Source organism: Phycicoccus duodecadis, assembly GCF_002846495.1.
GTDB lineage: Bacteria > Actinomycetota > Actinomycetes > Actinomycetales > Dermatophilaceae > Phycicoccus > Phycicoccus duodecadis.
This window is the reverse complement of the sequence record NZ_PJNE01000001.1, coordinates 57,672-112,274: the sequence shown is the minus strand read 5'-3', so window position 1 is coordinate 112,274 and position 54,603 is coordinate 57,672. Positions and strand designations below refer to the sequence as shown.

60 protein-coding genes and 1 tRNA gene (2 of these 61 running past the window's edge) are annotated in these 54,603 nt (G+C 73.6%); 24 read left to right on the top strand and 37 right to left on the bottom strand.

The window, feature by feature from the left end; genetic code table 11:
- Positions 1-538, bottom strand: partial view of an HAD family hydrolase gene (locus ATL31_RS00555; protein ID WP_101394054.1) — the 5' portion only. Its footprint begins 128 nt before the window's first position; 538 of the gene's 666 nt are visible here — the first part of the coding sequence; it begins with the start codon at positions 536-538; its stop codon lies off the left edge, out of view.
- A gap of 59 nt (positions 539-597) precedes the next feature.
- Here ATL31_RS00555 and ATL31_RS00550 point away from each other — a divergent pair, with 59 nt between their 5' ends.
- Complete coding sequence (locus ATL31_RS00550) at positions 598-1,464, top strand: PAC2 family protein (RefSeq protein WP_101394053.1); 867 nt, start codon at positions 598-600, stop codon at positions 1,462-1,464.
- A gap of 35 nt (positions 1,465-1,499) precedes the next feature.
- Here the strand turns inward: ATL31_RS00550 and ATL31_RS00545 are convergent, their stop codons facing one another.
- The 12 genes from ATL31_RS00545 to ATL31_RS00490 form a co-directional block, all read right to left on the bottom strand.
- Positions 1,500-1,898, bottom strand: coding sequence for a hypothetical protein (locus ATL31_RS00545; RefSeq protein ID WP_101394052.1), 399 nt, complete (start codon positions 1,896-1,898; stop codon positions 1,500-1,502).
- A 33-nt stretch (positions 1,899-1,931) separates the two neighbouring features.
- Positions 1,932-2,276 (bottom strand): hypothetical protein, encoded by a 345-nt coding sequence (locus tag ATL31_RS00540; RefSeq protein ID WP_211283938.1) that lies wholly within the window; start codon positions 2,274-2,276, stop codon positions 1,932-1,934.
- Complete coding sequence (locus ATL31_RS00535; RefSeq protein ID WP_342749448.1) at positions 2,273-3,865, bottom strand: radical SAM protein; 1,593 nt, start codon at positions 3,863-3,865, stop codon at positions 2,273-2,275. Before ATL31_RS00535 ends, ATL31_RS00540 begins: the two co-directional genes overlap by 4 nt.
- Positions 3,862-4,662 carry a prolipoprotein diacylglyceryl transferase gene (locus tag ATL31_RS00530; protein WP_101397067.1) on the bottom strand — a complete coding sequence of 267 codons (801 nt, stop codon included), beginning with the start codon at positions 4,660-4,662 and terminating at the stop codon, positions 3,862-3,864. Before ATL31_RS00530 ends, ATL31_RS00535 begins: the two co-directional genes overlap by 4 nt.
- Before the next feature lie 57 nt (positions 4,663-4,719).
- The gene (gene mshC, locus ATL31_RS00525; RefSeq protein WP_101394051.1) at positions 4,720-5,991 is read right to left on the bottom strand and encodes a cysteine--1-D-myo-inosityl 2-amino-2-deoxy-alpha-D-glucopyranoside ligase; all 1,272 of its coding nucleotides are present in this window, start codon (positions 5,989-5,991) and stop codon (positions 4,720-4,722) included.
- A 23-nt stretch (positions 5,992-6,014) separates the two neighbouring features.
- The gene (locus tag ATL31_RS00520) at positions 6,015-6,815 is read right to left on the bottom strand and encodes an SCO1664 family protein (RefSeq protein ID WP_101394050.1); all 801 of its coding nucleotides are present in this window, start codon (positions 6,813-6,815) and stop codon (positions 6,015-6,017) included.
- Positions 6,793-7,302, bottom strand: coding sequence for a DUF3090 domain-containing protein (locus ATL31_RS00515; protein WP_101394049.1), 510 nt, complete (start codon positions 7,300-7,302; stop codon positions 6,793-6,795). Before ATL31_RS00515 ends, ATL31_RS00520 begins: the two co-directional genes overlap by 23 nt.
- A gap of 10 nt (positions 7,303-7,312) precedes the next feature.
- The gene (locus ATL31_RS00510; RefSeq protein WP_101394048.1) at positions 7,313-8,044 is read right to left on the bottom strand and encodes an energy-coupling factor ABC transporter ATP-binding protein; all 732 of its coding nucleotides are present in this window, start codon (positions 8,042-8,044) and stop codon (positions 7,313-7,315) included.
- Entirely contained in the window at positions 8,041-8,805 is a 765-nt protein-coding gene (gene cbiQ, locus ATL31_RS00505; protein WP_101394047.1) for a cobalt ECF transporter T component CbiQ, read from the bottom strand. Before cbiQ ends, ATL31_RS00510 begins: the two co-directional genes overlap by 4 nt.
- 1 nt (position 8,806) lies before the next feature.
- On the bottom strand, positions 8,807-9,148 hold the full coding sequence (locus ATL31_RS00500) for a PDGLE domain-containing protein (protein WP_101394046.1): 342 nt from the start codon (positions 9,146-9,148) through the stop codon (positions 8,807-8,809).
- A complete protein-coding gene (locus ATL31_RS00495) occupies positions 9,145-9,834 on the bottom strand; it encodes an energy-coupling factor ABC transporter permease (RefSeq protein ID WP_101397065.1) in 690 nt (229 codons plus the stop codon). The genes ATL31_RS00500 and ATL31_RS00495 overlap by 4 nt, the downstream gene beginning before the upstream one ends.
- Positions 9,835-9,967: 133 nt before the next feature.
- Positions 9,968-10,660, bottom strand: a complete 693-nt coding sequence (locus tag ATL31_RS00490; protein ID WP_101394045.1) for an MSMEG_4193 family putative phosphomutase — start codon at positions 10,658-10,660, stop codon at positions 9,968-9,970.
- Between the two features lie 63 nt (positions 10,661-10,723).
- Between ATL31_RS00490 and corA the strand changes: the two genes are divergently transcribed.
- Positions 10,724-11,728 (top strand): magnesium/cobalt transporter CorA, encoded by a 1,005-nt coding sequence (gene corA, locus ATL31_RS00485; RefSeq protein ID WP_101394044.1) that lies wholly within the window; start codon positions 10,724-10,726, stop codon positions 11,726-11,728.
- Positions 11,729-11,740: 12 nt separating this feature from the next.
- Here the strand turns inward: corA and ATL31_RS00480 are convergent, their stop codons facing one another.
- Both ATL31_RS00480 and ATL31_RS00475 read right to left on the bottom strand, forming a co-directional pair.
- Positions 11,741-12,604: an undecaprenyl-diphosphate phosphatase gene (locus ATL31_RS00480; RefSeq protein WP_101394043.1), complete on the bottom strand. Its 864-nt coding sequence runs from the start codon at positions 12,602-12,604 to the stop codon at positions 11,741-11,743.
- A 79-nt stretch (positions 12,605-12,683) separates the two neighbouring features.
- Positions 12,684-13,733, bottom strand: a complete 1,050-nt coding sequence (locus ATL31_RS00475; RefSeq protein WP_101394042.1) for an LLM class F420-dependent oxidoreductase — start codon at positions 13,731-13,733, stop codon at positions 12,684-12,686.
- A 124-nt stretch (positions 13,734-13,857) separates the two neighbouring features.
- Here ATL31_RS00475 and ATL31_RS00470 point away from each other — a divergent pair, with 124 nt between their 5' ends.
- A complete protein-coding gene (locus ATL31_RS00470; RefSeq protein WP_055812548.1) occupies positions 13,858-14,802 on the top strand; it encodes an aldo/keto reductase in 945 nt (314 codons plus the stop codon).
- A gap of 42 nt (positions 14,803-14,844) precedes the next feature.
- Here the strand turns inward: ATL31_RS00470 and ATL31_RS16360 are convergent, their stop codons facing one another.
- A complete protein-coding gene (locus ATL31_RS16360) occupies positions 14,845-15,210 on the bottom strand; it encodes a hypothetical protein (RefSeq protein ID WP_158239759.1) in 366 nt (121 codons plus the stop codon).
- Positions 15,211-15,247: 37 nt separating this feature from the next.
- On the opposite strand from ATL31_RS16360, the gene ATL31_RS00460 reads away from it, so the two are divergent.
- Positions 15,248-15,448, top strand: coding sequence for a DUF5703 family protein (locus tag ATL31_RS00460; protein WP_342749447.1), 201 nt, complete (start codon positions 15,248-15,250; stop codon positions 15,446-15,448).
- Between the two features lie 9 nt (positions 15,449-15,457).
- Here the strand turns inward: ATL31_RS00460 and ATL31_RS00455 are convergent, their stop codons facing one another.
- On the bottom strand, positions 15,458-16,780 hold the full coding sequence (locus ATL31_RS00455; protein ID WP_101394041.1) for a M20/M25/M40 family metallo-hydrolase: 1,323 nt from the start codon (positions 16,778-16,780) through the stop codon (positions 15,458-15,460).
- 133 nt (positions 16,781-16,913) lie between these two features.
- Here ATL31_RS00455 and ATL31_RS00450 point away from each other — a divergent pair.
- Positions 16,914-16,998 (top strand) — tRNA-Leu (locus tag ATL31_RS00450).
- A gap of 67 nt (positions 16,999-17,065) precedes the next feature.
- Here the strand turns inward: ATL31_RS00450 and ATL31_RS00445 are convergent.
- Complete coding sequence (locus ATL31_RS00445) at positions 17,066-18,580, bottom strand: serine/threonine-protein kinase (protein WP_101394040.1); 1,515 nt, start codon at positions 18,578-18,580, stop codon at positions 17,066-17,068.
- 80 nt (positions 18,581-18,660) lie between these two features.
- Between ATL31_RS00445 and ATL31_RS00440 the strand changes: the two genes are divergently transcribed.
- Both ATL31_RS00440 and ATL31_RS00435 read left to right on the top strand, forming a co-directional pair.
- Positions 18,661-19,425, top strand: coding sequence for a HipA family kinase (locus tag ATL31_RS00440; RefSeq protein ID WP_101394039.1), 765 nt, complete (start codon positions 18,661-18,663; stop codon positions 19,423-19,425).
- A complete protein-coding gene (locus ATL31_RS00435; protein WP_101394038.1) occupies positions 19,422-19,799 on the top strand; it encodes a DUF3037 domain-containing protein in 378 nt (125 codons plus the stop codon). Before ATL31_RS00440 ends, ATL31_RS00435 begins: the two co-directional genes overlap by 4 nt.
- A 25-nt stretch (positions 19,800-19,824) precedes the next feature.
- Here the strand turns inward: ATL31_RS00435 and ATL31_RS00430 are convergent, their stop codons facing one another.
- From ATL31_RS00430 to glgA, 7 genes are all read right to left on the bottom strand, one after another.
- Entirely contained in the window at positions 19,825-20,640 is an 816-nt protein-coding gene (locus ATL31_RS00430) for a TrmH family RNA methyltransferase (protein WP_101394037.1), read from the bottom strand.
- A complete protein-coding gene (locus ATL31_RS00425; RefSeq protein WP_101394036.1) occupies positions 20,637-21,413 on the bottom strand; it encodes a sulfite exporter TauE/SafE family protein in 777 nt (258 codons plus the stop codon). The genes ATL31_RS00430 and ATL31_RS00425 overlap by 4 nt, the downstream gene beginning before the upstream one ends.
- A 55-nt stretch (positions 21,414-21,468) precedes the next feature.
- On the bottom strand, positions 21,469-22,713 hold the full coding sequence (locus ATL31_RS00420; protein ID WP_101394035.1) for an SPFH domain-containing protein: 1,245 nt from the start codon (positions 22,711-22,713) through the stop codon (positions 21,469-21,471).
- A 40-nt stretch (positions 22,714-22,753) separates the two neighbouring features.
- A complete protein-coding gene (locus ATL31_RS00415; protein ID WP_101394034.1) occupies positions 22,754-23,221 on the bottom strand; it encodes an NfeD family protein in 468 nt (155 codons plus the stop codon).
- Between the two features lie 80 nt (positions 23,222-23,301).
- Positions 23,302-24,084, bottom strand: a complete 783-nt coding sequence (locus ATL31_RS00410; RefSeq protein WP_101394033.1) for an ABC transporter ATP-binding protein — start codon at positions 24,082-24,084, stop codon at positions 23,302-23,304.
- Between the two features lie 48 nt (positions 24,085-24,132).
- Positions 24,133-24,618 carry an XdhC family protein gene (locus tag ATL31_RS00405; protein WP_101394032.1) on the bottom strand — a complete coding sequence of 162 codons (486 nt, stop codon included), beginning with the start codon at positions 24,616-24,618 and terminating at the stop codon, positions 24,133-24,135.
- Positions 24,615-25,808, bottom strand: coding sequence for a glycogen synthase (glgA, locus tag ATL31_RS00400; protein WP_101394031.1), 1,194 nt, complete (start codon positions 25,806-25,808; stop codon positions 24,615-24,617). The genes ATL31_RS00405 and glgA overlap by 4 nt, the downstream gene beginning before the upstream one ends.
- 63 nt (positions 25,809-25,871) lie before the next feature.
- On the opposite strand from glgA, the gene glgC reads away from it, so the two are divergent.
- Genes glgC through cphA form a run of 5 tightly spaced genes read left to right on the top strand, consistent with a single transcriptional unit; the run spans position 25,872 to position 32,955 of the window.
- On the top strand, positions 25,872-27,125 hold the full coding sequence (gene glgC / locus ATL31_RS00395) for a glucose-1-phosphate adenylyltransferase (protein WP_101394030.1): 1,254 nt from the start codon (positions 25,872-25,874) through the stop codon (positions 27,123-27,125).
- The gene (locus tag ATL31_RS00390; protein WP_101394029.1) at positions 27,122-27,949 is read left to right on the top strand and encodes an LLM class F420-dependent oxidoreductase; all 828 of its coding nucleotides are present in this window, start codon (positions 27,122-27,124) and stop codon (positions 27,947-27,949) included. Before glgC ends, ATL31_RS00390 begins: the two co-directional genes overlap by 4 nt.
- A gap of 10 nt (positions 27,950-27,959) precedes the next feature.
- Positions 27,960-29,186, top strand: a complete 1,227-nt coding sequence (serB, locus tag ATL31_RS00385) for a phosphoserine phosphatase SerB (protein ID WP_101394028.1) — start codon at positions 27,960-27,962, stop codon at positions 29,184-29,186.
- Positions 29,187-29,195: 9 nt separating this feature from the next.
- On the top strand, positions 29,196-30,053 hold the full coding sequence (locus tag ATL31_RS00380) for a cyanophycinase (RefSeq protein WP_101394027.1): 858 nt from the start codon (positions 29,196-29,198) through the stop codon (positions 30,051-30,053).
- Between the two features lie 55 nt (positions 30,054-30,108).
- Positions 30,109-32,955: a cyanophycin synthetase gene (cphA, locus tag ATL31_RS00375; RefSeq protein WP_101394026.1), complete on the top strand. Its 2,847-nt coding sequence runs from the start codon at positions 30,109-30,111 to the stop codon at positions 32,953-32,955.
- 105 nt (positions 32,956-33,060) lie between these two features.
- Here the strand turns inward: cphA and ATL31_RS00370 are convergent, their stop codons facing one another.
- The 3 genes from ATL31_RS00370 to fabG are packed head-to-tail and all read right to left on the bottom strand — an operon-like array spanning position 33,061 to position 36,844.
- On the bottom strand, positions 33,061-35,265 hold the full coding sequence (locus ATL31_RS00370; protein ID WP_245861804.1) for a tetratricopeptide repeat protein: 2,205 nt from the start codon (positions 35,263-35,265) through the stop codon (positions 33,061-33,063).
- A 56-nt stretch (positions 35,266-35,321) separates the two neighbouring features.
- A complete protein-coding gene (gene fabI / locus ATL31_RS00365) occupies positions 35,322-36,080 on the bottom strand; it encodes an enoyl-ACP reductase FabI (RefSeq protein WP_101394025.1) in 759 nt (252 codons plus the stop codon).
- 50 nt (positions 36,081-36,130) lie between these two features.
- Complete coding sequence (gene fabG, locus ATL31_RS00360) at positions 36,131-36,844, bottom strand: beta-ketoacyl-ACP reductase (protein WP_101394024.1); 714 nt, start codon at positions 36,842-36,844, stop codon at positions 36,131-36,133.
- Between the two features lie 116 nt (positions 36,845-36,960).
- Here fabG and ATL31_RS00355 point away from each other — a divergent pair, with 116 nt between their 5' ends.
- Complete coding sequence (locus tag ATL31_RS00355; protein ID WP_101394023.1) at positions 36,961-37,311, top strand: DUF3099 domain-containing protein; 351 nt, start codon at positions 36,961-36,963, stop codon at positions 37,309-37,311.
- A 22-nt stretch (positions 37,312-37,333) separates the two neighbouring features.
- Here ATL31_RS00355 and moaA read toward each other — a convergent pair whose 3' ends face one another.
- Positions 37,334-38,335 carry a GTP 3',8-cyclase MoaA gene (gene moaA / locus ATL31_RS00350; RefSeq protein ID WP_101394022.1) on the bottom strand — a complete coding sequence of 334 codons (1,002 nt, stop codon included), beginning with the start codon at positions 38,333-38,335 and terminating at the stop codon, positions 37,334-37,336.
- Positions 38,336-38,369: 34 nt separating this feature from the next.
- Here moaA and ATL31_RS00345 point away from each other — a divergent pair, with 34 nt between their 5' ends.
- From ATL31_RS00345 to ATL31_RS00325, 5 genes are read left to right on the top strand one after another with little or no spacing between them, the layout of a single operon-like run.
- Positions 38,370-39,158, top strand: coding sequence for an SURF1 family cytochrome oxidase biogenesis protein (locus ATL31_RS00345; RefSeq protein ID WP_245861803.1), 789 nt, complete (start codon positions 38,370-38,372; stop codon positions 39,156-39,158).
- A 56-nt stretch (positions 39,159-39,214) separates the two neighbouring features.
- Positions 39,215-40,171: an NAD-dependent epimerase/dehydratase family protein gene (locus ATL31_RS00340; RefSeq protein WP_101394020.1), complete on the top strand. Its 957-nt coding sequence runs from the start codon at positions 39,215-39,217 to the stop codon at positions 40,169-40,171.
- Complete coding sequence (locus tag ATL31_RS00335) at positions 40,168-41,253, top strand: DegT/DnrJ/EryC1/StrS family aminotransferase (protein WP_101394019.1); 1,086 nt, start codon at positions 40,168-40,170, stop codon at positions 41,251-41,253. The genes ATL31_RS00340 and ATL31_RS00335 overlap by 4 nt, the downstream gene beginning before the upstream one ends.
- A complete protein-coding gene (locus ATL31_RS00330; protein WP_211283937.1) occupies positions 41,250-41,783 on the top strand; it encodes an acyltransferase in 534 nt (177 codons plus the stop codon). Before ATL31_RS00335 ends, ATL31_RS00330 begins: the two co-directional genes overlap by 4 nt.
- A 2-nt stretch (positions 41,784-41,785) precedes the next feature.
- Entirely contained in the window at positions 41,786-42,718 is a 933-nt protein-coding gene (locus tag ATL31_RS00325; RefSeq protein WP_158239758.1) for a glycosyltransferase family 2 protein, read from the top strand.
- A gap of 19 nt (positions 42,719-42,737) precedes the next feature.
- On the opposite strand, the gene ATL31_RS00320 is transcribed toward ATL31_RS00325, so the two are convergent.
- A complete protein-coding gene (locus ATL31_RS00320; RefSeq protein ID WP_101397059.1) occupies positions 42,738-44,621 on the bottom strand; it encodes an ABC transporter ATP-binding protein in 1,884 nt (627 codons plus the stop codon).
- Between the two features lie 111 nt (positions 44,622-44,732).
- Between ATL31_RS00320 and ATL31_RS00315 the strand changes: the two genes are divergently transcribed.
- Together ATL31_RS00315 and ATL31_RS00310 are read left to right on the top strand one after the other, a co-directional pair.
- Positions 44,733-46,157, top strand: coding sequence for a TrpB-like pyridoxal phosphate-dependent enzyme (locus tag ATL31_RS00315; protein ID WP_101394016.1), 1,425 nt, complete (start codon positions 44,733-44,735; stop codon positions 46,155-46,157).
- A gap of 13 nt (positions 46,158-46,170) precedes the next feature.
- Entirely contained in the window at positions 46,171-47,055 is an 885-nt protein-coding gene (locus ATL31_RS00310) for an alpha/beta hydrolase fold domain-containing protein (protein WP_101394015.1), read from the top strand.
- Here the strand turns inward: ATL31_RS00310 and ATL31_RS00305 are convergent.
- Positions 47,042-48,640, bottom strand: coding sequence for an ABC-F family ATP-binding cassette domain-containing protein (locus tag ATL31_RS00305; RefSeq protein ID WP_101394014.1), 1,599 nt, complete (start codon positions 48,638-48,640; stop codon positions 47,042-47,044). The two genes, ATL31_RS00310 and ATL31_RS00305, sit on opposite strands and share 14 nt — an antisense overlap.
- Positions 48,641-48,766: 126 nt before the next feature.
- On the opposite strand from ATL31_RS00305, the gene ypfJ reads away from it, so the two are divergent.
- Complete coding sequence (gene ypfJ, locus ATL31_RS00300) at positions 48,767-49,681, top strand: KPN_02809 family neutral zinc metallopeptidase (RefSeq protein ID WP_101394013.1); 915 nt, start codon at positions 48,767-48,769, stop codon at positions 49,679-49,681.
- Positions 49,682-49,693: 12 nt separating this feature from the next.
- Here ypfJ and ATL31_RS00295 read toward each other — a convergent pair whose 3' ends face one another.
- Complete coding sequence (locus ATL31_RS00295; RefSeq protein ID WP_101394012.1) at positions 49,694-50,077, bottom strand: DUF1801 domain-containing protein; 384 nt, start codon at positions 50,075-50,077, stop codon at positions 49,694-49,696.
- On the opposite strand from ATL31_RS00295, the gene ATL31_RS16355 reads away from it, so the two are divergent.
- The 3 genes from ATL31_RS16355 to ATL31_RS00285 are packed head-to-tail and all read left to right on the top strand — an operon-like array spanning position 50,076 to position 51,276.
- Complete coding sequence (locus ATL31_RS16355) at positions 50,076-50,222, top strand: hypothetical protein (protein WP_158239757.1); 147 nt, start codon at positions 50,076-50,078, stop codon at positions 50,220-50,222. The genes ATL31_RS00295 and ATL31_RS16355 overlap by 2 nt on opposite strands.
- A 59-nt stretch (positions 50,223-50,281) precedes the next feature.
- On the top strand, positions 50,282-50,680 hold the full coding sequence (locus tag ATL31_RS00290) for a PPOX class F420-dependent oxidoreductase (protein WP_055812454.1): 399 nt from the start codon (positions 50,282-50,284) through the stop codon (positions 50,678-50,680).
- A 35-nt stretch (positions 50,681-50,715) separates the two neighbouring features.
- Complete coding sequence (locus ATL31_RS00285) at positions 50,716-51,276, top strand: NYN domain-containing protein (RefSeq protein ID WP_101394011.1); 561 nt, start codon at positions 50,716-50,718, stop codon at positions 51,274-51,276.
- A gap of 7 nt (positions 51,277-51,283) precedes the next feature.
- Here the strand turns inward: ATL31_RS00285 and ATL31_RS00280 are convergent, their stop codons facing one another.
- The 5 genes in view from ATL31_RS00280 to sufC are tightly spaced (at most 15 nt apart) and all read right to left on the bottom strand, a layout consistent with a single transcriptional unit that may run on beyond the window.
- Complete coding sequence (locus tag ATL31_RS00280) at positions 51,284-51,805, bottom strand: acVLRF1 family peptidyl-tRNA hydrolase (protein WP_101394010.1); 522 nt, start codon at positions 51,803-51,805, stop codon at positions 51,284-51,286.
- Between the two features lie 15 nt (positions 51,806-51,820).
- Complete coding sequence (locus ATL31_RS00275) at positions 51,821-52,147, bottom strand: metal-sulfur cluster assembly factor (RefSeq protein WP_101394009.1); 327 nt, start codon at positions 52,145-52,147, stop codon at positions 51,821-51,823.
- Positions 52,144-52,590, bottom strand: coding sequence for a Fe-S cluster assembly sulfur transfer protein SufU (gene sufU / locus ATL31_RS00270; protein ID WP_101394008.1), 447 nt, complete (start codon positions 52,588-52,590; stop codon positions 52,144-52,146). The genes ATL31_RS00275 and sufU overlap by 4 nt, the downstream gene beginning before the upstream one ends.
- Complete coding sequence (locus ATL31_RS00265; RefSeq protein WP_101394007.1) at positions 52,590-53,885, bottom strand: SufS family cysteine desulfurase; 1,296 nt, start codon at positions 53,883-53,885, stop codon at positions 52,590-52,592. Before ATL31_RS00265 ends, sufU begins: the two co-directional genes overlap by 1 nt.
- Positions 53,885-54,603: the 3' portion of a Fe-S cluster assembly ATPase SufC gene (gene sufC, locus ATL31_RS00260; RefSeq protein ID WP_101394006.1), read on the bottom strand. 46 nt of this gene lie beyond the right edge of the window; only the last 719 of its 765 coding nucleotides appear in the window; its start codon lies beyond the right edge, outside the window; the stop codon is at positions 53,885-53,887. The genes ATL31_RS00265 and sufC overlap by 1 nt, the downstream gene beginning before the upstream one ends.

Here is a 54,603-nt window from a genome sequence, read left to right as displayed (position 1 = left end):
CGCCCGCGGCCACGGCCGAGCGGACCCCCGTGGGGCTGTCCTCGATGGCGACGCAGTGCCGCGCGTCGACGCCGAGCAGGCGGGCGGCGGTGGCGTAGGGCTCCGGGTGGGGCTTGCCGTGCTCGACCTCGTCGCCGGTGACCACGACGGTGAAGGTGCCCTCGGGCAGCGCCGAGACCACCGCGTCGGCCAGCGAGCGCCACGACATCGTCACCAGCGCGCTCGGCACGCCCTCGGCCGCGAGGGCGTCGAGCAGCTCGCGGGCGCCCGGGCGCCACGGCACGTGCCCGCGCACCTGGGCGATGACGCGCTCGAGCAGCTCCTCGACGATGCGCTCGGGCTCCCAGGTGACCGGCGAGTGCGCCTGGATGAAGCGGGCCGAGACCAACAGGTCGTTGCCGACGAGCTGGTGCGCGAACTCGTCGGACCAGATGCCGCCGTGCTCCTCGACGATCTGGTGCTCGGCGGCGATCCAGTAGGGCTCGGTGTCGACGAGGGTGCCGTCCATGTCCCAGAGGACGGCCGCGGGGAGGCTCATGGGACACCAGCCTAACGACCCGTAGGGTGGTCTTCTGACCCCGGCGGAGGAGGACGAGCGTGATCGAGCTCGAGGACATCGGCGCCCTGCGCGACCCGGTGATGATCGCTGCCTTCGAGGGCTGGAACGACGCCGGCGAGGCCGCCAGCGCGGTTGTCGAGCACCTCGCCGAGATCTGGGGGGCGGAGGTCGTCGCCGCGCTCGACCCCGAGGACTACTACGACTTCCAGGTCAACCGCCCGCGCGTGGTCACCGAGGGCGGCAAGCGCCGCATCAGCTGGCGCACCACCCGCGTCCTGGTCGCGCGCGACACCTCGCTCGGCCGCGACGTCGTGCTGGTGCAGGGCGTCGAGCCGTCGTTCCGCTGGCGGGCCTTCGCCATCGAGCTGATGGAGCTCGCCGAGTCGGTCGAGGTCTCCACCGTCGTCACCCTGGGCTCGCTCATGGCCGACGTCGCGCATTCGCGCCCCATCCCGGTCACCGCCACCTCCGACAGCGAGGACACCCGCCACCGGCACGGCCTCGAGATGAGCGGCTACGAGGGCCCCACCGGCATCGTGGGCGTGCTGTCCGACGCCGCCACCCAGGTCGGCATCCCGTCGATCTCTTGCTGGGCCGCGGTGCCCCACTACGCAGGCCACTCCCCCTCGCCCAAGGCCACCGCCGCGCTGGTCGGCCGCCTCGAGGAGCTCCTCGACGGTCCCATCGAGCACGGCGACCTCGACGAGGACGCCCGCGCCTGGGAACGCGGCATCAACGAGCTCGCGGCCTCCGACACCGAGGTCGCCGAGTACGTCGAGAGCCTCGAGGAGGCCCAGGACACCGCCGAGCTGCCCGAGGCGAGCGGCGACGCCATCGCCAAGGAGTTCGAGCGGTACCTGCGCCGGCGCGGCACCGACGACCCGGGCCCCACCAGCGCTCCGTAGGCGCGTTCGGGAGCGCGGGTGTCACGGGCGACCGTTCAGGCGTTCAGGCCCCGGAGGATGGCGACGCAGGCGCCGCCCAGCACGATGACCACCAGTGCACCGCCGGCGAGGGCGCCGAGCGTCAGCCAGCGGGTCGCCCTCACGACGAGCCCCGCCACCACCACGGCGACCACCAGCACCCCCGCCACGACCGACAGCACCGTGGACGTCGAGCCGGAGCCGCTGCCCGACAGGGCGGCCACTGCGACCAGCAGGCCGACCAGGAGCGCCGGGACGAGGGGCACACCCACGGCGAACCCGATCCAGAACCGGGCCTTGCGCGACAGCGACGACGGGGTCGCCGCGGTCGTGGGGACGACGGAGCCGGGCGGCTGCGGGCCGTCGGCCTCCGGGTCCGGCGGTCTGGTCCATCCCGGCGGTGGCGGCTGGCTCATGGGACCTCCTGGTCGATGGGGCGCGACTCGGGCTCAGGCATGGGGGCCGCCGGAGACGACGGCGGCCAGGGCGCGGACGGCGAACACGGCCGCGACCGCGGCGAGGAGCACCAGGTAGGCGATGACCAGCCGGGTGTCGCCCAGCTTGCACCGCGACCGCAGCAGCCCGGCCCGGCGCGCCGAGACGTACCCGGCCGCCCCCACACCGGCGAAGACCAGCACGGCGACGGGCCCGAGCAGCCATCCGAGCAGGGCGACGGTGGCCATCACGCACAGCCGCAGCGGGTCCTCCCCGACCCGCGCGGCCCGCTCGACCGACGTCGCGCCGCGGTGCGGCGGGTGCACCTGGCGCGGGTCGGCCGCGGGCCCGTCGGTCATCGGGACACCACGGGGAGCAGGCGCGCGCCGGTGGCCGTCGAGAGCCGGCGGCGCGAGAGGGGGGCCCAGGCCTGCACCGCGCAGAACGGCGCACACTGGTGGCCGCCGGTGTCGTCGTTGACGGTGCCGACGTGCACGCAGCACTGGGTGAGGCGCTCCTCGATCATGGTGTCGATGTCCATGAACGGCTTGACCGTGACCCGCAGCACCCGCTCCCCCAGCAGCCGGCGCAGGCTCTCGTGGCGCCCGGGCAGTCGCGACGACGCCAGGGTGGCCAGCGTGCCCAGCCCGAGGTCGCACGCGGTGCACAGGTCGCGCCAGATGTCGGCCATGCTCGGGTGCGAGAGCGAGGACTGCTCCGAGAGCAGGTCCAGCAGCGAGGACTTCACGACCGCGCGCAGCTCGCGGGGCAGGCCGTCGTCGGCGATCCGGTTCGCGAGGAGGTCGGGCTCCAGGTCGAGCCACTGCTTGAGCCGGTCGTGCCCGATCACCGACACCAGCGACACCCAGGTGTCGGAGTCGTCGCGCAGCAGGTAGCCGACCGAGCAGCAGTGCGGGTGCGAGCACGGCAGCGCCGTCAGGTCGCGCCAGGTCACCCGGCCGCCGGTCTGGCCCTCGAGCCGCGCCAGCACGCCGGTGTGCGTCAGCCGGTCCATCGGGTCGATGCCCGACGAGCGCCCCGACCCGAACACGGGCTGGATGCTGACGCCGCCCACGTACGGCGTGCGCATGGCCCGGTCGACGACGGCGCCGATCTCGTGGTCGTTGACCCCGAGCGTGGCGGTCATCGTCAGCGTCGTGAAGACGCCTGCGGCCGAGAGCCGCTCGAGGGCCCGGTCCTTGACGCGGCGCAGGTCGCCGCCGCGGTGGTGGGCCGACGCCCGCGCCGACTCCCCGTCGTACTGCAGGTACACCTCGACCCGCTCGCGGTGCCGGCGCAGCAGCTCGAGCAGCGCGTCGTCGTCCGCGATCCGCAGCCCGTTGGTGTTCACCAGGACCCGCACGACCGGGCGCCGCGTCACCGCGTCGAGCAGCTCGGCCAGCCACGGATAGAGCGTGGGCTCGCCTCCGCTGAGCATCAGCACGTCGATCCGGCCGCCCTCGCGCTCGAGCCGGGCGTCGACCGAGGCCAGCACCTCCTCGAGCGGCGCGACCGAGGCGAGCGCCGGGGCGGAGGCGGCGAAGCACGTGGGGCACTTGAGGTTGCAGTGGTCGAGCAGGTCCTCGAGCAGGATGCAGGTGTGCTGGGTCTGCATCTCGGGGAGCCCGTCGGCGTAGGCGGCCGGCACCGGCGCGAAGTTGCCCACCCGGTCGGGCACGTGCACCTTGGTCGGGGCCGTCCACTCCTCGAGGTAGGAGAGGATCTCCGGCGACTCGTCGTACATCGTGCGGACCAGGCCGTGCCGGGCGCAGCCGCGCTCGAGCCAGATGCGGCCGCCCCGCTCGACGAGCCAGCCCGAGAGCCGCACGACCTCCGCCAGCGGCCGGTCGGGGTCCTCCTCGTGGCACAGCGGGCAGAACGCGTTGACGTAGCGGTGGATCCGGTCGCCGCGCAGCGGCATGCCGGCGCCCGGGGTCGCCCGGCTCACGTGGCCGCCCCCGCCCCCACGGTGGGCGGGACCGGCCGTCGGTCGAACACCCCGGCGTAGGCGCCGGCGCGCCACTGCAGCCCGATGCGGAGCAGGACGAGCGGGACCGTGACGGCGAGGAACAGCTGCGGGCGGGTCAGGCCGTGCCAGACCACCTCGTTGCCGCGCACCAGCTCGACGACGAACCGGATCACCCCGTACGCCGCGACCCACCAGACGAACAGCTCACCGGCCGGTACCGGGCGGTGCCGCAGCCATCCCCACAACAGCGCGAACACCACCAGGTGGAAGACGATCTCGTAGGCGAAGGAGGGATGCAGGGCCGCGCCGGGGGCCACCCCCAGCCGCGCCGAGGCCGCGTCGTCGAGGCGGATCCCCCACGGCAGCGTCGTGGGCGTCCCGGGCCGTTCGGTGAGCAGGCACCCCACCCGGCCCACCGCCATCCCGAGGGCGACCGCCGGCGCGAAGAGGTCCCCGGTGCGCAGCCGGTAGCCGCTGACCCGCTTGGCGACGTGGACCCCGAGCCAGGCCCCCACCAGGCCGCCCAGGATGCTGCGGTTACCGTAGGCCCACTGCTCGACGAGCGAGGCGTTGGCGCGCAGGTCGAGGTGCTGGAGCCAGGTCCCGAGCCGCATGAACAGGGCGCCGCCCACCAGGGCCCCGGTGACCACGGCGTAGAGGCGCTCGTCGGTGTGACCCCGCCGGCGCGCCTCCACCACGAAGACGACCGCCGCGGCCAGCGCGCCCAGCGCCACGAACAGGTCGTGGGTCGGGAAGGGCCCCAGCGTCGGCAGCATGGCGGTCAGCATGCCAGCCGCCGGGCCTCGGTGTGAGGACGAGCCGGTGGGCGCGCCTCAGAGACGGATGCCGAGCAGGGCGTCGAGGGTGCGGGCCAGGACGCCCGGCGCCCCGGTCTCGAACCCGTTGCCCGGGCCCTCCCCCGCCAGCGTGCGCTCGCACCAGGCGTCGACCGCCTCGAGCGCCCGCGGCGTGGCGAGGTCGTCGGCCACGGCGGCCCGGACGGCCGCGACGGTCTCGGTGGCGTCGGCCCCGCCGTTGCCCGAGAGCGCCGCCCGCCAGCGGTCGAGGCGCGCCTGGGCCGTGGCCAGCAGGTCGTCGGTGTACTCCCAGTCGGTGCGGTAGTGCTGGGCCAGCAGCACGAGCCGGATCGCCATCGGGTCGACGCCGTCGGCGCGCAGCCGCGACACCAGCACGAGGTTGCCGCGCGACTTGCTCATCTTCTCGCCGTCGAGGCCGACCATCGCCTGGTGGACGTAGAGCCGCGCGAACGTCGGGTCGCCGGTCAGCGCGACCGACTGCACCGCGCTCATCTCGTGGTGCGGGAACACCAGGTCGGTGCCCCCGCCCTGGATGTCGAGCGGGTGACCGAGGTGCTCGAGGGCGATGGCGGTGCACTCGATGTGCCAGCCGGGGCGGCCGTCGCCGAGCACGTCGTCGGCCCAGGAGGGCTCGCCGGCCCGCGCCCCGCGCCACAGCAGCGGGTCGAAGCGGCCGCGCTTGCCGGGCCGGTCGGGGTCGCCCCCGCGCTCGGCGAACACGGCGTCCATCTGCTCCGGGCTCCAGTGCGACACCTGGCCGAACGACGGGGCGTGGCCCAGGTCGAGGTAGACGTCGTCGCCCCCGGCGCCGCCCTCGCCCTCGGGGACCGGCAGCCGGTAGGCCGCGCCGCTCTCGAGGAGCCGGCGTACCGCGGCGGTGATCTCGTCCATCGACTCGACGACCCCGCGGAAGACGTCCGGCGGGATGACGGCCAGCGCCGTCATGTCCTCGCGGAAGAGGTCGATCTCCGCGGTGGCGAGCTCACGCCAGTCGCGGCCGTCGCGCGCGGCCCGCTCGAGGAGCGGGTCGTCGACATCGGTGACGTTCTGCACGTACTCGACCCGGTGCCCGCCGTCGCGCAGGGCCCGGACGACGAGGTCGAAGGTCACGTAGGTGGCCGCGTGCCCGAGGTGGGTGGCGTCGTAGGGCGTGATGCCGCAGACGTAGAGGCGGGCGACGTCACCGGCCTCGACGGCCCGGACCTGCCCGGACGCGGTGTCGTGCAGCCGGAGCGGCTCTGCGTGACCGGGGACGGCGGGGACGGACGGCATGGGCCACGACTTCACGGGCCGAGCCTACGGTGCGTCGGTCACAGGGCGGGCCACGGGATGGCCGGCCAGCCCCCGCGTGGTGAGGGATGGACGCGGTGGCGCAGCAGCCGGGCCACCCGGCGGCGCAGTGCCTCGACCTCGTCGATGGTCAGCAACGGGCTCAGCGCCTCGTCGAGCGCGCCCCCCAGGGCGTCCTGGAGCCGCTCCAGCCGGGCCACGTCGGCGTCCGCCAGCTCCTCGCCGGCCCAGCCCCAGAGCACGGTGCGCAGCTTGGGCTCGACGCTGAGGCTGACGCCGTGGTCGCACCCGCGCACGAGGTCGCCGTCGCGCAGCACGTGGCTGCCCTTGCGGTCGGAGTTGTTGAGCGCGGCGTCGAGCACCGCCACCGTACGCAGGGCCGCGTCGGGGCTGTGCGCCACGACCACCGGTTCGCCCAGGCTCGACTCGCCTTCGAGGACGACCAGCCAGCCTTCGGGCACCTCCACCGGCTCGAGGACGTCGACCAGCGGCTCCGCCTCGCCGTCGACGGCACCGACCCAGAGCTGCACCGACCCGGGCCCCAGGGGGCCGGAACGGATCACCGTCGGCGGCACGACGTCGAAGCCGCCCGCCTCGCTGATGAGGTACGCCGCCCGCTCGCGCGCCACGAGGGTGCCGTCGGGGTAGTCCCACAGCCGGCGCTCGGTGGCCTCGGGCTTGTGGATGACCAGCACCTCGTCGGCGGGGTCGCCGACGAAGCACAGCAGCGCGCCGTTGGAGGAGCCCGAGATCCGGCCGACGGGGGTCAGGGCGCCCCGGGTCAGGAGCTCCTCGAGCTCAGCGCCGGTACCCGTTGGCACGCGGGCAGATGTGGCCGGAGGGGTCCAGGGGCTGGCCGCAGAACGGGCAGGCCGGGCGGCCCGCCGAGATGACCTTGGCACAGCGCCGCGCGAAGGCCCGGGCCGCGGCCGCGGGGAGCACCACGCGCAGGGTCTGCAGCACGCCCTCGCCGACCTCCTCGGGGTCCTGGTCGTGGCACTCGATGACCAGCACGGACCGCTCGAGGTCCCAGGCCAGGCTGAGGGTGTCGACCCGGAACTCGTCCTCGATGGGGGTGGTCAGCGGGTCGGTGTCGCCGTCGCCGACCGGCTCGGTGGCGGTGCCCTCGGCGTGCGCGTCGAGCAGGTCGTTGACGCGGTCGGCGAGCACGCTGACCTGCATCTTCTCGAGCGAGACCGAGACCACCCGGCCGGCTCCGCTGGCCTGGAGGAAGAAGGTGCGCCCGCCGGGCGGGCCGACGGTGCCGGCGACGAAGCGCTCGGGCGGGTCGAAGACGGAGGCAGGCATGGCACCCACCCTAGATCGAGAAGCCGACCGGGAGCTCCAGGCGGTGGCGGGCCATCAGGTCGGCGTCCGCGAGCAGCTCGCGGGTGACGCCATCGGCCACCACGGTGCCCTCGCTGAGCACGACCGCCCGGGGGCAGAGCTCGACCGCGTAGGGCAGGTCGTGGGTGACCATGAGGATGGTCACGTCGAGGCCGCGCAGGATGTCGGCCAGCTCGCGGCGCGAGGCCGGGTCGAGGTTCGAGCTGGGCTCGTCGAGGACCAGGATCTGGGGCCGCATCGCCAGCACGGTGGCGATGGCGACCCGGCGTCGCTGCCCGAACGACAGGTGGTGCGGCGCCCGGTCGGCGAGGTCGGCGACCCCGACCGCCCGGAGGGCCTCGACGACCCGGGCGTCGAGCTCGGCGCCGCGCAGCCCCAGGTTGGCCGGGCCGAACGCGACGTCGTCGCGCACCGTGGGCATGAAGAGCTGGTCGTCGGGGTCCTGGAAGACGATGCCGACCCGCCGCCGGATCTCGAGCAGGTTCTCGTCGGTGACCGGCATCCCCGAGACCAGGACGCTGCCGTGGCCGGGGGTCAGCACGCCGTTGAGGTGCAGCACCAAGGTCGTCTTGCCGGCGCCGTTCGGGCCCAGCAGGGCCACCCGCTCGCCCGGGTGCACGTGCAGGTCGACCCCGAAGAGGGCCTGGTGCCCGCCCGGGTAGGCGTACGCGACGCCGCGCAGGTCGAGGACGGGGGTGGTCACGCGGCCATCCTCGCCCCCACCGACGCCACGACCGCCACCAGGGCCGGCAGCAGGGCCAGCGCCCAGGTACCGGGGGCGGCGGCCAGCGGGTCGGTGACCGGCATCCGGCCCGCCCAGCCCCGGCTGACCATGGCGAGGTGCACGCGCTCCCCCCGCTCGTAGCTGCGGATGAACAGGGCCCCGGTGCCGGCGGCCAGCACCGGCCACGAGCGCACCGAGCGGGCGCTGAACCCGCGCGACAACCGGGCCACGCGCATCCGGCGGAGCTGGTCACCGACGACGTCGACGTAGCGCACCATGAACGACGCGATGAGCACCAGCGGGTCGGGCACCTTGAGGTGCTGCATGGCCCGGACGAGGTCACGCGGGCGGGTCGTGACCGCGAAGGCGATGGCCGCGACGACGCCGGTGGTGCCCTTCAGCAGCAGGGCCAGCGCCGCGGTGAGCCCGGTCTGCGAGACCGTGAGCGGGCCGATGTCGACCCGTGGCCCCACCGCCACGAAGGGCAGGACCAGCGCGAAGACCGCGAACGGGGTCTCGACGGCCAGGCGCGGCAGGACGTGGCGGGGCGCGACGCGCGCGGAGACCAGGACGGCGACCGCGACCAGCAGGAGCGCCCCCAGCGCCGCGTGGGCCTCGTTGGGGACGCTGACGACCGCCAGGACGAAGGCGACGAGGCCGACGAGCTTGGCGTGCGCCGGCACCCGGTGCAGCGGGCTGGCACCCTCGACGTGCAGGTGCGAGCCGTGGCCGGAGCCCACCTCAGCCGCGCCGACGGCCGAGGCGGCGCAGCAGGAGCACGAGGCCGCCCATCACCACGGCGACGACGACCAGCCCGACGACTCCGGCGAGGCCGCCGGACAGGAACCCGTTCGGGACGCCGTCGACCCCGTAGCCGGCCAGGGGCGACCCCGCGGCGGCCGACTCGCGGGCCGCGCCGGCGAAGCCGAGGCTGTGCGCGACGTGCTGCAGCCCGTCGGGGTGACGCGAGGCGAAGGAGGAGACGACGCCGGCGATGACGAGGCAGACGGCCGCCCCGACCAGCACGAGCCGGCGGGTGCTGACCCGCGGCCGGGGCGCGTCGGGCCTGACGTCGGCGTTCACGCCACCGGCTCCGGCGTCCGCAGCTGCAGGGCGGGCATCCGGCCGCGGGCGGCGTGCACCAGGTCGGGGCGGGCCGCCACGATGCTCGAGACCGCCAGGAAGGTGATGAGCGCCTCGCCCACGCCGATGAGGAGGTGCCAGCCGAGCATCGTGGCGACGAGCGGCCCCAGCGGGATGGGCGCCACCCCGCCGACGGCGAACAGGCCGGTGAAGACCAGGGCCGCGGCGGGGACGCTGACGAACGAGCTGGCGGCCGCCGCGAGGGGCACGCTCGACATCCGCCGCGGCAGCACGGCCAGCACGGCGCGGGCGACGCCGTAGCCGACCCACACGGCGACGACGCCCATCAGCACCACGTTCGTGCCCAGCGCCGTCACCCCGCCGTCGGCGAAGAGGAAGGCCTGCACGGCCAGCACCACGGTGAGGCACAGCGTGGCCGTCGCCGGGCCGACCAGCACCGCGGCCAGCGCGGCCCCGATCAGGTGCCCCGAGGTGCCGGCGCCGACCGGGAAGTTGACCATCTGCGCGGCGAAGACGAAGACCGCGACGAGGCCGGCCAGGGGCGCGGTGCGCTCGTCGAGCTCGCGGCGGGAGGCGCGCACCAGTGACGCCGCGACCACCCCGCCGGCCACGACCATCGTGGCCACGGAGGTCGGCGCGTCGAGGAACCCGTCGGGTACGTGCATGCTCGCCTCCATCCGTCCTGCCGCCCGGCCCGGGGGCCGGGGTCGCCGCCGCGCACCGCGACACCTACGGGAGCGACTATTGCACATCCTTCGCAACAAGCGGCCGGCGGCCCCGGCCCACGGGTGCGAGGGCTCAGCCTTCGCCGCCGCCGACGGTCGAGTCGCCCGCGGCGTGCGCCGTCGGGACGGCGACCAGTGGTGCCAGGTCCCCCTCGACGGTGTTGCTGGCCAGCAGCACCATGCGCGTCGGCGTGATGTGCACGGCGGTGACGGTGCCCGGGTCGACGCGCACCCGCTGCAGCCCCGCCACCCCGGCGCCCACCGCCTCGGCCACGACGGCCTTGATGGGGTCGCCGTGGCTCACGGCGACCCAGACCGCCGCTGCGCCGTGCTCGGCCTCGACCTCGGCGTCGAGCGCCCGCAGGCCGGCGACCACCCGGTCGGCCATCTGGCCCAGGGACTCGGCCGCGTAGTCGGGCGACGGCGGGAAGGTGGCGGCCCCGGGGTCGTCCTGGATGGTGCGCCACAGCGGGTCTTTGGCCGCCTCGGAGAGCGCGCGCCCGGTCCAGGCGCCGTAGTGGCACTCGCCGATGCGCTCGTCGGTCACGGCCTCGAGGCCGGGCAGCGCGACGGCCACCGTCTCGCGGCAGCGCTGCAGCGGGCTCGACACCGCGCGGACGACCGAGAGGGGCGCCAGGCGGCCCGCGACCCGCTCGGCCTGGGTGCGGCCGGTGTCGGTGAGCCCGACGCCCTCGGACCAGCCGGCGAGCACCCCCGCGGCGTTGGCGGTGGAGTGCCCGTGCCGCAGGAGCAGGACGATGGCCACGAGAGGACATCGTAGGGGCGGGTCGTGAGCGCGCCGACGCCGGCGTCACCCACAATGGCCAGCGTGATCGTCGACCGCGCCATCTACGAGGACGGGCACCGCCGCCGCTGCGGCGACCTGTCCGACGAGCTCGCGGGCCTGCGGGCCTCGAGCGACCTCACCGGCTTCCTCTGGATCGGGCTCAAGGACCCCACCCAGGAGGAGTTCGACGAGGTCAACACCGAGCTGGCGCTGCATCCCCTCGCCGTCGAGGACGCGGTCAACGGCCGCCAGCGCACCAAGGTCGAGCTCTACGACGACACCGTGTTCGTGGTGCTGAAGCCCCTGCGCTACATCGACCGCACCTCCGACATCGAGACCGGTGAGGTGATGGTCTTCGTCGGCGACCGGTTCGTCGTCACGGTCCGCCGGGGCGAGCTGACCCCCCTCACCGGCATCCGCAAGGAGCTCGAGGCCGATCCCGAGGCGCTGCGGCTGGGCCCCCTCGCCGTCCTGCACCGCGTGCTCGACCGGGTCGTCGACGGCTACGTCGAGATCGACGCCGAGGTGGCCCGCGACCTGGAGGAGATCGAGACGGCGGTCTTCTCCGGCGACCACACCAACACCGCCACCATCTACCGGCTCAAGCGCGAGGTCCTGGAGTTCAAGCGGGCCGCCTCGCCGCTGGAGGAGCCGCTGCGGATGCTGCACTTCTCGCCCCGCTCCCCGGTCCCCGAGGGCGAGGTCCGGCTGCGGCTGCGCGACGTCAGCGACCACCTGCACGGGGTCATCGAGCACATCGAGTCGTACGACCGGCTGCTCACCGACGTCCTCGGCGCGCACCTGGCCCAGGTCACGGTGCAGCAGAACAACGACATGCGCCGCATCTCGGCGTGGGTGGCCATCGCGGCGGTCCCCACGATGATCGCCGGCATCTACGGGATGAACTTCGACAACATGCCCGAGCTGAGCGCCAGCGTGGCGGTCGGCGGCGGCCAGTTCGAGTACGGCTACTTCGTGGTGCTGGCCGTGATGGCCGCCGCCTGCCTGGCGATGTACCGCGCCTTCAAGCGCAGCGGCTGGCTCTGACCCACCGGGGCCTCAGGTGGCGCTGACCCAGCCCGCGGCGAGGGCCACGACCAGCAGCACGCCCAGGGCCACCCGGTACCAGACGAAGGGGCGCAGCGAGTTGGTGGCGACGAACCGCAGCAGCCACGCGATGGAGGCGTAGGCCGTCACGAAGGCGACGAGGATGCCGACCAGCATCTGCCCGACGCCCAGCGCCCCGAGGTCGTGGCGGGCGTCGACCAGCTCGAACAGGCCCGCCGCGGTCAGGGCCGGGATGGCCATGAAGAACGACAGCCGGGTGGCGGTGACGCGGTCGATGCCGCGCAGCAGCCCGGCCGAGATGGTGGCGCCCGAGCGCGACACCCCGGGGATGAGGCTGAAGCACTGCACCAGCCCGATGACCAGGCCGTCGACGACGGTGACCTGGCCCTCGCCCCGCTGGGTCCCCTGCTTCACCAGCACGTCGTGGCGCTGCTCGGCGACCCAGATGACCGCGCTCCACAGCACCAGCGCCCCGGCGACGACCCAGAGGCTGCGCAGCGGCCCCGAGATCACGTCCTTGAGCAGGAACCCGACGATGCCCACCGGGATGGACCCGACGATGACGGCCCACGCCAGCCGGTAGTCGTGCTCCTGGCGCGCGGTCGGGGTCGTGAGCCCGCGGAACCAGGCGACCGCCAGCCGCGCGATGGTGCGCGCGAAGTAGATGAAGGTGGCCGCGATGGCGCCGATCTGGATGATGGCGGTGTAGGCCGTGACGGCCGGCGCCTGCACCGGCAGCCCGAGCAGCTGCTCGGCGATGGTGAGGTGGCCGGTGGACGAGATCGGCAGGAACTCGGTGAGCCCCTCGACGATCCCGAGGATCACGGCTTGGACGTAGGAGAGCTCGACGGGCACGCGCCGAGCCTAGAGGTGGTGGCGCGGCGCGCAGCCCCGCCACCCCGGCGTGTCCGTCAGGCGCCTCTCAGGGCACCCGTCAGCCGCTGACCGCCCGCGCCATCAGGCGCAGGATGTCGAGCCGCTCCTGCGTCGTCCGGGCGTAGGGCGCCACCGAGAGCGTGGTGACGCCGGCATCGGCGTAGCGCCCGACCCGCTCGGCGATGCGCTCCGGGGGCCCCAGCAGGGAGGTGGCGTCGGCCAGCTCCATCGGCACGGCGTCGGCGGCGTCGCGCGGCCGCCCCGCCAGGTAGAGGTCCTGGATGGTGTCGGCCGCCTCGTCGAAGCCCATCGAGCGCGCCAGCCGGTTGTAGAAGTTCTGCTCGCGGCTGCCCATCCCGCCGATGTAGAGAGCGGTGTAGGGCGCGACCGCGGCTCGGGCCGCCTCGAGGTCGTCGCTCACGACCACCGGCACCGACGCCACGACGTCGAAGCCCGCCATCGGGTCCTCGGGCGTGCCCTTGCCGGCGGCGGCGCGGGCGTCGCGCAGCAGCGAGAACTGCTCGGCCGAGTGCTCGGGCGAGACGAAGATGCCGAGCCAGCCGTCGGCGACCTCCCCGGCCAGGGCCAGGTTCCTGGGCCCGACCGCGGCGAGGTAGATCGGCAGGTCGGGGCGCGGCGGGTGGATCGTCAGCCGCAGGCTCTTGCCCGGCCCGTCGGGCAACGGCAGGGTGAAGTGGTCGCCGTCGTAGGCGACCGGCTGGCGGGCGAGGGCCATCCGCACGATGTCGACGTACTCGCGGGTGCGGGCCAGCGGCTGGGCGAACCGCACCCCGTGCCAGCCCTCGCTGACCTGCGGGCCGGAGACCCCGAGGCCGAGGAGGAAGCGGCCCTTCGAGAGGGTGTCGAGGGTCGCGGCGGTCATCGCGGTCATCGCCGGCGTGCGCGCCGGGATCTGCATCACGCCGGCGCCGAGCCCGATGTTCTGGGTCTGGGCCGCGAGCCACGACAGCACCGTGACGGTGTCGGAGCCGTACGCCTCCGCCACCCAGACCGAGGCGTACCCCAGCCGGTCGGCCTCCTGCACGAGGTCGAGGAGGTCCTCCCCCATGCCCATTCCCGCGTAGCCACCGGCCAGTCCTAGACGCATGACCGCAGGCTAGCGGTGGGCGGCCCCTGCGCCCCGCACCGGTGACGTGGGCCTCATCGCACCGGCGACCCGCCCCGTCCCGGCCTGCGCGCCCGGCCACCGGCCCGGCGATAGGGTCGGCGCCATGCAGACCCGCCGTCTCGGAGCCACCGGGCTCAGCGTCTCGCGTCTGGCGCTCGGGACGATGGCGTGGGGCACCCGGACCTCGCCCGAGGACGCGCGCGACCTGCTCACCACGTTCCGCGCCGCGGGCGGCACGCTGGTCGACACCGCGCACGGGTACGCCGGGGGGGCGGCCGAGGACCTGTTGGGCGACCTGCTCGACGGGCCCGACCGCGAGGAGGTCGTCCTCGTCACGAAGTCGGGCATCAGCCGGGCCGGCGGCGAGCGGGTGGTCGACTGCTCCCGCCGCACCCTGCTGCACCAGCTCGACCTGTCACTGCGGCGGCTGCGCACCGACCACGTCGACGTCTGGCTGGCCCACACCTGGGACCCGCAGACCCCGCTCGAGGAGACGGTGAGCGCCCTGGTGCACGCGTGGCGTACCGGGCGGGTCCGCTACGTCGGGGTGTCGAACCACATCGGATGGCAGGCCGCCCGCACCATGTCGCTCCTGGCTGCCGAGGGCGTGCCGCTGGCGGCCGACTCGGTCGAGTACAGCCTCGTCGAGCGCCGCCCCGAGCGCGAGCTCGTCGCCGCCGGCCAGGCCCTCGGCTTCGGTCTGCTCCCCTGGTCTCCGCTGGGGCGTGGGGTGCTCGGGGGGCGTTACCGCACCGGCGTGCCCGCCGACTCGCGGCTGGCGTCCGAGGAGTTCTCCCGCTTCACCGGCCGGCACGCCGGCGACCACACCCGCGGGGTCGTCGAGGCCGTGCGCACCGCGGCCGAGGGCCTCGGGGTTCCGCCGGCGGTCGTCGCCCTGGCGTGGGTCCGCGACCGTCCGGGCGTCACCGCGCCGGTCATCGGCCCGCGCACCCCGGGCCAGCTGGCCGTGCTGCTGCAGTCCGAGGACGTCGAGCTGCCCGACCAGATCGTCGACGCGCTCGACGAGGTCTCGGCCGACCACGCCTGAGCCCTTCCGACCGGCCCGTGGGGCTGGCTCGGAAGCGGCCGCTCAGCGGTCGGTGTCCTCGAAGTCGACCTCGTCGTCGTCCAGCCCGACGTAGGTGCGGGCGTCGTCGCCGTCCTCGTCGTCGTGGCCGTCGACCTCGTCGTCGGAGTCGTCGCCGTCCTCATCGTCGTCGTCCTCGTCGTCGTCCTCGTCGTCCGAGTCGTCGTCGGCCCCGTAGATGTCCAACGGCGTCATCTCGCCGTAGGCGTCGTACAGGGCACTGTCGTACTCCTCGAAGGCGTCGGCGAGGTCGTCGTAGGCGGCGATGACGCTCGGGTCGTCCTCACCACGTCGCGTACTGCTCACCTCGAGATGGCGCTCGAAGGCCGAGACGAGCTGCGCCAGAGCGGCACGCGGATCCGTGGTCATGTCCCGAACCGTACCGGTCCTGACGCAGAATGTGTCAGTGGCCGACTACGAGTACCTCGTCCTGAACTTCGGACGCGAGGTGCAGCGCTCCGACATCCGTCGCACCCTGACCGACCACGCCGAGTACGGGCACTGGGAGCTCGCCCGTACCCGGACGTACGTGGGCGGTCTGACCAAGACGTGGCTGCGGCGCCGCATCATCCGCGCACGACGCACCTACGCCACGTCCGGGGTGTAGCGGGCCGCGTCAGCAGGTCTCGAGCAGCCGGCCGAGCACCCGCGCGCCGAACCGCAGCGAGTCGGTGGGGACCCGCTCGTCGATGCCGTGGAACATGGGCGCGAAGTCGAGGTCGGCCGGCAGCCGCAGCGGCGCGAAGCCGTAGCCGGTGATGCCGAGCAGCGACAGCGCCTTGTTGTCGGTGCCGCCCGAGAGGCAGTACGGCAGCACCTCGGCGTCCGGGTCCTCGGTCCGCAGCGCCTCGACCATCCGGTCGACCAGGGCGCCCTCGAACGGCGCCGACAGCGCGATGTCCCGGTGCAGCACCGACACCTCGACGTGCTCGCCCGCCAGCTCCCGGATGGTGGCGATGAGGTCCTCCTCGTGGCCCGGCAGGAAGCGGCAGTCGACGTTGGCCGAGGCCTGCTGCGGGATGACGTTGTGCTTGTAGCCGCCGTCGAGCATCGTCACGTTGCTGGTGTCCTGGAGGGTGCCGCGCACGAAGCCCTGGGCGCCGCCGAGGTGCTGGAGGAGCTCCTCGAGGTCCTCGTCGGACCAGCCGGTGCCGGTGAGCTCCGAGAGGCCGTCGAGCAGGGTGCGCACCGACGGGATGTACTCGCGCGGCCACTTGTGCTCGGCGATGCGCGAGATCGCCTCGGCCAGGCGCACGATGGCGTTCTCGTCGTTGGGCACCGATCCGTGCCCCGCGCGCCCGTTGGCGGTCAGGCGCAGCCAGGCGATGCCCTTCTCGGCGGTCTGCAGCAGGTAGGTGCGCTTCTCGTCGCCGTGCCGGTCGGTGACGGTGACGCTGTAGCCGCCGACCTCGCTGATGGCCTCGGTGACCCCCTCGAAGACCTCGGGGTGGTTGTCGACCATGAAGTGCGAGCCCTGCACGCCGCCGGCCTCCTCGTCGGCGAAGAACACGACCACGAGGTCGCGCGGGGGCACGATGCCACGGCGGCCGATGTCGCGCACGCAGGCGAGCATCATCGCGTCCATGTCCTTCATGTCGACCGCACCGCGGCCCCACACGCAGCCGTCGCGCTCCACGCCACCGAACGGGTCGACGGACCAGTCCGCGGCGTTGGCGGGCACGACGTCGAGGTGTCCGTGCACGCAGAGCGCGCCCCGGTCGCGGTCGGCGCCGGGGATGCGCACGGCCACCGTGACCCGGCCGGGCTCGGCCTCGTAGGTCTGCGGCTCGAGGCCCACCTCGCGCAGCTGGGCGACGACGTACTCGGCGGCCGCGGCCTCCCCGGGCCCGCTGCCGTCGCCGTAGTTGCTGGTGTCGATGCGGATCAGCTCCTGGCAGATCCGCACGACCTCGTCCTCGGGGCGCAGTGTGTCGCTCATGTCTTCCACCGTAGACCGAGAGCTCGGCGCGATGGGCGGAGCGCCGGCTCGGACTGATTTCGGTCCGGTGCGGGGAGCGTGTAATGTTCCGGGTCGCAGGACGGCCTCCCCAAGGGCCGGCCCCGCACCACTCGTCCGGGTGGCGGAATTGGCAGACGCGCTAGCTTGAGGTGCTAGTGCCCGTATAGGGCATGGGGGTTCAAGTCCCCCCTCGGACACCGACACCAAGGCCCCGAACCAGCACGGTTCGGGGCCTTCGTCGTGCCCGGGGCCCGGCCCGTCGGCTCAGCCCTGGTAGGCGTCGACGGCGTCGCTCAGCGACTGCACGAGCGGGTCGAGCCGGGAGGCGGCGTCCTGGGGGATCTTCCCGTCCTGGACGGCCTTGGTGTAGTCCTGCACGAGCTTGTCGCGGGCGGTGCGCAGCGCGCCGGCGTCCCGGTCGCGCAGGGCCTTGTCGATGTCACGACCGGCGGCGTCGAAGGTCTTCTGCGCGTCCTTGTCGAGCGTGCCCTCCTGCTGCAGCGCGCGGACCTCGTCCAGCAGCGCGGCCCGGGCGTCGGTGACGGCCTGGCCGGGGTCGGCGGTCGCCGACGGCGTGGGCGTCGGGGTCGGTGTCGACGAGGGCGGCGGGGCCTGGGTCGTGGGTGCGGGGGCCGAGGACGTGGCGGGGGCGGAGCTCGACGGCGTCGAGGACGGAGTGGCGACCGGGGTCGCGGTGTCGCCGAAGAGCTTCCAGGCGAGCAGGCCCAGGGCCAGCAGCGCGACGAGCACCAGTACCCACAGCGGGCCGGACGAGCCGCGGCGTCGCTCGGGTGGGCGCCCCGGGCCGGCGGGCGGAGGCGTGGCGACCGGGGCGGGGACGTACGGGGGTGGCGCGCCGACGGCGAGGCGCTGGGTGGGCTCGGCGCCCGAGGCCTGCAGCACGGCGGTGGCACCGGCGCCGGCGGCCGCCGCGGCACCGGCGACCCCGCCGGGGGCGGTGCGGCTCTCGAGCGACTCGAGCACCCCGGCGGCGCCGGCGGGCCGGTCGTCGGGGTCCTTGGCGAGCAACGAGGTGACCAGGGCGGCCAGCCACGCGGGGGTGTCGGGGCGCAGGGTGCGCACGTCGGGCACCGGGTCGTGGGCGTGCTGCATCATCGTGGCCACGGGGGTGGCGCCGCGGAAGGGCGGCTCCCCCGTGAGCAGCGCGAACAGGACGCAGCCGAGGGCGTAGAGGTCGGCCCGCCCGTCGACCCGGCCGCCGGTGGCCTGCTCGGGCGCGAGGTACTCGGCCGTGCCCATCACGGTGTGGGTGGCGGTGAGGGCCTGCTCGGCGCCGGCCTCGCCGAGCTGGGTGATGCCGAAGTCGACCACCCGGACGCGCCCGTCGGCGGCCGCCACGATGTTGCCGGGCTTGATGTCGCGGTGCACGAGGCCGCGGGCGTGGGCGGCGTCGAGGGCGCTGGCCACCTGGCGGCCGACCTCGACGACGTCCTCGACCGGCAACGGGCCCTCCTGCAGCCGGTCGGCCAGGCTGGGGCCCGGTAGCAGCTCCATCACGAGGTAGGCGGTGTCGCCCTCGACGCCGGTGTCGTGCACGGTGACCACGTTGGGATGGCTCAGCGCGGCGGTCACCCGGGCTTCGCGCTCGAAGCGGGCGGCGGCCGACTCGTCGGTGACGCGGCCGAGGTCGATCGTCTTCACCGCGACCTGCCGGCCCAGCACGGTGTCGGTGGCGCGCCAGACCTCGCCCATCCCACCCCGTCCGATGGGGGCGTCGAGGACGTAGCGGTCGGCCAGGCGTCGCTGATCGCTGCTCATCCGGCCCAGCCTAACGAGGGCGGGCGACCCCGGCCGAAACGCGGGAGGGCCGCGAGCTGCCGGCTGGCTACTGTGGAGGCGTGCTCGAGACCGTGACCGCCCAGCGCTACGTCTGCCCCCTGCGGGAGGGCGGGTCGCTGCCCGGGCTGGTCGAGGCCGACGACCTCGGCACCTACGTCGTGAAGTTCACCGGGGCCGGCCAGGGGCGCAAGGTGCTGGTCGCCGAGGTGCTGGTGGGCGAGATCGCCCGGCACCTCGGCATCCCCACCCCGCGCCTGGCCGTCGTCGACCTGCCGACCGCCATCGCGCGGTACGAGGCCGACGAGGAGGTCCAGGACCTGCTGACGGCGAGCCCGGGCCACAACCTCGGCGTCGACTTCCTGCCCGGGGCCTTCGGCTACGACGGCTCGCGGCCGCCCTCGGCCCAGGACGCCGGCGCCATCCTCTGGCTCGACGCCTACACCGCCAACGTCGACCGCACCTGGGCCAACCCGAACCTGCTGGTCTGGCACGGTCGCACCTGGGCCATCGACCACGGGGCCGCGCTCTGGTTCCACCACTCGTGGCCGAGTCGGCCGCCGGACGTCGGGCGCTTCGTGCAGCAGCCGTTCGACGGCAGCAAGCACGTGCTGGCCGGGGTGGCCGAGCCCCTGGCCGCCACGCACGGGCGCCTGGCCGGTCTCCTCACCGACGACGTGCTGCGCGCCGTCGTCGCCGAGGTCCCCGACCAGTGGCTCGAGACCACGCACGCACTGCCCGACCTCGACGCGGTCCGCAGCGCCTACCTCGAGCACCTCGGCCAGCGGCTCGCCCGGCCCGACGCGTGGTTGGGCGGTGCGGCATGAGCCGGCCCTACCAGTACGTCGTCCTGCGCTTCGTCCCCCGCGTCGACCGGGGCGAGTGCCTCAACGTCGGCGTCGTGCTGCACTCGCAGGCGGCCAACGTGCTGCTGTGCGCCTGGCACGTCGACGACGACCGGGTGGCCGCCTTCGCCCCCGACACCGACCTCGCCGCGCTGCGGGCTGCCCTCGAGGCGGTGGCCGACGTGTGCCACGCGCCGCCGGAGGGGGTCGACGCGGCCCTCACCACCCAGGGCAAGCGCTTCGGCTGGCTCAGCGCCCCGCGCTCGACGGTGCTCCAGCCGGGGCCGGTGCACGGCGGCGCGGTCGACGACCCCGAGGCCGAGGTCCACCGACTGCTCGAGCGCCTGGTGCGCTGACCTGTAGGTCGCCCCAGGTACGACGTCAGCCGGGCACGCGCAGGGCCCAGGCGGCCACCGCCCCGGCCGCGGCCACGTTCAGCGAGTCGACCCCACCCAGCATCGGGATGCGGACCGTGATGTCGACGGTCGCCAGCGTGCGCCGCGACAGGCCGTCACCCTCGGTGCCCAGCACCAGGGCGAGGCGCTCCGGCGGGTCGGCCGCGAGCTCGTCGAGACCCACCGAGTCGTCCTCGAGCGCGAGGGCCGCGGTCGTGAAGCCCAGCGCCCGCAGCGCGTCCACTCCCCCGGGCCACGGGTCGATGCGCGTCCAGGGGACCTGGAACACCGTGCCCATCGAGACCCGCACCGAGCGCCGGTACAGCGGGTCGGCGCAGCGGGGCGTGACCAGCACGGCGTCGATGCCGAGCGCGGCCGCCGACCGGAAGACGGCTCCGACGTTGGTGTGGTCGACGACGTCCTCGAGGACGAGCACCCGCCGAGCCCCGTCGAGCACCTCCTCGAGCGGCGGCAGCGGCGGCCGGTGCATCGCCGCCAGCGCCCCCCGGTGCAGGTGGAACCCGGTGAGCGCCTCGATGACGTCGTGCTCCCCCACGAAGACCGGTACCCCGTCGCGCTCGGCGTCGGCCACCACGTCGGCGAGGTCGGTGAGCCAGCGCTGCGCCATCAGGTACGACCGCGGGCGGTGCCCGGCGGCCAGCGCCCGGCGGATGACCTTCTCGGACTCCGCGACGTACAGCCCGCCCTCGGGCTCGAACCGCCGCCGCAGCGCGACGTCCGTGAGCGAGACGTAGTCGGCCAGCCGGGGGTCGGCGGCGTCGGTGACGCGCACGACGCTCACGGGAAGAACACCAGCTTGACGACCGCGACCACACCCACCACCACGATGATCCCCCGCAGCACCGGCGACGGCAGCCGCCGCCCGACGGTGGCGCCCACCACGCCCCCGATGGTCGACCCGACGGCGATGAGCACCACCACCAGCCAGTCGATCCGGTCGGGCGCCACCACGACGAACACGACCGCCGCCACCGCGTTGACCACCGCGGCCAGCACGTTCTTCAGCCCGTTGAGGCGCTGCAGCGGCCGCCCCGACAGCGCGCCGAGCACCCCCATCAGGATGATCCCCTGGGCCGCCCCGAAGTAGCCGCCGTACACCCCGGCGCCGAACACCCCGCCCTGCATGAGGCGCCGGTCGGTGGACTCCGAGCGCGCCCGCCCCTCCTCGCGCCGCCGGGCGGTGTGGGCGTTGATGCGCGGGCCCAGCACGACCAGTGCGATCCCGAGCAGGATCAGCACCGGCACGATGGCGCGGAACAGGTCGGGGTCGAGGACCAGCAGCAGCACCGCCCCCAGCACCGCGCCGAGCAGCGACATCGGCACGTAGCGGCGCAGCTCGGGGCCCATCCCCTGCAGCTCGCGCCGGTAGCCGATCGAGCCGGTGATGCTGCCGGACACCAGGCCGATGTTGTTCGAGACGTTCGCCGTGACGGGCGGGACGCCGAGGAGCAGCAGCGTGGGGAAGGTGATCAGGGTGCCGGAGCCGACGATGGTGTTGATGGTGCCGGCCCCGATGCCGGCGAGGACGACGAGGAGCGCTTCACCGACGGACACCCGGACACCCTAGTTCGGGTGCCCGGGCGTCCGGTGTCGTGGTGTCGAGGGGTGGTCAGGGCTCCTGACGCACCCCGGAGCCGTAGCCCGAGGGGGCCGGGCCGCCGGAGCCCCCCGTGCCACCGCCGGGAGCCGGCGGCGCCGCCGGGTCGGCCGGCGGTGCACCGGCGGGCGGCGCGGTGGCCGGAGGCGCCGGAGCGGCGGGCGGTGCCTGCCGCGGCGGCACGGTGTCGGGGCCGGGCGTGATGGGCGGCTGCACCCGGGAGGCCGGCTGGGCGTGCTCCTCGGCCTCCTTGCTCGACTGCGCGGCCGAGCCACGGGCGGCGGCCAGGGCCGCGGCCGGGTCCTCGAGGGTGGTCTCCTCGAAGGCGTTCGAGATGGCCTGCTCGGGCTCGACCCACCCGTCGTCCTCGTCGGGCCCGGGCTTGGTGGCGCCCAGGGCGCCCCCGATGCCGCGCAGCGCGTCGGTGAGCTCGCTCGGGATGATCCACATCTTGTTGGAGTCACCGCGGGCGATCTGCGGCAGCACCTGGAGGTACTGGTAGGCCAGCAGCTTCTGGGTGGGCTTGCCGCGGTGGATGGCGTCGAAGACCTGCTGGATGGCGCGGGCCTGGCCCTGCGCCTCGAGGATGCGGGCCTGGGCCGAGCCCTCGGCGCGCAGGATCTGGCTCTGCTTCTCGCCCTCGGCGGTGAGGATCTGGCTGGCCTTGGAGCCCTCGGCGGTCAGGATGATGGCGCGCCGCTCGCGCTCGGCCTTCATCTGCTTCTCCATCGACTCCTGGATGGAGGCCGGCGGGTCGATGGCCTTGAGCTCGACGCGGTTGACGCGGATGCCCCACTTGCCGGTCGCCTCGTCGAGGACCCCGCGCAGCTGGCCGTTGATCTGGTCGCGGCTGGTCAGGGTCTGCTCGAGGTCGAGCGAGCCGATGACGTTGCGCAGGGTGGTGACGGTGAGCTGCTCGATGCCGGCGATGAAGTTGGCGATCTCGTAGACCGCCGACTTGGGGTCGATGACCTGGTAGTAGATGACGGTGTCGATCGACACGACGAGGTTGTCGCTGGTGATCACCGGCTGCGGCGGGAACGAGACGACCTGCTCGCGCTGGTCGATGTTGGCCCGCACGATGTCGACGAACGGGACCAGGAAGTGCAGGCCGCCCTCGAGGGTGCGCGAGTAGCGGCCGAGCCGCTCGATGATGAGGGCCGTCTGCTGCGGCACGACGCGCACCGTGCGCACGAGCACGATGATCGCGAAGAGCGCGAGCAGCAGGATGACGATGAGCGGACCGATTCCGTCCATGGTGGTGCCTCTTTCGTGGGCGCCCCGGTGGGGACGCGGGTCAGGGGGTGGGGGTGGTCGTGGGGGCCGGCGCGACGATCGCGGTGGCGCCGTGGATGGCGATGACGCGCACCTGGTCACCGGGCTCGACCGGGACGCCGCCCTCGGCCAGCCGGGCCGACCAGGTCTCGCCGGCGAGCTTGACCCGGCCGTCGGTGTCGGTGACGGCCTGGAGCACCCAGGCCTCGCGCCCGACGAGGCCGGCGGCCCCGATGCGGTGCTCGACCTCCGAGTCGGTGAACTTGCGCTTGAGCATCGGGCGCACGACGAGCAGGAGGACCGTGGCGCCGATCACGGCCACCACGACCTGGAAGAAGAACGGTGCGCCGAGGGCGGCCGCGACGGTGGCGCACAGCGCGCCGCCCGCGAACATCAGGAACACGAAGTCGACGGTGGCGGCCTCGATGGCCGCCAGCACGAGCGTGACACCCAGCCAGCCCAGCCAGGCGTTGTCGGTCAGCCACTCCATCGGTCGGCCCTTCCTGTCGGTCTGCCCCCACGGGGGTCAGGGCTGTGACGCACGCGCCCGTCCCCCGGTTCCTGCGGCCCTCAGCGGGCCCGGGCGGCGAAGCGGTCGCCGCGGGCCTCGAGCTCGAGCGGCATCCCGAAGGTGCGCTCGAGGTTCTCGGCCGTCAGCGTGATCTCGATGGGCCCCTGCGCGACGACCCGCCCCTCGCGCAGCAGCAGCACGTCGGTGAAGTGCGGCGGGATCTCCTCGACGTGGTGGGTGACGAGCACCAGGGCCGGAGCGGCGAGGTCGGCGGCCAGCACCCCGAGCCGGCGCACCAGGTCCTCGCGGCCGCCGAGGTCGAGCCCCGCGGCGGGCTCGTCGAGCAGCATCAGCTCGGGGTCGGTCATCAGCGCGCGGGCGATCTGGACCCGCTTGCGCTCGCCCTCCGAGAGGGTGCCGTAGCTGCGGTCGGCCAAGTGGCTGGCCCCGAGCGCCTCGAGCAGCTCGGCCGCCCGCGCCTCGTCCATCCGGTCGTACTCCTCGCGCCAGCGCCCGACGACGCCGTAGGAGGCGGTGACGACGACGTCGCGCACGCGCTCACGCGGGGGGATGCGCTCGGCCAGCGACGCGCTGGACAGCCCGATGCGCGGCCGGAGCTCGAAGACGTCGACCGCGCCGAGCACCTCGCCGAGGACCCCTGCGACGCCGGTGGTGGGGTGGATGCGCGCCGACGCGAGCTGGAGCAGGGTGGTCTTGCCGGCTCCGTTGGGGCCCAGGACGACCCAGCGCTGCCCCTCCTCGACCTCCCACGACACATCGTCGAGGATGGTGGTGTCGCCGCGCACGACGCTGACGCCTGCCAGGGCCAGCACGTCGCTCATGGCCCTGACCCTAGTTGACCCCGAGGGGCCGCGTCCGGCGGCGCGCCCTCAGGAGGCCCGCATCGGGGTCCCGGGGCGGCCGTGGGCGTCGGCGACGACCTCCGCCATGACGGACAGCGCGATCTCGCCGGCGGAGCCGCCGCCGATGGAGAGGCCGGCGGGCACGTGCAGCCGGGTGAGGGTCGCGTCGTCGAGGCCCTCGCCGCGCAGCTGCTCGAGCAGCCCGGCGGAGCGGTGCCGGCTCGCCATCATCGCGACGTAGCGGACCCCCGTGCCGAGCGCGCCCCGCAGGGCGTCGACGGCGCCGTCGCCGTCGTGGTTGCAGACGACCAGGGCGTCGACGTGCCCGAGCCGACCCGCGGTCTCGGCGTCGGGGGCCTCGTCGAGGACGGTGACCTCCCAGCCCGTCGCGGCCGCGATGGCCGTGAGCGAGCGCGCGATGTGGTTGTCGAAGACGACGACCAGGTGGCCGAGCGGGCCGGCGACGGGCTCGGCCCCGCTGCCGCGCACCGGGTCATGACGGGTGTCGCTCATCGGCCGAGCACGTCGCGGTAGACCTCCATGGTGCGGTCGCCGATGGTGTCCCAGGAGAAGGACTCGACGGCCCGCTGCCGCCCGGCGCGGCCGAAGCGCGCGGCCCGGTCGAGGTCGGAGACGGCCTCGTTCATCGCGGCGGCCAGGTCCGCGACGAAGCGGTCCTCGTCGACGGGGATGCCGGTGCCGTCCTGGACCTGCTCGATGGGCACCAGCCACCCGGTCTCGCCGTCGACGACCACCTCGGGGATCCCCCCGGTGGCGGTGGCGACGACGGGCAGCTCGCAGGCCATGGCCTCGAGGTTGACGATGCCGAGCGGCTCGTAGACCGACGGGCAGAGGAACACCGAGGCACTGCTGAGGACGGCGACGACCTGGTCGCGCGGCAGCATCTCGGAGATCCACACCACGCCGTCGCGCTGCTGCCGCAGGCCCTCGACGAGGCTCTCGACCTCGGCCTTGATCTCGGGGGTGTCGGGCGCACCGGCCAGCAGGACGAGCTGGACCTCCGGCGGCAGCTCGGCCGCGGCCCGCAGCAGGTAGGGCAGGCCCTTCTGGCGGGTGATCCGGCCGACGAAGACCGCACTCGGGCGGCCCTCGTCGATGCCGAGGCGGCGCAGGACGTCGGGGTCCTCGTGCTTCTGCCACAGGGCGGAGTCGATGCCGTTGTGCACGACGCGGACCCGCGCGGGGTCGACCGCGGGGTAGCTGCGCAGGATGTCCTCGCGCATCCCGGCGCTGACGGCGATGACGGCCGCGGCGCTCTCGTAGGCGGTGCGCTCGACCCAGGACGAGAGACGGTAGCCGCCGCCCAGCTGCTCGGCCTTCCACGGCCGCATCGGCTCGAGGCTGTGGGCCGACAGCACGTGCGGGACGCCCTCGAGCAGGCTCGCGACGTGGCCGGCGAAGTTCGCGTACCAGGTGTGCGAGTGCACGAGGTCGGCCCCGGCGCAGGCGGCGGCCATCGTGAGGTCGACGCCCAGGGTGGTGAGCGCGGCGTTGGCACCGTCGAGCTCGGGCAGGTCGGGGTGGCTGGTGGTGCCGTCCTCGTCACGCGGGCCGCCGAACGCGTGGACCCGCACGTCGCTGTCACCTCGGGCCCGCAGGGCCCGGGTCAGCTCGGCGACGTGGACCCCCGCACCGCCGTAGATCGAGGGTGGGTACTCCTTGGTCAGGATGTCGATACGCACAGTTTTCACCGTAGTGGTGAACCGGGACTCCCGGCGAGGGCGCTGAGCCCATAGGTTGGGTCCATGGCGTACCGCAGCGGAGGTCCCAAGGTCCTGGCCATCGTCCTCGCCGGCGGTGAAGGCAAGCGGCTGATGCCGCTCACCGCCGACCGGGCCAAGCCCGCGGTGCCGTTCGGGGGCATCTACCGCCTCATCGACTTCGCCCTGTCGAACGTCGTGAACTCGGGCTACCTCAAGGTCGTCGTGCTGACCCAGTACAAGTCGCACAGCCTCGACCGGCACGTGACCAAGACGTGGCGGATGAGCACGATGCTCGGCAACTACGTGGCGCCCATCCCGGCCCAGCAGCGCATCGGGAAGGACTGGTACCAGGGCAGCGCCGACGCCATCTTCCAGAGCCTGAACACCATCACCGACGAGCGCCCCGACATCGTGGTGGTCGTGGGCGCCGACCACGTCTACCGCATGGACTTCTCGCAGATGGTCGACCAGCACCTCGCGAGTGGCGCCGGTGTCACCGTGGCGGCCATCCGCCAGCCGAAGTCGACGTCCGACCAGTTCGGCGTCATCGACGTCCACCCCGACGACCCGCAGAAGATCCGGGCCTTCCTCGAGAAGCCCACCGACCCCGAGGGCCTGCCGGACTCCCCCGACGAGGTGCTGGCGAGCATGGGCAACTACGTCTTCAGCGCCGACGCGCTGGTCGACGCCGTCACCGCCGACGCCACCCGCGAGGGCAGCAAGCACGACATGGGCGGCGACATCGTGCCGGCCATGGTCGAGCAGAGCTCGGCCTACGCCTACGACTTCAAGAACAACGTCGTGCCCGGCGGCACCGAGCGCGACATGGGCTACTGGCGCGACGTCGGCACCATGGACAGCTACTACGACGCCCACATGGACCTCGTCTCCATCCACCCGGTGTTCAACCTCTACAACTACGACTGGCCGCTGTACACCTCGTACGGCTACTTCCCGCCGGCCAAGTTCGTCCACGGGGCCCACGGCCGGTTCGGGGAGGCCCTGAACTCGGCCGTCTCCCCCGGCGTCGTCATCTCGGGCGCGCGGATCAACGGCTCGGTCATCTCGCCCGACGTGCACGTGCACAGCTACACCGAGGTCGAGGACAGCGTGATCCTCGACGGCGTGCAGATCGGGCGGAACTGCCGCATCCAGAAGGCGATCATCGACAAGAACGTCGTGGTGCCCGAGGGCGCGTCCATCGGCGTCGACCACGACCACGACCGCGCGCGGGGCTTCTCGGTCACCGAGTCGGGCATCGTCGTCGTCGGGAAGGGCCAGGAGGTCGTCCTGTGAGCACCGACCGCCGCGTGCGGATCGGCGCCCAGCTCCAGCCCCAGCACGCGTCGTACGCCGACCTGCGGCGGGCGGTGGCCCAGCTCGAGGAGATCGGCGTCGACGTCGTCTTCAACTGGGACCACTTCTACCCGCTCTACGGCGAGCCCGACGGCGCGCACTTCGAGTGCTGGACGATGCTGGCCGCCTGGGCCGAGGCCACCGAGCGCCTCGAGATCGGCGCGCTCGTCACCTGCAACAGCTACCGCAACCCGCAGCTGCTGGCCGACATGGCCCGCACCGTCGACCACATCAGCGCCCGCGACGGCGGCGAGGGCCGGCTCATCCTGGGCATCGGTTCGGGATGGTTCGAGCGCGACTACGACGAGTACGGCTTCGAGTTCGGTACCGCCGGTGGCCGGCTCGACGCGCTCGAGCGCGACCTCCCGGTCATCGAGGAGCGCTGGGCGAAGCTCAACCCCGCCCCCACCCGCGACATCCCCGTGCTCATCGGTGGGGGCGGCGAGAAGAAGACGCTGCGCATCGTCGCCCGCCACGCCGACATCTGGCACGGCTTCGGCGACCCCGAGACCGTCGCGCACAAGCACGCCGTCCTCGACGAGTGGTGCGCCCGGCTCGGGCGCGACCCGGGCGAGATCGAGCGCTCGGCCGGGGTGTCGCCCAAGCCGGGCCGCCTGCCCGAGGACGTCGACGACTACGCCGCCGGGGCGCAGGACCTGTACGACGTCGGCACCCGGCTGTTCACCGTCGGGCTCAACGGCCCCGACTACGACCCCGGTCCGCTGCGTGACCTCGTCGCCTGGCGTGACGGGATGCGCGGCTAGCCTGCTGGGCGTGCCCTCCGCCGAGCCACCCCTCCCCCCGCAGCCCGACCCGGAGGCCCGGACCCTCCTGCTCTCGCTGAGCGGCCCCGACCGCCCCGGCGTCACCAGTGCGGTCTTCGCGGCCGCGTCCACGGTGGGCGCCGACGTGCTCGACCTCGAGCAGGTCGTGGTGCGCGGCCACCTGGCCCTGTCGGTACTGCTCTCGCCGGGCCACGACGAGAACGTCCTCACCGACCGCCTCACCCGGGCCGGTGAGAGCCTCGGGATGACGGTGCGGCTGGTCGCCGGCCGGGGCGACAACGCCTCCCGGCGCACGGGCCGGGCCGCCGTGGTGGTCATGGGCGCCCCGCTCGAGACCCGGCACGTCGCCGCCGTCGCCGCCAGCATCGCCGAGCACGGCGCCAACATCGACCGCATCCGCCGCCTGTCGCGCTGGCCCGTGACCACGGTCGAGCTCGACGTGTCCGGGGCGGACGTCCCGGGGCTGCGCCGGGCGCTGGGTCTGGTCTCGGCCGCCACCGGCTGCGACATCGCGGTGGCACCGGCCGGGCTCGCGCGCCGCGGGGCGCGGCTGGTCGTGATGGACGTCGACTCCACCCTGATCCAGGACGAGGTCATCGAGCTCATCGCCGCGCACGCCGGCACCGAGGCCGAGGTGGCCGCCGTCACCGAGCGGGCCATGCGCGGCGAGCTCGACTTCGCCGAGAGCCTGCACGCGCGGGTCGCCACGCTGGCCGGGCTGCCGGTGTCGGTGCTCGACGACGTGCGGGCGGCGGTGCGGCTGACGCCGGGGGCACGCACGCTGGTCCGGACCCTCAAGGCGCTCGGCTTCACCGTGGCGCTGGTCTCGGGCGGGTTCGCCGAGGTCGTCGAGCCGGTGGGGGCCGAGCTCGGGGTCGACCACGTGCGCGCCAACCGGCTCGAGGTGGTCGACGGCCACCTCACCGGCCGGGTCGTCGGTGCGGTCGTCGACCGGGCCGGCAAGGCGGCCGCGCTGCGCGAGTTCGCGGCCCTCGAGGGCCTGCCGCTCTCGCGGACGGTGGCCATCGGCGACGGGGCCAACGACCTCGACATGCTCGGGGTGGCGGGGCTGGGGGTCGCGTTCAACGCCAAGCCGATGGTGCGCGAGCAGGCCGACACCTCCGTCTCGGTGCCGTACCTCGACACGGTGCTGTTCCTGCTCGGGGTCAGCCGCGAGGAGATCGAGGACGCCGAGACCGCCGACGAGCACCATTAGGCTGACCAGGTGCCACGCCGACCCTCGACCACCCCGACCCTCTTCATCGTCGGAGGGGCCGAGGACCGGGTCGGGAAGGCTTCCCTGCTGCGCCAGTTCGTGAAGCTCGCCGGCGGGAAGAAGGCTCGCCTGGTCGTCATCCCGACCGCGTCGTCCTACCAGGACGACGTGGCCGCCGCCTACACCCAGGTGTTCGGCCGGATCGGCGTCGCGCGCGTCGAGGTCGTCAACCCCGCCGACCGCGAGGAGGCGCGCGACGCCGCCGCGGTCGCCCGGGTCGACGACGCCACCGGGGTCTTCATCAGCGGGGGCAGCCAGCTGCGCCTGTCCCAGGTGTTCCCCGGCACGCCGCTGGGCGACGCCATCCACCGGGCCCACGACCGCGGCTGCGTCGTCGGGGGCACCTCGGCCGGGGCGTCGATCATGTCCGACTTCATGATCTCGATGGGCGAGGAGGGGGTCACGCCCCGCCAGCGGGCCAGCCAGCTCTCGGCGGGCCTGGGGTTGCTGCCGGGCGTGGTCGTCGACCAGCACTTCGACCAGCGGGCCCGCTACGGGCGGCTGATGTCGGTGATCGCCCCGTCGCCGCACCTGCTGGGCGTCGGCATCGACGAGAACACCGCCATCATCGTCAGCGACCGCCGCGAGTTCACCGTGCGGGGGGCCGGCGCGGTGTTCGTCGTCGACTGCCGGGCGGCGCGCACCGACGCCCCCGAGGCCCGGGCCGGCGCACCGGTGCTGGTGTCCGGCGCCACGGTCCACAGCCTGCCGGCCGGGGCGACGTTCGACCTGGTCGAGCGCCGTCTGACCGGCTTCGTCGAGCACCACCCCGACGTCCTCGTGGCCCTGGCCACCGCCAAGGCCTGACGCTCCACCACCCCCTCGACCCGCCGACCGCCGCCCGACCAGAGGAGAAGCGCCGATGGACCGCCCCGTCCCCACCGGACCCGCCGCCCCCGACCTGACCATCCTGGAGTCCCGGGTCTACCGCGGCGGCAACATCTGGTCCTACGACCCCTCCATCCACCTCGTCGTCGACCTCGGCGTGCTGGAGGCGTACCCCACCGACACCCTCCCGGGCTTCACCGACCGGCTCGTCGAGCTCCTCCCCCGCCTCGAGAACCACACCTGCTCGAAGGGGGTCAAGGGCGGGTTCATCGAGCGGATGCGCACCGGCACCTGGCTCGGGCACGTCGCCGAGCACGTGGCCCTGCAGCTGCAGCAGGAGGCCGGGCACGACCAGCGCCGCGGCAAGACCCGCGGCGTCAAGGGTCGCCCCGGCGTCTACAACGTCATCTACGGCTACAGCGACGAGGGCGTGGGGCTGGCGGCCGGGCAGCTGGCCGTCCGGCTGGTCAACCACCTCGTCCAGGAGGACCCCGAGCTCGACTTCGCCGCCGAGCTCGAGCTGTTCCTCACCCGCGCCGAGCGCACCGCGTTCGGCCCGTCGACCTCGGCCATCCTCGAGGAGGCCGTGAGCCGCGACATCCCCTACATCCGCCTCAACAGCGGCAGCCTCGTGCAGCTGGGCCAGGGCGTGCACCAGCAGCGCATCCGGGCCACCATGACGTCGAAGACGGGCGCGCTGGCCGTCGACATCGCCGGCGACAAGGACATGACGACGCGCCTGCTGGCCTCGGCCGGCCTGCCGGTGCCGAAGCAGGAGACGGTGCGCTCGGCCGACGGCGCGGCGGCGGCCGCGCGCCGCATCGGGTTCCCGGTCGTGGTCAAGCCCCTCGACGGCAACCACGGCCGCGGCGTCTGCCTGAACCTCACGGACGAGCAGGAGGTGCGCGACGCGTTCGTCGTGGCCGAGGGCGAGTCGCGGCGCGGCTACGTGATCGTGGAGTCCCTGGTGGTGGGGCGCGACTACCGCTGCCTCATCGTGGGCGGCCGGATGCAGGCCATCGCCGAGCGGGTGCCGGCGCACGTCCTGGGCGACGGTGTGCACACCGTGCGCGAGCTCGTCGAGACCACCAACGCCGACCCGCGACGCGGGGTGGGGCACGAGAAGGTGCTGACCAAGATCAAGGTCGACGCCGCGGCCGAGGCGCTGGTGCTCGAGCAGGGCTTCGGGATGGACGACGTGCCGCCCGCCGACACCATGGTCAAGCTCGCGCTGACGGGCAACATGTCGACCGGCGGCATCTCCATCGACCGCACCTTCGACGCGCACCCCGACAACGTCGAGATCGCCGAGGAGGCCGCGCGCGTGATCGGCCTCGACGTCGCCGGCATCGACTTCATCTGCCCGGACATCGCCTCCCCGGTCCGCGAGACCGGCGGCGCGATCTGCGAGGTCAACGCCGCCCCCGGGTTCCGGATGCACACCCACCCGACCGTCGGCGAGCCGCAGTACATCGCCAAGCCCGTGGTCGACCTGCTCTTCCCCCCGGGGGCGCCGTCGCGGGTGCCGATCGTGGCCGTCACCGGCACCAACGGCAAGACCACGACGTCGCGGATGATCGCGCACATCATGAAGGGCCTCGGCCGCCAGGTGGGGATGACCTCGACCGACGGCATCGTCATCGACGAGCGGCTGGTCGTGAAGGCCGACGCCTCCGGCCCGCGCTCGGCGCGGATGGTCCTGCAGAACCCGCGCGTCGACTTCGCCGTGATGGAGGTCGCCCGCGGCGGCATCCTCCGCGAGGGTCTGGGCTACGACCGCAACGACGTCGCCGTCGTCACCAACGTCGCGCCCGACCACCTCGGGATGCGGGGCATCAACACCCTCGAGCAGCTGGCCGACGTCAAGGCCGTGGTCGTCGAGGCCGTCCCACGCGACGGCTTCGCCGTCCTCAACGCCGACGACGCCCTCGTGCGCCGGATGCGGCGGCGCTGCTCCGGCTCCGTGGTGTGGTTCAGCCTGGCCGAGCCCGGCAGCACGGTGCGCGACTTCGTCGAGGACCACTGCCGGCGCGGGGGACGGGCCGTGGTGCTCGACCGCACCGAGCGCGGCGACATGATCGTCATCCGCCACGGCCGACGCTCGATGCAGCTGGCGTGGACCCACCTGCTGCCCTCGACCTTCGGTGGCACCGCCCTGTTCAACGTCGCCAACGCCATGGCCGCCGCCGGCGCGGCCTTCGCCAGCGGCGCCGGGCTGCACGAGATCCGCCAGGGCCTGCGCACCTTCACGACCTCGTACTACCTCTCCCCCGGCCGGATGAACCAGATCAACGTGCACAACGTCGACGTCATCGTCGACTACTGCCACAACGCCCCCGGGATGCGCGTGCTGGGCGAGTTCCTCGAGCGCTACGCGGCCATGAAGGCCGGGCAGCACGACCTCGGCAAGATCTCGCGCATCGGCGTCGTCTCCACCGCCGGCGACCGGCGCGAGGAGGACATGCACGAGCTCGGGGCCGTGGCCGCCGAGCACTTCGACGTCGTCGTCGTGCGCGAGGACGAGCGGCTGCGCGGGCGCGAGCGTGGCTTCACCGCGGAGCACGTCGCTGCCGGGGTGCGCTCGCGAATGGGTGAGGAGGGCGTGCGCTGCCGGCAGGTCGAGGTCGTCCTGGACGAGACCGCGGCCGTGCGGCACGTCATGGCGCGAGCCAACCCCGGCGACATCGTGGTGCTCTCGGTCGACCAGCACGCCGCCGTCATGGCTGAGCTCGAGTCGATGACCAAGCAGGCCCAGCCCGGCACGCACACCCAGGACTCGGTCGGCGACCCCGACCTCGACCCGGGTGCGCTGGTCGAGGAGGCCCGCGAGGCCGGCGACAGCGCCGCCCGCGACGTCGACAGCCCCGCCCCCACCGCCTGAGGCCCGCCCGCCCGGGTCGAGTGCTGCTGCGGGGTCGGTCGCACGGGCAGGCAATGCCTCCGGAACCACGCGTCCCAGGCCGTGTGCCGCCGGCTGGGGGTGGCGTCAGCGGCCGAGCTGCTCCGCGTACGCCGTGAGCGCGCGGCGGTAGCGCTCGACATCGGGGTCGGTGCTCGTGGCGGCCACGACGGCCAGCAGCCCGCGCAGCGCCCCCGTCGGGTCGCCGGCGTCGTGGGCCACCAGCGCGTGGAAGGCCGCCACCCCGACGCTCTCGGGATGCCGTGCCGCCACCTCGTCGACGACCGCCAGGGCTTCCGCCGACCGCCCGAGGTTGCGCAGGCTGGATGCGAGCTGCAGCTGGGCCCGGTGCCGCAGCGGCTCGCGCAGGCCCAGCCGCAGCGCCTCCTCGTAGAGGGGCACCGCCTCGGTCTCGTGCCCGGCGCTGTCGTGGGTGCCGCCGTACTCGTACGCGATCCGGGCGTCGCCGGGGTGGGCGGCGTAGAGCGCCGCACCGCGCTCGACCCGGGCCTGCGCGTCGTCGAGCTCCCACAGCCGGGCGATGTCACCCTCGGCCTCGTGCTCGCCGCGGGCGGCGACGACCTTGCGCCGGATGGCCGCGGCGTCGTCGGCGCTCGCCCCGACCGAGCGCAGCCAGGCCACGACCTCGTCGCGCTCGGCGTGGCACATCAGGGCCACGACGTCGCCGTCCTCGGCGTCGGCCACGCACGCCTGCAGGCCGCCGAGCTCGGTGGGGTACGAGGCGATGTCGGCGACGCCCGCACGAGCCAGGCCCAGCCGCAGCTGCGCCTCCAGGTCCTCGACGGTCCGCCCTCGCAGGTACCGGTCCTTGTGGGCGGCGACCACGTGGTCGGCCCGCAGGCCGGCGATCTCGCCCAGTGCCTGGAGGATGTCGTCGGTGCGGTCACCGGCCGTGCCCAGCGCCAGGTGCAGGCATCCGCCCGGTGCGGTCAGGCCGCGGGCGACGTCGAGCAGCGCCTCCAGCCCCGCCTCGTTGTGCGCCAGGTCGACCACGACCGTCGCCGATCCGCCCTCGACCGGCACCGAGTAGGTGTTCATCCGCCCGGGGTTCAGCACGTCGTCGGGCGCGAAGGTGCGCAGCCCCTCGACCACGTCGTCGCGGGCGATGCCGAGCCCGAGCGCCGCCGAGGCGCCCGCCAGGGCGTTGAGCACGTTGTGATGCGACAGCCCCGAGAGCGCCATCGGCAGGTCGAGCACGGGCAGCAGCCGGTCGGGCGAGCCGGGGCCGCCCAGCACCGTCACGTGCCCGTCGAGGACGGTCGTGGCCCGGCCGCCGGCCGTGAGTGCCTCCCGCACGGCCGGGGCCGTGGGGTCGGAGGCGAAGACCCACGGGCGGGCCCTGGACCCCGAGCGCATGGCCCACACCCGCGGGTCCTCACCGTTGAGCACCACCCAGCCCGACGGCCGGGTGACCCGGGTGACGATGGCCTTGACCTCGGCGAGCTGGTCGACGGTGTCGATGCCCTGGAGCCCGAGATGGTCGGCCGAGACGTTGGTGACGACCGAGACGTCGTTGTGGCTGACCCCCATCCCGCGCAGCAGCATGCCGCCGCGCGCCGTCTCGAGGATGCCGACCTGGACCCCAGGGGTCTCGAGCACGGCCCGGGCCCCGGCCGGACCCGAGTAGTCACCGGGCTCGACGGTCTCCCCCTGCACGACGACGCCGTCGGTCGAGCTCCAGGCCGTGGTGCGCCCCGACGTCATGCAGATGTGGGCGAGCAGGCGGGTGGTGGTGGTCTTGCCGTTGGTCCCGGTGACCGACGCGACCGGGATGCGCGGGCTGACCACGCGCGGGGCGTCGCCGACCGGGGCCGCGGCCACGGCCGCCGCCCGCTCCCCGACCGCCTCGGCCGGTGACAGGCCGGCCAGCAGGTCGGCCAGGGCGGGCCCGATGGCCGCCCCCAGGGCCTCGGCCCGCCCGCGGTGGCGCCACACGAACGCGCACACCACGACGTCGGTGTCGGCGGCCGCGCGGGTGCGTACCCCGAGCCTCCGGGTGCCGGCCGCCGTGGCCAGGGCTCGCGCCATCCGCTCGACCAGGCGCACGAGCACCTGCTGACGCTGCTCGGACCCCGGCGCCCCGGGCCGCCCGCGCCGCATCCCCACGGCCTCGCAGACCGCGGCGACGGTGGCCTCGGACGCCGCGAGGTACCCCGGCAGGGCCAGGGTCACCTTGACCGCGGGCCGCGGGAAGTAGAGGTTCGGACCCTCGAGGAGGCGTACCTCGCGGGTCAGGACCGGCCCGTCGGGCCCGGCGTCGTGGCTGGTCACCCCGGGAGCCTAGTGCGCCCCGGAGGCACGACCGGCGCGCGGGACGAACCGGGCGGTCAGACGCCCATCGCGTGGAAGCCGCCGTCGACGTGCACCATCTCGCCGGTGGTCGCCGGGAACCAGTCCGACAGCAGCGCCGCGCAGGCACGGGCGGTGGGGAGGGCGTCGTTCACGTCCCAGCCGAGCGGAGCCCGGGTCCCCCACTCCTGCTCGAAGCGCTCGAAGCCGGGGATCGACTTGGCGGCGGTCGTGCGGATGGGGCCGGCCGCGACGATGTTGCAGCGGATGCCCTTCGGACCGAGGTCGCGCGCCAGGTAGCGGTTGGTCGACTCGAACGCGGCCTTGGCCACACCCATCCAGTCGTAGACGGGCCAGGCGAACCGGGCGTCGAAGGTGAGACCGACGACGCTGCCGCCCGCGGACATCAGCGGTAGGGCGGCCTTGGCGAGGGCGGCCAGCGAGTACGCCGACACGTGCACGGCCGTCGCGACGTCCTCCCAGGTGGCCTCCATGAAGTTGAACGCACCGGGCGGGGCGAACCCGATCGAGTGCAGGACGCCGTCGAGGTGCGGGACGTGCTCGCGCACCCGGTCCGGGAGCGCGGCCAGGTCGTCGGGGCTCGTGACGTCGAGCTCGACGATCGGCGGGGTCTGCGGCAGCCGGCGCGCGATGGCGCTCGTGATCTTCATCGTGCGCCCGAACGAGGTGAGCACGACCTCGGCCCCCTGCTCCTGGGCGATCTTCGCTACGTGGAAGGCGATGGAGGAGTCCATGAGGACCCCCGTGACGAGCAGCTTCTTGCCCTCGAGCAACATGAGCGGCCTTTCGGTGGGAGGAGGTCGGTGGGCGTCGGTGCGTCGGTCGGTCAGTGGCCCATGCCGAGGCCGCCGTCGACGGGGATGACGGCCCCCGAGACGTAGGCGGCCTCCGGGCTCGCGAGGAAGCGGACCACGCCGGCGACCTCGTCGGTGGTGGCGAAACGCCCGGCGGGGATGGCCGCCTTGTAGCTCTTCTGGGTGTCCTCGGGGAGGGCGGCCGTCATGTCGGTCTCGATGAAGCCGGGCGCCACGACGTTGGCGGTGATGCCGCGCCCGCCCAGCTCGCGGGTGACCGAGCGGGCCAGACCGACCAGGCCGGCCTTGCTCGAGGAGTAGTTGACCTGCCCGGGGCCGCCGTAGAGGCCCACCACGCTGGAGATGAGGATGATCCGGCCGCGGCGCAGGCGGATCATCCCCTTGCTGGCGCGGCGCACGCAGCGGAAGGTGCCGGTGAGGTTGGTGTCGAGGACCTCGTCCCAGTCCTCGTCGCTCATCCGCATGAGCAGGCCGTCCTTGGTGATGCCCGCGTTGGCGACCAGGATCTCGACCGGGCCGCCGAGCTTCTCCTCGGCCTCGGTGAACGCGGCGTCGACCGAGGCGGAGTCGGTGACGTCGCAGCGCACGCCGTCGAGGCCCTCGGGGGGCTCGCCGCTGCGGTGGGTGACGACGACCTTGTCACCGGCCTCCGCGAACGCGCGGGCGATGGCCAGGCCGATGCCGCGGTTACCACCGGTGACCAGAACGGTGCGGGGATCGCTCATGCCGTCGAACCTAGTGGACTACCCGGCGGTAGCCGGGCCCGGGCCCGCGCCCCGAGGTGTCGAAGGTCGGTGCCCGCGGCCGGGGCTCGCCGGGGCCCGCGACGTACAGTGGAGGGGTGCCACGGACCCGCTCGAACCCCGCCGACCCGCAGTCGGTGACCACCGCCGCGCAGTCGCGGTCCGAGGACCAGGTCCACCGGCTGCGCCAGTACCTGGCGACGATGTCGGTGCGCACCCTCTGCTTCGTGCTGGCCATCGTCACCGACGGCTGGCTGCGCTGGGTCTTCGCGGCCGGCGCCATCCTGCTGCCGTTCTTCGCGGTCGTCGCGGCCAACGCCGTCGCCCCCCGCGTGTACGGCCGGGTGCGGCCGGTGGTCCCGGTGCGGGACGCCACCCCGTCGCTCACCGACCGTTCCTACGTGCACACGCCGGTGCCCTACCGTCCCGACGAGCGCGACGACGGCTGACCGGCCTCGGGGCCGGCGGGCCTCAGCCCCCGATGGCCGACATGGGCCGGTCGGGCTGCACGAAGTCGGGGCGGTCGATGCCGTGCCCGGCCTTCTTGGCCCACATCTCACCCACGATGAGATCGGTGATCTCGGCGTCGCTGGCGCCGTCGCGCAGGGGGCCGCGCAGGTCGACCTCGGTGCGCGAGAACAGGCAGTTGCGCAGCTGGCCGTCGGCGGTGAGCCGGGCCCGGTCGCAGGCGGCGCAGAACGGGGCGGTGACGCTGGCGATGACCCCGACGGTCTGCGGGCCACCGTCGACGTGGAACAGCTCGGCGGGGGCGCTGCCGCGGCCCTCGACGGGCGTGAGCCGGAAGCGCTCGCCGAGCCGCTCGAGGATCTCGGTCTGCGACACCATCTGGGTGCGGTCCCAGGCGTGCTGGGCGTCGAGCGGCATCTGCTCGATGAAGCGCAGCGCGTAGCCGCGGTCGAGGCACCACTGCAGCAGGTCGGCGACGCCGTCGTCGTTGATGCCGCGCATGGCCACCGCGTTGACCTTCACCGGCACCAGGCCGGCATCGGCGGCGGCCTTGAGCCCGCGCTCGACGTCCTCGAAGCGGTCGCGCCGGGTGAGGTCGCGGAACTGCTGCGGGCTGATGGTGTCGAGGCTGACGTTGACCCGGTCGAGGCCGGCAGCGGCCAGCGGCGCCGCCAGGCGGTCGAGGCCGATGCCGTTGCTGGTCATCGCGATGCGGGGCCGGGGCTCGAGGGCCGCGATCCGCCCGACGACGTCGACCAGGCTGCGGCGCAGGAGCGGCTCGCCCCCGGTGAGCCGGACGTTGGTGACCCCCAGGCCGACCATCACGCCGACCAGCCGCACGAGCTCGTCGTCGGTGAGCATCTCGGGCTTGGGCAGCCAGTCGAGGCCCTCGGCCGGCATGCAGTACGTGCACCGCAGGTTGCACCGGTCGGTCACCGACACACGGAGGTCTCGCCCGACGCGGCCGAAGCGGTCGAGGAGTCTGGGCACTGGGAGGTCGGTCATCGGGGTCCAGCCTACGACGGGTAGCGTGCACGGAGTGCTGCGCCGGCTTCTCACTCCCCGATGGCTCGGTGCGCTGGTCCTGGCGGCACTGTTCTCGGTGGCTGCCTACCACCTGGGTTTCTGGCAGTACCACCGGCACGAGGCCAAGGTCGAGCGCAACGCGCTCCTGGACGCCCACTACCGCGCCGACCCCGTCCCGGTGTCGAAGGTTCTCACCCCGGCCGGCTTCGACCGGGGCGACGACTGGACGCGGGTGACCGCGACCGGCACCTACGTCGACGGGCCGCTCTTCGTCCGCGGACGCCCCAACGACGGGGCCGTCGGGCTCGAGGTGCTCTGGGTGCTGCGGCCCGACGACGGCGGCCCGGACGTGCTGGTCGACCGGGGCTGGGTGCCGGCCTCCGCACGCGGTGCCAGCGTCCTGCCCACCGTGCCGCCCGCGCCGTCGGGGCCGGTGACGATGGTCGGCTGGGTCCGCCCCTCCGAGGCCTCCCGCGACAAGGCCCCCTCGCCGGGCCAGATCGCCAACGTGTCGGTAACCGACGCGGAGCGCGCCTTCGACGACCGGCTGCTGCCCGCCTACGTCCTGCTCGAGCGCGAGACACTGCCGGACGGCTCCACCCCCCCGCGCCCCGACGCCCTGCTGCCCCCGGACCGCAGCCTCGGCCCGCACCTCGCGTACGCCTACCAGTGGTGGGCCTCGACGGTGCTCGGCTTCGTCCTGGTCGGCTTCGGGGTGCGGCGCGAGGAACGGCTGTCGGACCCCGCCAAGTACCCGCCCAAGCCCAAGAAGGTGCGGGTCTGGGACGAGGAGGACGAGTAGGCGCCGTACCGGCCCGGGCCGAGCGGCGGGTCCTCGCGGGCACCTATGCTGTGCCGGTGCTCACTGGCCAGAAGATCTTCCTCACCGGCGGAGCGGGTTTCATCGGCTCCACGCTCGCCGGCACCCTCCTCGACGACAACGAGGTGGTCGTCTTCGACAACCTCACGCGCAACGCGCTGACCCATCAGCCGTTCGCGCACCACCCCAACCTCACCCTGGTGCAGGGCGACGTGTGCGACGCCGCCGCCGTGCACGAGGCCATGACGGGGGCCACCCACGTGGTGCACTGCGCCGCCATCGCGGGCATCGACACCGTCATCAAGCGACCTGTCGACACCATGCGCGTGAACGTCCTCGGGTCGGCGAACGTGCTGCAGGCCGCCGCCGACCACGGGGTGTCCGGCCGGGTGGTGTGCTTCTCGACCTCCGAGGTGTTCGGCCAGCACGGGTTCCGCTCCGCCGAGACCGACAACACCGTCACCGGGGCCGTCGGCGAGGCGCGCTGGACCTACGCGGTCGGCAAGCTCGCCGAGGAGCACCTGGCGCTGGCCCACCACCAGCAGGACGGGCTCCCGGTGGTGGTCGTGCGCCCGTTCAACGTCTACGGGCCCGGCCAGGTCGGCGAGGGCGCCATCCGCACCTTCGTCCAGCGGGCGCTGCGGGGCGAGCCCATCGAGATCCACGGTGACGGCACCCAGATCCGCGCCTGGTGCTACGTCGACGACATGATCCGGGGAGTCCACCTCGCCCTCACCCACCCGGCGGCCGTCGGGGAGTCGTTCAACATCGGCAACCAGCGGGCCGTGGTCACCATCTACGGGCTGGCCAACACCATCGTCCGGGTGCTCGGGTCGTCCTCCGAGATCACCTTCGCGCGCAAGGGCTACGCCGACATCGAGCTGCGGGTGCCGGCGGTCGGCAAGGCCCGCGACATGCTCGGGTTCGAGGCCGAGATCGACCTCGAGGAGGGCATCCGCCGCACCGGCGAGTTCTACCGGACGGCCGCTCCGTGATCCCGCTGACGGTCCCCCTGATCGAGGACGACGACCTGGCGGTCGTGGCGGAGGTACTGCGCTCCGGCAACCTCGTCCAGGGGCGCAACGTGGCCGCCTTCGAGGCCGCGGTGGCCGCGCAGGTGGGTGTCCCCCACGCGGTGGCCGTGGCCAACGGCACGGCCGCCCTCCACCTGGCGTTGCTGGCCCTGGGGGTGGGGCCCGGTGACGCGGTCGCCGTCCCCACCTACTCGTGGCCCGCGACCGCCAACGTGGTCGAGGCGGTGGGCGCCGACTGCGTCTTCGTCGACATCGAGGAGGGGTCGTGGGCGATGTCGCCCGCGCGTCTCGCCGAGGTCGACGTGCCCCTCGCGGCCGTCCTGCCCGTGCACCCCTTCGGGGTCATGGCCGACCTGGCCGCCCTGGCGGCGGCCGCGCCCGGGGTGCCCGTGGTCGAGGACGCCGCGTGTGCGCTCGGGGCCGGCCGCGACGGTCGCGCCGCCGGCTCGGTGGGGACCATGGGGTGCTTCTCCTTCCACCCGCGCAAGGCCGTCACGACCGGTGAGGGCGGGATGGTCACGACCTCCTCCGCCGAGCTCGACGTGGCCCTGCGCCGCTGGCGCAACCACGGCATCCACCTCACCCCGGGCGGCAGTGACTTCGTGCTGCCGGGGCTGAACTACCGCCTCACGGACATGCAGGGCGCGCTGGGCGTGACGCAGATGGCCAAGCTGGAGCGCGTCGTGGGGGCCCGCCGCGCGGCCGCCGACGTCTACGCCGAGCTCCTGGCCGGCACCCCCCTGGCCGCCCCGGCGGTCATCGCGTCCAGCGAGCCCGTGCACCAGTCGTACGTCGCCGTGCTGCCCGAGGGGGTCGACCGGGCCGCGCTGATCCCCGCCGCGGCCGAGCGCGGGGTCCAGATCCAGATCGGGACCGTGGACATCCCCTCCTCCTCCTACTACCGCGACAAGTACGGGTTCGGGCCGGGGCGCTTCCCGGTCACCGAGGCCTGGGTGGGGCGTCATCTCTCGCTGCCCCTCTACCCCGGGATCACCCGCGAGCAGCAGGAGACCGTGGTGTCGACCGTCGTCGGGCTGCTGTGAGCACGTCGCCCGCCCGAGCGCGCACCTCGCACGGCGACGGGCGCTGGACGACCGCGGCGTTCGCCCGCTTCGGTGCGGGCTCGTTCGTGGAGGCCACGGCGCTGGTCTTCCGTCCCGAGCACATCAGCCTCGGCGACGGCGTCTACCTGGCCCACCACGTCATCGCCAAGGCCTACCCCGACGGTGCACTCGAGATCGGCGACGGGACGTGGGTCGGGGAGCAGACCTACCTCAACTCGGCCGGCGGCCTGCGGATCGGCCGGAACGTCGGCATCGGCATCGGCGTGCGCGTCATCACCTCGAGCCACACCGAGCAGGGGCGCGACGTGCCCATCCTGCACTCGGCGCTCCGGTACGCGGCCGTCGAGATCGGCGACGACTCCGACCTGGGCGTGTCGAGCACGATCCTGCCGGGGGTGCGCATCGGGCGCGGGGTGCAGGTGGCGGCCGGGGCCGTCGTGGCCCACGACCTGCCCGACCACTGCGTGGCCGCCGGCGTACCCGCCCGGGTGCTGCGGACGAGGCCGTGACCGTGGCCGCCATCCCCGACGTGACGGTGGTCATCCCCACCCGCAACCGCGCCGACCTGCTCCGGACGACCCTGCACTCGATCCAGGTGGCCGTCGACGAGGCGCGCCGCGCGGGCTGGAGCACCCACATCCTCGTGGTCGACGACTGTTCCGACGACGCCTCGACGCAGGAGGTCTGCGCAGCGGCGGGTGCCGAGTGCGTCCGCATCGAGGTCCACGACGGGCGCAACAACCCGGCCTCGGCCATCGTGCTGGGGGTCTCCCGCGCCCGCTCCCGGTTCGTGATGCTGTTCGGCGACGACGACATCATGCTGCCCCGCCACCTCGTCGCCCATCTCGAGGTCGTCGAGCAGGGCTACGACCTGTGCACGGGCAGCTTCCACGTGACCGACGCCGCCCTGCGCCACGTCAGCACCGCCACCCTGCCCCAGCCCATCGTCGGGGACCTCCTCGACGGCCGGGTCACGATCAACGACGGCGCCCTGGTGCGGACCGACCTGTTCCAGCGGGGCCCCTGGGACCCCACCCTCGACCAGGTCGTCATCCTGCCGGTGTGGCTGACCCTGATGAGCGGCGACATCCGCGCCACGACGATCGCGGAGCCGACCTGGCTCTACCGCCGGCACAGCGCGAACATCTCCGACGACCTGCCGCCCGAGGACCGCGCCCAGCGCGCCCGGGTGATCGAGCCGTTCCGGCAGGCCTATCTCGACCGCGGTGAGCGGGTCCCGGCCTCGCACGCCCGGATCCGCCGGGACGAGGAGGAGGCCTACGCGGAGCAGGCCCGACGTGCCGGGGCCGAGAAGGCGGCCGCCGCGGCCGCCGCGAAGGCCGAGCGGGAGCGACTGGCCCGCGAGCGGTGGGATGCCCTGCCGGCGTGGCGCAGGACGGCGAGCCGCGTGCGGCGCCGGCTGCGGTCCTCGTCACGGGCCTAGGACGACCCGCGGCCGGACGTCAGGCGTGGGTCTGGTCGAGGACCTCGCCCAGCTCGTCGTCGAACTGGGTGCGGTAGAGCTCGGCGTAGAGACCGTCGGCCGCGACCAGCTCGGCGTGGGTGCCGCGCTCGACGATGCGGCCGTCGTCGACGACCAGGATCTGGTCGGCGTGACGCACGGTCGACAGCCGGTGGGCGATGACGAGGGCCGAGCGGTCGCGCAGGGCCTCGTCGAGGGCCCGCTGCAGCGCCTGCTCGGACTCGCTGTCGAGGTGGGCGGTGGCCTCGTCGAGCACGATGAGGCCGGGCCCCTTGAGCAGCAGCCGCGCGATGGCCAGGCGCTGCTTCTCGCCGCCGGAGAGCCGGTGGCCCCGGTCGCCGACCACGGTCTCGAGCCCGGACGGCAGGGAGTCGACCAGGGGCCACACCTGGGCCGCCTTCAACGCCGCGACCATGTCGGCCTCCGTGGCGTCCGGGGCGGCGTAGGCCAGGTTGGCGCGGATGGTGTCGTGGAACAGGTGGGCGTCCTGGGTGACGACCCCGACCGCGTCGTGCAGCGACTCGGTGCGGGCCTCGCGCAGGTCGAGGCCGTTGATACGGATGGACCCCGAGGTCGGGTCGTAGAGGCGCGCGACCAGCGAGGTGATCGTGGTCTTGCCGGCGCCACTGGGCCCGACGAGCGCGACCAGGCTGCCCGGCTCGACGGTGAACGAGACCTCGCGCAGGACGGGACCGCTCCCCCGGCGGTCGCCGGAGGCGGTGCTCTCGAGGGAGGCCAGCGACACCTCGTCGGCCGAGGGGTAGGAGAACGCGACGTCGTCGACCTCGACCCGCACCGGGCCCGGCGGAACCGGGCGGGCGTCGAGGGCCTCGGCGACCAGCGGCCGGAGGTCGAGGACCTCGAAGACCCGCTCGAAGGACACCAGGGCGGTCATGATGTCGACGCGCACGTTGGAGATGGCCGTGAGGGGGCCGTAGAGGCGGGCCAGGAGCGCGGTGAGGGCGATGAGGGTGCCCACGGTCAGGGTGCCGCCGACGGCCATCAGGCCGCCCGCTCCGTAGACCATGGCCGTGGCCAGCGAGGCGACCAGGGTGAGCGCGACGAAGAAGACGGACCGGTTGACCGCGATGCGTACCCCGATGTCGCGCACGCGGGCGGCGCGCACGGCGTACTCGTCGTCCTCGACGACCGGGCGCCCGAAGAGCTTGACCAGCAGCGCCCCGGCGACGTTGAAGCGCTCGGTCATCCGGGTGCCGAGGTCGGCGTTGGTGACCATCTGCTCGTGGGCCAGGCTCGCGAGGCGACGGCCCATGAAACGGGCCGGCACCAGGAAGAACGGGACCAGTGCCAGGGCGGCGAGGGTGAGCTGCCACGACAGCGAGGCCATCGCCACCACGATGAGCACCAGCGTGATGGCGTTGCTGACCACGCTGGAGAGCACCGAGGTGAAGGCCTGCTGGGCGCCGATGACGTCGTTGCCGAGGCGGGTGACCAGGGCGCCGGTCTGGGCGCGGGTGAAGAAGGCGACGGGCTGGCGCAGGACGTGCGAGAAGACCTGGGTGCGCAGGTCGTAGATGAGGCCCTCACCGATGCGCGCCGAGAACCAGCGCTCGACCAGGGTGAGCACCCCGCCCAGCACCGCGATACCGGCGACCAGCAGTGACAGCCGCACGACGACCGCGGAGTCCTTGGGGTAGATGCCGTCGTCGATGAGCGACTTCAGCAGCAGCGGCGTGGCCACGACCAGCACCGACTCGACGACGACCAGGCCGAGGAACCACGCGATGGCGGTCTTGTAGGGGCGCGCGTACCCGAGGACCCGCCGGGTCGTGCCGGGGGTCAGGCGACGCTCCTTGACGCTCGCGTCCCTGCTCAGGCTGTGCAGCGCCTGCCACCCTTGCATGCTCACCGGTGTGTGCTCCTCGTCGTCGGTCCCGTGAGTCAACCACCGCGCGCCGACAGGTGTTCCACGGCCGTGGGCACCCCCTTGTGCCCCGCCCGCCCAGCGCCGACGATGACGGCACCCACCGCCATCGACGCCCCGGAGGCTTCCGTGCCCGACGCCCTGCGCCACAAGGTCCTGCTCGACGAGGACGAGATGCCCACGCGCTGGTACAACATCCTGCACGACCTGCCCACCCCGCCCCCGCCGCCGCTGCACCCCGGCACCGGACAGCCGGTGGGGCCCGACGACCTGTCGGCGCTCTTCCCGATGGACCTCATCGCGCAGGAGGTCTCGACCGAGCAGTACATCGACATCCCGGCCGAGGTGCTCGACGTCTACAAGCTGTGGCGGCCCTCGCCCCTGTTCCGGGCCCACCGGCTCGAGAAGGCGCTCGGCACGCCCGCCCGCATCTACTACAAGTACGAAGGCGTCTCGCCGGCCGGCTCGCACAAGCCCAACACCGCCGTCCCACAGGCGTACTACAACGCCAAGGCCGGCATCCGGAAGCTCACGACCGAGACCGGCGCCGGGCAGTGGGGCACCTCCCTGGCCTTCGCGTGCGCCCAGTTCGACCTCGAGTGCGAGATCTGGCAGGTGCGCGCCTCGTACGACGCCAAGCCGTACCGCAAGATCATGATGGAGACCTTCGGCGGCACGGTGCACCCCAGCCCGTCCGACCTCACCGAGGCCGGGCGCGCGATGCTGGCGAGCGACCCCGACTCCCCCGGCTCGCTCGGCCTGGCCATCAGCGAGGCCGTCGAGGTGGCCGCCCAGGACCCGACCGTCAACTACGCGCTCGGGTCGGTGCTCAACCACGTGCTGCTGCACCAGACGATCATCGGCGAGGAGGCGTTGCTCCAGCTGGCCAAGATCGGCGAGGTCGTCGACCTCATCGTCGGCTGCACCGGCGGCGGCTCGAACTTCGGCGGCCTGACCTTCCCGTTCCTCCGCGAGAAGCTCGCCGCGGGCGGCGCCGGCCCGGTCATCCGCGCCGTCGAGCCCGCCTCGTGCCCCTCGCTCACCCAGGGCACGTACGCGTACGACTTCGGCGACGTCGCCGGGCTCACCCCGCTGCTCAAGATGCACACGCTCGGGCACGACTTCATCCCGGACCCGATCCACGCCGGCGGCCTGCGCTACCACGGGATGAGCCCGCTGATCAGCCACCTCTACGACCAGGGGCTCATCGAGGCCGAGGCCCGTACCCAGAAGGACTGCTTCGCCGCCGGGGTCCTCTTCGCCCGGACCGAGGGCATCGTCCCCGCGCCCGAGCCGACGCACGCGCTGGCGGCCGCGGTCGAGGAGGCCATCCGCTGCGTCGAGACCGGCGAGGAGAAGGTCATCCTCACGGCCCTGTGCGGCCACGGCCACCTCGACCTCCCCGCGTACGACGCCTACCTGCGCGGCGACCTCGTCGACCACACGTGGGACGACGACGAGCTGCAGGAGTCGGTGGCGCGGGCGCTGACCAGGCTGCCGAGCATCCCGGGATGACCGGGGGCCACGCATGACCAGCTGGCAGACGCTGGTGGCCCGGGCGCGGCTCCGGGCCACCCGCAAGCATCGTTACCGCACCGTCGAGGCCGGGCGGCACAGCATGGCCCACGGCTACCCGGCGGCGCCCGTGCCCGAAGGGCTCGCCGCCCGCGCCACCACGGCGTCGTTCGACGGGGGCGAGCTGGTGACGGTCTCCGGGTCCGGCGAGGGCCCTGGCGCGCTGGTGCTGCTGCACGGCGGAGCCTTCATCAACGGCATCCAGGCCCAGCACTGGGGGCTCGTCGAGCACCTGGTGGAGTCGACCGGGCGCACGGTCCACGTGCCGCGCTACCCGCTCGCGCCGGCGGCCGTGCACACCGACGCGTGGCGCTTCCTGGACGCGGCGACGGCGCGGCTGGGCGAGGAGGCGCCGCTGTACCTGGTCGGCGACTCGGCCGGGGGCACCCTCGCCCTGCTCATGGCCCAGCGGCACCGCGGTGACGGGCTGGTCGCCGGGCTCACCCTGGTCGCGCCCTGGCTGGACCTGTCGCTGGGGAACCCCGAGGTCGAGCGCCTCGCGCGCCAGGACCCGTGGCTCACGCCGGCCGGGATGCGGCCCATCGCCCGGCAGTGGGCCGGTGGCCTCGACCCGGCCGACCCGTCCGTCAGCCCGCTCTTCGGCCCGCTCGGGGACCTGCCGCCGACCCTGGTGCTGGTCGGGTCGCACGACATCTGCCGCGCCGACTGCGACCGGCTGCGCGAGCTGGCCCCGGCCGACGCCGACCTCGTCGTGCACGTCGAGCCGGGGTCGCCGCACGACTACCCGCTGCTGCCCACGCCGGAGGGCGCCAGGGGCCGGGCCGACATCACCCGGCACGTGCTGCGCACGCTCGGGGCCGGCGTCAGGCGAGGGTGACGAGCTCGCGGTAGTCGGCGTTGAAGAGGTCCTCGACGCCGTCCGGCAGCAGCAGGATGCGCTCGGGCTCGAGCGCGTCGACGGCTCCCTCGTCGTGCGTGACGAGCACGACGGCGCCCTCGTAGGTGCTGAGCGCCCCGAGGATCTCGTCACGCGAGGCCGGGTCGAGGTTGTTGGTGGGCTCGTCGAGGAGCAGCACGTTGGCCGACGAGACCACGAGCAGGGCCAGAGACAGGCGGGTCTTCTCGCCACCGGACAGGACCCCGGCGGGCTTGAGCACGTCGTCACCGCTGAACAGGAACGAGCCGAGCACCTTGCGGACCTCGGTCTCGCCCAGCTCGGGCGCCGCGGACTTCATGTTCTCGAGGACGGTGCGCCCGACGTCGAGGTTCTCGTGCTCCTGGGCGTAGTAGCCGAGCTTGAGCCCGTGCCCGGGCTCGACCTGCCCGGTGTCGGGGGTGTCGACGCCCGCGAGCAGCCGCAGCAGGGTGGTCTTGCCGGCGCCGTTCAGGCCCAGGACCACCACGCGTGACCCGCGGTCGATGGCGAGGTCGACGTCGGTGAACACCTCGGACGAGCCGTAGGACCGCGACAGTCCCGAGGCCCGCAGCGGGGTCTTGCCGCAGGGCGACGGCTTCGGGAAGCGCAGCTTGGCCACCTTGTCGTGGGCGCGGTCGGCCTCGAGCCCCTCGAGCAGACGCTCGGCGCGCCGCGCCATGTTCTGGGCGGCGACGGTCTTGGTGGCCTTGGCGCGCATCTTGTCGGCCTGCGCCATCAGCGCGCCGGCCTTCTTCTCGGCGTTGGCGCGCTCGCGCTTGCGGCGCCGCTCGTCGGTCTCGCGCTGCTGGAGGTAGGCCTTCCAGCCCAGGTTGTACTGGTCGAGCTCCCCGCGGTTTGCGTCGAGGTGGAAGACCTTGTTGACGACCACGCCGAGCAGGTCGACGTCGTGGCTGATGACCACGAGGCCGCCCCGGTACCCCTTGAGGTGGTCGCGCAGCCAGGCCACCGAGTCGGCGTCGAGGTGGTTGGTCGGCTCGTCGAGCAGCAGCGTCTCGGCCCCGGAGAACAGGATGCGGGTGAGCTCGACCCGGCGCCGCTGGCCACCCGAGAGCGTGCCGATCTCCTGGTCGAGGTGACGCTCCTCGAGACCCAGGGCGGCGGCGATCTGCGCGGCCTCGGACTCGGCGGCGTAGCCGCCCGCGGCGGTGAACTCGGCGTCGAGGCGGCCGTAGCGGCGCATCGCCCGCTCCTGCTTCTCGCCGGTCTCGACGGCCATCGAGTGCTCGGCCGCGCGCAGGTCGCGCACGATGGTGTCGAGGCCGCGAGCCGACAGCACGCGGTCGCGCGCCGTCATGTGCAGGTCGCCGGTGCGCGGGTCCTGGGGCAGGTAGCCCACCTCGCCGGAGCGGGTGACGGTGCCCGCGGCCGGCTGGGTGACCCCCGCGAGGGTCTTGGTGAGCGTGGTCTTGCCGGCGCCGTTGCGGCCGACGAGGCCGATGCGGTCGCCCGGTGCGACCCGGAAGGTGGCACCGTCGAGGAGCAGGCGGGAGCCCGCTCGCAGCTCGACGGCGGCAGCGGTGATCACAAGAGGTCCTTCGGTCGGGGGCGACGCGCGCGGACGGGAGCGACGGTGGTGCCCAGCAGCGCGTGGTCACCCCTAGTCTAAGGCGGGCCGGGGACGACTCCGGCACGGTGACGACGGAGGCCCCCGATGAGCTTCAACGAGAACGCGCGTCTCGACACCTCGCAGGTCAGCGGGGGTGGCGGCGGTGGAGGCGCGCCCGGTGGCCTGGTCGTGGGCGGCGGCCTCGGCGGCATCATCATCACCATCCTGCTCCTGGTGTTCGGCATCGACCCCTCGTCCATCCCCACCGGGGGCGGCACGTCGGATCCCGGTCAGGTGCAGGCCGGCGGCTCGACCGACTCCTCCGCGTTCTCCGACTGCAGGACCGGCGCCGACGCCAACGCCCGCGTCGAGTGCCGCGTGGTCGGCACCGTCAACTCGGTGCAGGCCTTCTGGGCCGGTGAGCTCAAGAGCTCGAAGTACCAGTGGCAGGAGACCCGGACGGTGCTCTACAGCGGGCAGACGCAGTCGGCCTGCGGCACGGCCAGCAACGAGGTCGGCCCGTTCTACTGCCCCCTCGACAAGAAGGTCTACATCGACGCCAGCTTCTTCGACCTGTTGACCTCGCGCTTCGGGGCCGACGACGGCGCGCTGGCCCAGGAGTACGTCGTGGCCCACGAGTACGGCCACGCGCTGCAGGACCAGCTGGGGCTGCTCAACAGGGCCCAGCAGGACCCGCAGGGCGCGGAGTCGGGCTCGGTGCGCACCGAGCTGATGGCCGACTGCCTCGCCGGGGTCTGGGCGCAGCACGCCTCCACCGTCCCCGACGCCGGCGGCACACCGTTCCTCAAGCCGCTGACCGACACCGACATCCAGTCGGCCCTGTCGGCGGCGGCGGCGGTCGGAGACGACACCATCCAGAAGGCCGCCACCGGCCGGGTCACGCCCGAGTCGTGGACGCACGGCTCGTCGAAGTCCCGCCAGACCTGGTTCCTCACCGGGTACAAGAGCGGCGACCTCAACCGCTGCGACACCTTCTCGGTGCCCTCCGTCGAGAGCTGATCGCGCGGGCGGTCAGCCCACGGCGCGCCGCACGAGGTCGGCGACCTGCTTCTCGCCGGCCGTGGTGAGCTCCTGCACCGCCCACGACACCGGCCACATCGAGCCGTCGTCGAGCCGCGCGACGTCCTGGAACTCCAGGCTCGTGTAGCGCATCCCGAACTTGCCGGAGTTCTTCACGGCCAGCAGCACCTTGCCGTCCTTGGCGTAGGCAGGCATGCCGTACCAGGTGCGCGGCGCGAGGTCGGGTGCGGCGCCGGTGATGACCTCGTGCAGGCGGGCGCACAGGGCACGGTCGTCGTCGGCCATCTTCGCGATGGCGGCCAGCACGGCCGCGACGTCGTCCTCAGCCTTGGCGCCCTTGGCCCGCGCGCGCCGCTCGGCCACGGTCTCCTTCATGGCGGCCTTCTCGGCGTCGCTCAGCACCTCGCTGCTGCGGGTGCTGGTCCTCTTCTTCGTGGGGCTCACGGTCGTCCTCCCGGTCGTCGGTGCGTTCCCGTCCCATGGTGCCGCGCTGCGGCTCGCCTCGCTTCTCCGGTCCTGACCGACCCCGGCGGGACCGTCGTGGCCGTCGCCCGCCGCCAGGGGTGACAGAGTGGGCCCATGGACGACACCTGGACCCGGGTCGGCGACGAGGACTTCGTGTCGCTGACCACCTTCCGCCGCAACGGCATCCCGGTGGCGACGCCGGTCTGGGTCGCCCACTCCGGCGACGGGTCGCTGGTCGTCACCACCCCCACCGGTAGCGGCAAGGTCAAGCGGCTGCGGCACAACCCCGAGGTCGAGCTGCGCCCGTGCTCGCGCCGCGGCACCGTCCCCGAGGGCGCGCCCGTCGTCCTGGGCCGCGCCGTGGTCGAGGAGTCGGCCGAGACCGAGGCGCACGCCCACCGCATCCTGGCCGCGAAGTACAAGCTCCAGTTCCGCCTCGTCATGGGCATCGAGCGGGTGATGCGGCGCGGGCACACCGACCGCGTCATCCTGCGCATCACCCCTCGCGGCTGAGCGCGTCGGCAGCCACCGGGTCGTACGCTGCAGCCATGGCCGACGCCCCGCGCTCCACCTACGTCCTCGTCGACGGCGAGAACATCGACGCCACGCTGGGCACGTCCATCCTCGGCCGCCGGCCCCGCCCCGAGGAGCGCCCGCGCTGGGAGCGCCTGCTCCAGTTCGCGCAGGACCGCTGGGGGCAGCCCGCGGTCGGCCTGTTCTTCCTGGCCGCCAACAGCGAGCTGCCGATGACCTTCGTGCAGGCCCTGCTGGCGATCGGCTACCGGCCGGTGCCGCTGTCGGGCGGGCCCGGCGAGAAGGTCGTCGACATCGCCATCCAGCGCACCCTCACCGCGCTGAAGGACCGTGACGCCGACGCCCTGCTGGTCAGCAACGACGGCGACTTCGTCGGCGAGGTCGAGGCCCTGCTCGACGGGCGCCGGGTCGGGGTCGCGGGCTTCACCGAGTTCCGCAACCACCTCTTCGCCCCGCTGGTCGAGCGCGGGCTCGAGACGTTCGACCTCGAGTACGACGTGGCGGCCTTCAACGAGCGGCTCCCCCGGGTGCGCATCATCCCGATCGACGAGTTCGACCCGGCCCAGTTCCTCTGAGCCGGCCTCACTCCTCGATGGTCACCCGTACGGCCCGGGCCCGCGCCAGGGCCTGCTCGAGCACGGCCAGCCGAGGGTCGGGCAGGTCGTAGAGCTCGCGGCGCGGCAGGTCGCGCAGCCCCGCCAGCCGGTCGTCGTCGAGCACGGCCTCGGCCAGGGTGCGGTCGCCCCCGAGCACCAGCCCCCGCGCCCCGCTCCCCCGCAGCAGCCGCACGGCGTGCTCGGTGACGGCCCCGACCAGCTCGTCGGCCTGGTTGCCCCGGCGCCGCGCGAACCGCTGCTGCGACCAGCCGCCGGCCGCGGTGCGCGACTGCACGTAGCGGGTGCCGCTCTTGTGCGTGGTCAGCCCGCTCCCGGTCGCCGTGCCGACCGCGTAGCCGCCGCGGCGCACCAGCAGGAGGGCCAGCGGGTCGTGCGGGAAACGCGTGACCCCGACGACCCGCTGAGGGCCGCCTTCGTTGTTGGCGTCGAAGCGCTCACGCCAGCGGTCGTAGCGGTCGGGGCCGACCTCCACGACGCGCGTGCTCACAGGAAGGGGCGCGGCTCAGATGTTGAAGCCGAGGGCGCGCAGCTGCTCGCGGCCGTCGTCGGTGATCTTGTCGGGGCCCCACGGCGGCATCCACACCCAGTTGATGCGGTGGCCGGTGACCAGGCCCTCGAGGCTCTGCTGCACCTGGTCCTCGATGACGTCGGTGAGCGGGCAGGCCGCCGAGGTGAGCGTCATGTCGATGACGGCGTGGTTCTGCGGGTCGACGGTGATGCCGTAGACGAGGCCGAGGTCGACGACGTTGATCCCGAGCTCGGGGTCGACGACGTCGCGCAGGGCCTCCTCGAGGTCCGCGACGTTGCTGGGGGTGCTGGTCTGGGTCACTGCTGGGCTCCTTCGGCCTGGTGCAGGGCATCGGTGAACGCCATCCACGACAGGAGGGCGCACTTCACACGGGCGGGGTACTGGGCGACGCCGGCGAGGGCCACGCCGTCGCCGATCTGCTCCTCGTCGCCGGGGTCCTCGCCCTTGCTGGTGAGCATCGAGCGCATCGCCTCGACGGTCTCGCGGGCGTGCGCGACGGTGCCGCCGGTGACCTCCTCGGCCAGGATCGACGCGGACGCGACGCTGATCGAGCAGCCCATCGAGTCGTACGAGATGTCCTCGACCACGGCGTCGTCGCCGGTGCCCGTGACGTGCACGCGCAGCGTCACCTCGTCGCCGCAGGTGGGGTTGACGTGGTGGGTCTCGGCGTCGAACGGCTCGCGCAGGCCGGCCCGCACGGGGCGCTTGTAGTGCTCGAGGATGAGCTCCTGGTAGAGGTCCATCAGGCGGACACCTCCAGCCCGAACATGGCCGGGACGCGGTCGAGGGCCTCGAGCAGGGCGTCGACCTCGCCGGGCGTGGTGTAGGCAGCGAACGAGGCGCGGGTGCTGGCGGCGACCTTCAGCGTGCGGTGCAGGGGCCACGCGCAGTGGTGGCCGACGCGCACCTCGACGCCGCTGTCGTCGAGCACCTGGCCGACGTCGTGGGCATGGACGCCGTCGACGACGAAGGCCACGGCCCCGCCACGCTCGCGCAGGTCGTCGGGCCCGAGGACGGTGACCCAGGGGCGCTCGGCGAGGCCGCGCAGCAGGCGCTCAGTGAGCATCTGCTCGTGGGCGTGCACACGGTCCATGCCGAGGGCGCTGAGGTAGTCGCAGGCGGCGGCGAGGCCGACGGCCTGGGCCGCCACCGGCACCCCGGCCTCGAACTTCTGCGGGGCCGGCGCGTAGGTGGAGGCCTCCATCGTCACGGTCTCGATCATCGAGCCCCCGGTGAGGAAGACCGGCATCTCGTCGAGCAGCTCGGCGCGGGCCCAGAGGACACCGACCCCGAGCGGGCCGAACATCTTGTGACCCGAGTACGCGACGACGTCGACACCCAGCTCGTGCACGTCGACCGGCAGGTGCGGCACGGACTGGCAGGCGTCGAGGACGGCCAGCGCACCCACGGCGTGGGCCCGCTCGGCGAGCTCGCGCACCGGGTTGAGCGTGCCGAGCACGTTCGAGACGTGCGTGAAGGCGAAGACCGCGGTGCGCTCGGTGAGGAGGGCGTCGAGGTCGGTGAGGTCGAGCCGGCCGTCGGGCGTGACGGGCACCCAGCGCAGCGTGGCGCCGGTGCGCCGGCAGACCTCCTGCCACGGCACGAGGTTGGCGTGGTGCTCCATCTCGGTGATGAGCACCTCGTCGTTCGGCCCGAGGGTGAACCGGTCGCCGTGGCCCCCGCCCCCACCGTGGGCGCCGTTGCTGAACGCGTAGGCGACCAGGTTGAGCGCCTCGGTGGCGTTGCGGGTGAACACGATCTCGGACGCCGAGGCCCCGATGAAGCGCGCGATGGTCTCGCGGGCGTTCTCGTAGGCCTCGGTGCCCTCCTCGGAGAGCTGGTGCGCGCCGCGGTGCACGGCGGCGTTGGTGTGCTCGTAGAAGTGCCGCTCGGCGTCGAGGACGACCCGCGGCTTGTGCGAGGTGGCCCCGGAGTCGAGGTAGACGAGCGGGTGCCCCCCGCGAACGGTGCGCGACAGGATCGGGAAGTCGGCCCGCAGCCGGGCCAGCTCCTCGTCGGTGAAGGGGGCGGCGCTCATCAGACCGTGGGGCTCGGGGCGAGGAAGCGGTCGTAGCCCTCGGACTCGAGGCGGTCGGCGAGCTCGGGGCCGCCCTGCTCGGCGATCCGGCCGTCGACGAAGACGTGCACGAAGTCGGGCTCGATGTAGCGCAGGATGCGGGTGTAGTGCGTGATGAGGAGGACACCGGCGCCGGTCTTCTCCTTGGCCCGGTTGACGCCCTCGGACACCACGCGCAGCGCGTCGACGTCGAGACCGGAGTCGGTCTCGTCGAGGATGGCCATCTTGGGCTCGAGGAGCTCCATCTGGAGGATCTCGTGGCGCTTCTTCTCGCCGCCGGAGAAGCCCTCGTTGACGTTGCGCTCGGCGAAGACCGGGTCCATCCGCAGGTTCTCCATGGCGCCCTTGACGTCCTTGACCCAGGTACGCAGCTTCGGCGCCTCGCCGGTCACGGCGGTCTTGGCCGTGCGCAGGAAGTTGGAGACGGTGACGCCGGGGACCTCGACCGGGTACTGCATGGCGAGGAACAGGCCCGCACGGGCCCGCTCGTCGACGCTCATCGCGAGGACGTCCTCGCCGTCGAGGGTGATGGACCCCGAGGTGACGGTGTACTTGGGGTGGCCCGCGATCGAGTACGCGAGGGTGGACTTGCCGGACCCGTTGGGGCCCATGATCGCGTGCGTCTGGCCGGACTCGATGGTCAGGGTGACACCGCGGAGGATCTCCTTGGTGCCCTGCT

What these genes read in the sequence shown, in the direction of transcription:
- ATL31_RS00545 (WP_101394052.1), bottom strand. Translation starts at nt 1,898, where the DNA reads ATGAGCCAGCCGCCACCGCCGGGATGGACCAGACCGCCGGACCCGGAG.
- ATL31_RS00540 (WP_211283938.1), bottom strand. Translation starts at nt 2,276, where the DNA reads ATGACCGACGGGCCCGCGGCCGACCCGCGCCAGGTGCACCCGCCGCAC.
- ATL31_RS00530 (WP_101397067.1), bottom strand. Translation starts at nt 4,662, where the DNA reads ATGCTGCCGACGCTGGGGCCCTTCCCGACCCACGACCTGTTCGTGGCG.
- ATL31_RS00515 (WP_101394049.1), bottom strand. Translation starts at nt 7,302, where the DNA reads ATGCCTGCCTCCGTCTTCGACCCGCCCGAGCGCTTCGTCGCCGGCACC.
- ATL31_RS00495 (WP_101397065.1), bottom strand. Translation starts at nt 9,834, where the DNA reads ATGCACGTACCCGACGGGTTCCTCGACGCGCCGACCTCCGTGGCCACG.
- ATL31_RS00475 (WP_101394042.1), bottom strand. Translation starts at nt 13,733, where the DNA reads ATGCGTCTAGGACTGGCCGGTGGCTACGCGGGAATGGGCATGGGGGAG.
- ATL31_RS00470 (WP_055812548.1), top strand. Translation starts at nt 13,858, where the DNA reads ATGCAGACCCGCCGTCTCGGAGCCACCGGGCTCAGCGTCTCGCGTCTG.
- ATL31_RS16360 (WP_158239759.1), bottom strand. Translation starts at nt 15,210, where the DNA reads ATGACCACGGATCCGCGTGCCGCTCTGGCGCAGCTCGTCTCGGCCTTC.
- ATL31_RS00455 (WP_101394041.1), bottom strand. Translation starts at nt 16,780, where the DNA reads ATGAGCGACACACTGCGCCCCGAGGACGAGGTCGTGCGGATCTGCCAG.
- ATL31_RS00445 (WP_101394040.1), bottom strand. Translation starts at nt 18,580, where the DNA reads ATGAGCAGCGATCAGCGACGCCTGGCCGACCGCTACGTCCTCGACGCC.
- ATL31_RS00435 (WP_101394038.1), top strand. Translation starts at nt 19,422, where the DNA reads ATGAGCCGGCCCTACCAGTACGTCGTCCTGCGCTTCGTCCCCCGCGTC.
- ATL31_RS00420 (WP_101394035.1), bottom strand. Translation starts at nt 22,713, where the DNA reads ATGGACGGAATCGGTCCGCTCATCGTCATCCTGCTGCTCGCGCTCTTC.
- ATL31_RS00415 (WP_101394034.1), bottom strand. Translation starts at nt 23,221, where the DNA reads ATGGAGTGGCTGACCGACAACGCCTGGCTGGGCTGGCTGGGTGTCACG.
- ATL31_RS00410 (WP_101394033.1), bottom strand. Translation starts at nt 24,084, where the DNA reads ATGAGCGACGTGCTGGCCCTGGCAGGCGTCAGCGTCGTGCGCGGCGAC.
- ATL31_RS00405 (WP_101394032.1), bottom strand. Translation starts at nt 24,618, where the DNA reads ATGAGCGACACCCGTCATGACCCGGTGCGCGGCAGCGGGGCCGAGCCC.
- glgC (WP_101394030.1), top strand. Translation starts at nt 25,872, where the DNA reads ATGGCGTACCGCAGCGGAGGTCCCAAGGTCCTGGCCATCGTCCTCGCC.
- cphA (WP_101394026.1), top strand. Translation starts at nt 30,109, where the DNA reads ATGGACCGCCCCGTCCCCACCGGACCCGCCGCCCCCGACCTGACCATC.
- fabI (WP_101394025.1), bottom strand. Translation starts at nt 36,080, where the DNA reads ATGTTGCTCGAGGGCAAGAAGCTGCTCGTCACGGGGGTCCTCATGGAC.
- fabG (WP_101394024.1), bottom strand. Translation starts at nt 36,844, where the DNA reads ATGAGCGATCCCCGCACCGTTCTGGTCACCGGTGGTAACCGCGGCATC.
- moaA (WP_101394022.1), bottom strand. Translation starts at nt 38,335, where the DNA reads ATGACCGACCTCCCAGTGCCCAGACTCCTCGACCGCTTCGGCCGCGTC.
- ATL31_RS00320 (WP_101397059.1), bottom strand. Translation starts at nt 44,621, where the DNA reads ATGCAAGGGTGGCAGGCGCTGCACAGCCTGAGCAGGGACGCGAGCGTC.
- ATL31_RS00315 (WP_101394016.1), top strand. Translation starts at nt 44,733, where the DNA reads ATGACGGCACCCACCGCCATCGACGCCCCGGAGGCTTCCGTGCCCGAC.
- ATL31_RS00310 (WP_101394015.1), top strand. Translation starts at nt 46,171, where the DNA reads ATGACCAGCTGGCAGACGCTGGTGGCCCGGGCGCGGCTCCGGGCCACC.
- ypfJ (WP_101394013.1), top strand. Translation starts at nt 48,767, where the DNA reads ATGAGCTTCAACGAGAACGCGCGTCTCGACACCTCGCAGGTCAGCGGG.
- ATL31_RS16355 (WP_158239757.1), top strand. Translation starts at nt 50,076, where the DNA reads ATGGCGGCCTTCTCGGCGTCGCTCAGCACCTCGCTGCTGCGGGTGCTG.
- ATL31_RS00295 (WP_101394012.1), bottom strand. Translation starts at nt 50,077, where the DNA reads ATGAAGGAGACCGTGGCCGAGCGGCGCGCGCGGGCCAAGGGCGCCAAG.
- ATL31_RS00290 (WP_055812454.1), top strand. Translation starts at nt 50,282, where the DNA reads ATGGACGACACCTGGACCCGGGTCGGCGACGAGGACTTCGTGTCGCTG.
- ATL31_RS00285 (WP_101394011.1), top strand. Translation starts at nt 50,716, where the DNA reads ATGGCCGACGCCCCGCGCTCCACCTACGTCCTCGTCGACGGCGAGAAC.
- sufU (WP_101394008.1), bottom strand. Translation starts at nt 52,590, where the DNA reads ATGGACCTCTACCAGGAGCTCATCCTCGAGCACTACAAGCGCCCCGTG.
- ATL31_RS00265 (WP_101394007.1), bottom strand. Translation starts at nt 53,885, where the DNA reads ATGAGCGCCGCCCCCTTCACCGACGAGGAGCTGGCCCGGCTGCGGGCC.